Below are 57,671 nucleotides of genomic sequence, written 5' to 3'. Positions count from 1 at the left end.
GAAATACTTCAGCCTGATTTATTGATCATCGATTCGATCCAGACATTGCATAGTCAATATGTGGAATCGGCTGCAGGTTCAGTTTCTCAAGTCCGCGAATGCACAGCTGAGTTGATGAAATTTGCTAAAGAAACAGGCGTGCCGGTCTTTCTGATCGGCCACATTACCAAAGACGGTTCTATCGCAGGCCCCAAGGTCCTCGAGCATATGGTGGATACCGTGCTTCAATTTGAAGGAGACAGACACCTCTCCTACCGGATTCTAAGGACTTCCAAAAACAGGTTTGGCTCCACCAATGAGCTTGGAATTTATGAAATGCGTGCCGAAGGCTTGCGACAGGTAGCCAATCCATCAGAGATTTTGCTGACGCAAAGGGAAGAGGTTCTCAACGGTGTCGCCATCGGTGCCATGCTCGAAGGGAACCGCCCCCTTTTGATAGAAATCCAATCTTTGGTCAGCCCTGCCACCTATGGTACGCCACAGCGGAGCAGTACAGGTTTTGATGCAAAGCGGTTGAATATGCTTTTGGCAGTCCTGGAAAAAAGAGGGGGAATGCGCTTGGGTCAGCAGGATGTTTTCCTGAATGTCGCCGGCGGGATGCGAGTTGACGACCCTGCCTTGGACCTTGCGGTGTGTGCTTCTCTGGTTTCTTCTTATGAAGACAATCCTGTTCCGGAGGACATCTGTTTTGCAGGGGAAGTGGGATTGGGAGGAGAAATCCGGGCTGTCAACAGGGTTGAAAACCGTATTGCAGAAGCTGAGAAATTGGGTTTCAAGCGGATTATGGTTTCCAAATATGCCATCAAGGGTTTGGATGTAGACAAGTACAAGATTCGGGTTATTGCTGTCAGCAAACTTGAAGAAATGTATCAGAGGCTGGTGGGGAATTCGAATTAAAAATGATGAATTTAGAATGCTAAATGGACGCTGTGACCACTGTGCCATGCCCTCGGTGGTAGATAATTGCGGCTATCCCTTCAGCCCTGAAAGGGCGAGATTTGACTAAGAGATTATTCCGCCCCTTCAGGGCTCATGAGGATCTAATCTGAATTTAAGGATGGGCTGCACCCATCCCTTTGGTATCTCGCCCTTTCAGGGCTTGAACCGAGAAAAAACAAAAACGCTGTGATCTCTGTGCCCGTGTCCTAGTTGGTAGAAAAAAAGATTTAACCACAGATGAGCACAGATTTTCACAGATGGTTATTAGAAACATTGGAAAATCTTTAACGCATTTATCGCAATGGTTTCGCTAAGAACCCAAGGTGAATTTCTTAGAGGCTTTGCTCTTTTAACTCCGCATGATATAAATTATAGTTTTTTCTCCGTGTCTTACGCGTCCTCTGAGCTGAATTTAATGTTTGCGTCTTCGCGCCTTCGCGGGACACATTCTCTTTTTTTCTGCGTCAATCTGCGCTATCTGCGGGAAAAAATCTTTAACACAGATGAACACAGATTTTCACAGATGGTTAGAGGTAACATTGGAAAATCTTTAACGCATTGATCGCAATGATTTCGTTAAGAACATAAGGTGAATTTCTTAGAGGCTTTTTCTTAGCGTTTTTGCGCCTTCGAGGGACATGTTTAACCACAATGTGCGCAATGGTTTAGTTAAGAACGTAAGATTAATTTCTTAGAGACTTTGCTCTTTTTGTCTCTGCGTGAAATATTTTCATTTTTCTATGAGCCATTCGTGAGCTGTGGTAAATTCCATTGAGATACCTTTGGGTCCTTTGAGGTAAAATGAAATCGAATACCTTAAATTTCAATTATACCTCTGATTATCAATAATATAATATTTTTTTGTAAATTAGATTTGTTTTTAATTCTATTCACTTTTCAATCCCATAGCCATGTCAGACCAACCAGAAAAACTCGATTCAAAACCAGAATTTACAGGAAGGCGCCTTGTGATGCTTGCTCCTGATGCAAAATTCAGTGACATCGCCTCACAGGCAGAGGATGCTTCTCTCCGTCTTGCAAATTCTTCAGAATACAAATCCCACGAGGAAGATTATATCAATGCCTTTGATCAGGCGGATGGGATTGTTTTTGAAAGATTCGGTGTCGCGGTCATCAATGAAAACCATGAAGCAGAGATCAATACCCTAACGACAGCTTCCAGAACAAAAAGTGTATTCCTTTATGATGAACCCGAGCGCTTTGTTTATGCCTTGGCAGAGGTTGGGGCCTCGGGTGGAGGCGGTTTTTGGCAATGGCTTTTACGGTTATTGGGGTTCGGCCCCAAACCCCCAGTCACTACTCCACCAAGCGATCCCAAGCCTGTAGATCCCAAACTTCCAGACTCTTATTCGGATAATGCTTCAGCGTATTGGGGGGTACAAGCAGTGAGGGCTTTGAGTAGTCCCTATACAGGGAAAAACATCCCAATAGCCATACTTGACACCGGATTCCTGATTGCACATCCTGATTTTCAGACAAGAACAATACAGACAAAATCCTTTATTTCGGCAGAGGATGTCAATGACCTCAATGGTCATGGGACGCACTGTACCGGAATAGCTGCAGGAGGATTGCGGGGTTCCAACAACAGCAGGTATGGGGTCTCTTCCGAAGCAAAGATTTTTATAGGAAAAGTCCTGTCCAATGCGGGTTCCGGTTCGGACTCGGGCATCTTGGCAGGTATGGATTGGGCCATGGCTAATGGATGTAAGGTAATTTCGATGTCTTTGGGAGCGGCCACAAGACCCGGCCAAAGTTATTCCCGGATTTATGAGGACATTGCCAAAAAAGCGCTCGGATCAGGCACATTGATTATCGCAGCAGCAGGAAATGAAAGCCGAAGGTCTTCCAATATTATCCAACCTGTCGGGCATCCTGCCAACTGCCCCTCTATCATGGCGGTAGCAGCAATAGACAGGTTCCTCAAAGTTGCTGATTTTTCCTGCGGTGCCATCAATGGAGACGGAGGGGAAATCAATATTGCCGGGCCAGGGGTATCAGTGATGAGTGCATACAAAGCACCTCAAAACTACATTTCGATCAGCGGTACCAGCATGGCAACCCCATTTGTGGCAGGGGTGGCAGCCCAGTTGTGGGAGAAAAACCCAAGCGCCACTCCCAAGCAGATTTGGGACTTGCTTGTGTCCTCGGCAAGACCCATTGGCTTGCCGTCAAGTGACGTAGGGGCAGGACTTGTCCAAAGCCCTCAGTAATTTTAACCAGTATACCTATTAAAAAATGGCAAAGCATCCAACCAAATTCATAGCCTCCATAGAGGAAAAAGAGATCGCAAATATCCAAGATATTGCTCGGGTCCTTGAAGGCAAAGGCTGTAAAATCACCAATATCCTCTCCTTTACCGGGGTAATTTGTGGGGAAATATTTGGGGATGAATCCAGCCTTCAGGAATTGAAAGTCAAAGGAATCAAACACATAGAAGAGGATGGAGAGGTGAAGGCTTTTGGGGGTTGAGGGATGAAAGGGGTTTTAAGGTTGAAAGGTTCGAAGGTTCTAAGATTAGAAAGTTTAAAGGTTTTTTTGGTCCACACGGCGGTAAAAAGTAAGAGGTGAAAGGTGGTTTAGCCTTCACCTTGTCCTATCGACCAGAGGGAGATATCTTTTTGAAGTACGAAGTTGGAGGTAGGAAGTACGACTGAAAGCAAAGGTATTTTTTACTCCAAAAGTCATCCATCAAATACCCTATTCTAAAACCGACATTTTTATATATCTTGAATGCCTTCAATACCCACCTATCTTCTGATGAAAAAACTCATTCTTGCCATCCTCCTTCTTGGCGCCTTCCAACTCTCGGCACAGGATTTCAAAGAAATCAACAACACCCTCAAATATAGAAACATAGGCCCCTTTCGTGGGGGTAGGTCGGTAACTTCTTCCGGTGTGGTCAGCGATCCTCTGACCTACTATATGGGAACCACGGGCGGTGGTGTCTGGAAAACAGAGGATGCGGGACAGCATTGGAATAACATTTCTGATGGATTTTTTTCTACCGGTTCGGTCGGTGCGGTATCTGTATCCGAATCCAACCCCAATATCGTCTATGTCGGCATGGGTGAGCATGCACCCCGTGGCGTAATGACCTCCTATGGCGATGGGGTCTACAAATCTACCGATGCCGGCAAAACATGGAAGAAAATGGGATTGGAAAAAACCCAACACATTTCAAGGATCGTCATCCACCCTACCAATCCAGATATCGTTTATGTAGCTGCACAAGGTGCGCTCCACGCGCCTAATGAAGATCGAGGTGTATACAAATCTAGCAACGGCGGTGAGACTTGGGAGAAGGTACTTTTTGTAGACAATAAATCCGGTGCCGTGGAACTGTCCATGGACATGAAATATCCGGAAGTACTCTATGCCGCTATGTGGGAGCATCAGCGTCTTCCATGGAAAGTCATCAGCGGAGGGCCGGGCAGCGGTCTTTACAAGTCTACAGACTCAGGCAAAACCTGGAAAATGCTTTCCAACGGACTTCCCAAAGAAAAAGGGAAAATGGCCATTGCTGTTTCTAGAGCCAATTCAGATAAGGTGTATGCTTTGATAGAAAGTGATTCAGACAAAGATCAGGGTGGACTTTTTGTTTCTGAAAATGGTGGCATTGACTGGTCTATGGTCAGTGGCGATAACAGACTGGTACAAAGAGCCTGGTATTACATAGAAGTTTTTGCGGATCCACAGGATGAACATACGGTGTATGTGCTCAGTGCCCCGGCCCTTCGCTCGATCGATGGGGGTAAAAACTGGGAAGTTCTACCGAGTGCCCATGGCGATTACCATGACCTATGGATCAATCCCAAAAACTCAAAAAACATGGTTATGTCAGACGATGGTGGTGCGGCTATTTCATTCAATGGGGCCAAAACCTGGTCCACCCAAGCCAATATGCCGACTGCCCAAATGTATCGGATCAATACCGACAACCAAATCCCCTACCGTATCTATGGCGGACAGCAGGACAATACCTCTTTGGTGATCAACAGCATGGCCTTGGGAAGGGGTGGTATTTCTCAAGAGCATTGGAATTACTCCGCAGGTGGAGAAAGTGCATTTTTGGCATTCAATCCTGATGATCCTAGATATGTTTTGGGAGGCAGCTACCTCGGTACCATCGAAGTACTCGACCACAAATCCTTGGGAAGTACCAATATCATGATCGCGCCGATTCAATACCTTGGCAGAAATGCCAGCGACATGAAGTACAGATTCAACTGGAATGCCCCGATCATCTGGTCACAGCATGAACCCGACACCTATTACCATGGATCGCAGTATGTCCTGAGGACAAAAGACATGGGCCAAAATTGGGAAGTAGTCTCTCCCGATCTGACCAAAAATGAAAAGGAAAAGCAGGGAAAAGGTGGAGGTCCTTACACGAATGAGGCAGTAGGTGCAGAAAATTATGGTACCACCAGCTATATCATGGAATCTCCCCACGAAAAAGGACATATCTGGACAGGCAGCGATGACGGACTTGTGCACCTGACCCGTGACAATGGAAAGACATGGACCAACGTGACGCCAAAAGGCTTGACAGAATGTCTTATTAACGCTATTGAAGTTTCCCCACACGATCCTGCAACTGCCTATATTGCTACCACCCGCTACAAATTCAATGACTATACTCCTGCTATCTATAAAACCACAGACTATGGAAAAACCTGGACAAATATCAGTAAAGGAATCCCTTACGGTGCGTTTACCAGAGTAGTGCGGGAAGACAATGTGGTAAAAGGCCTATTGTATGCAGGCACAGAAACCGGGATCTACCTTTCCCGAAATGGAGGTACAAGCTGGGCACCTTTTCAGTTGAACATGCCGGTCACTCCAATCACTGACCTTAAAGTAGCCCACAATGACTTGATCGTTGCCACTTCGGGCCGCTCTTATTGGATCTTGGACGACCTTAACCTTGTCCGAGAAATCAAACCATCAGTTGATAAACCCCTCCTCTATCAACCTGACGAGGCGATGTTGGGAAGTTGGTCTTCTCCTTTGAATGGAAACAGTGAGGATTTTAAGGGAACGCATCCTTTTGAAGGTGTCAATCCTGCCAATGGGGTGGTGATTTATTACCACTTGCCGGAAGCTGTGAATGACTCGACAGCATTGAGCTTGGAGATCAGGGACGAAAACGGGGAATTGGTAAGGACTTTTTCTAGCAAGAAAGACCCCAAATTCATCAGATATGATGGAGGCCCCTCTCCAGAACCTGTTTTGACTGTCAAAAAAGGAGTAAATAGATTTGTCTGGAACATGCGCTATACTACTATGCCGGGTGTGCCTTCTGCCTACTTGGAAGCAAGTTTCTCAGGACATAAGGCCATCCCGGGTAATTACACTTTATTATTGAAATCCCCTCTGGGAGAAAGCAGCAACACCGCCAAGATCGTTGACAACCCGGATTTTGGACTGAGTACTGCTGACTATCAGGAATACCACGCCTTTTTGTCCAAGATGGAAGCCGAGCTTACTTCCATGCATACCATGATCAATGAAGCTATGGCTTACCAACAGCAACTGAAGCCCCTTTTGGCTAAAATCAAAGGCGATGAATCCAAAAAAGAACTGCACACCGCCGGAGCAAACCTGCTGAAGGATATGCAGGCTTGGGACGAGGATATGCTTCAGCGCAAGTCCAAGGCCTATGACGATGTCGAAAACTTCCCCAATAAATTCACTGCCAACTACCTTTACCTGATTAATCAGACCGAAAGTTCGATTCCAAGGGTAAATCAAGGATCCAAAGACCGCTTCGAGGAACTGACCAAGGAATGGGAAGTCCTGAAAGCCAAGGGCGAAAAGCTGTTGAAGTCCACCATACCTGCTTATAACAAATCCTTGCAGGAAGCGGGGATTGGGGTTTTGTACGGAAAGTAAGGGGATTGGGAGTTTGGAAGATTGGAAAGTTTTAATGTTGTAAAGTTCAAAGGTTGGGAAAGGTTTAGAGTTAACAAGTACTAAGTATTCTGAATGGGAAAAAGGTGACAGAGATCTCATTCATCAGAGACCCTTCGCATCACTCAGGGTGACGCCCCCTTAAGGAAGGGGTCAGAAGTTGGAAACCCCTTTTTCTTTACTTTTTTGATCTGATCAAAACCTAAAAATTACCGATTTGGGACTTTTGGAATATTTTGAGGAATTTAATTCCGGAAGGTGATATATTTGAATGCAACTCAAAAGGGTTTTATGATTCTTTGACCCTGCCTCCCCAAAAAACCATACCTCATTAAAAATCAGAATTCCCTTTATGGAGCAAATCGTTTATTCTATCAATGACATTGTCTGGAGTAATGCCCTCATCCTTCTTTGTCTCAGTGCCGGCATTTATTTCTCGGTTGTTACCCGTTTTATGCAGGTGCGGTATTTCAAGGAAATGGTCCGCCTGCTTTTTGTCGGTAAATCCTCCTCCAAAGGAGTATCTTCTTTCCAGGCTTTTGCGATAGCGATGTCAGGAAGAATCGGAACCGGAAACATCGCCGGTGTGGCAACAGCCATTGCCATGGGTGGACCCGGAGCGGTTTTTTGGATGTGGGTGATTGCTTTTTTAGGGGCAGCTTCAGCCTATATCGAAGCGACTTTGGGGGTTTTGTACCGTGAAGTGAAGGATGGGCAATACCGAGGTGGTCCTGCATTTTACATTGAAAAGGGTCTCGGCATCAAGTGGTACGCAATTCTTTTTGCCTTTGTCACCATCTTGAGTATGTCACTGCTGCTGCCCGGTGTACAGAGCAACAGCATTGCCCTGAGTGTCCAATCCGCATTTTCCATTCCTGTTGAAATCACTGGAGGCATTATCTGCTTGCTGCTTGGCCTGATCATTTTTGGCGGGGTAAAAAGGATTGGCAAAGTAGCTGAGATCGTCGTCCCTTTTATGGCATTGGGCTATATCCTGATGGCGCAGACGATCATCTTTCTTAATTTCTCTGAAATACCCAATGTCTTCCGACTCATTGTTGGATCGGCATTTAATCTGGAAGCTACCTATTCCGGTGTGTTTGGAATGGCAATCGCCTGGGGAGTAAAAAGGGGGATATATTCCAATGAAGCAGGACAGGGCACCGCGCCTCATGCCGCCGCCGCAGCAGAAGTCAGTCATCCTGCCAAGCAGGGATTGGTGCAGGCTTTTTCGGTGTATATCGATACCTTATTTGTCTGTACGGCTACGGCATTTATGATTTTGTTTACGGGACAGTTTAACGTCATCAATCCCGAAGGGGGATTTATTGTAGAAAATATGCCTGGGGTTTCCATCGGAGCAGAATACACCCAAAATGCCATCAGTCACCACTTCCCTTCCATCGGAGCAGGTTTTGTGGCTGTGGCTTTGATGTTCTTTGCTTTTACGACTATCATGGCGTATTACTATATCGCCGAGACCAACCTGAGTTATTTACAAAAAGAAGGAAAGCAAAAATGGCCGACTTATGTCTTGAGGGTTTTGATTCTGGTGGCGACCTTTTATGGTTCGGTGCGTACGGCCGAATTGGCCTGGACCTTTGGTGACATCGGGGTGGGTCTGATGGCCTGGCTCAACGTCATCGCCATCCTGCTGCTCCGTAAGCCAGCTTTGGCTGCGCTGAAGGATTTCAAAAAACAAAAAGACGCAGGTCTGGATCCGGTTTATGATTATGAGGGAGAGAAGGAAAGGTGGAGTAAGTAGGAGATTCTTGAATTGGAAGATTGAAAAATTAAAAGTTTAGAAGGTTTTAAAGTTGAAAGGTTGGTTTAGTTAGAGGTTAGAAGTGAGAAGAGTATATAAGTACCATGAACCAAGTACCATGTATCCCAAAGGAAAAGGGAAATTGGTGTAAGAAACCTATCCTTGTCATATCGACCAGAGGGAGATATCTTTTTAAAGGATGAAGTGAGAAGTGAGAAGTCAGAAGTATGAAAAAGTAAAAGGTAAGAGGTGGTGAGTACGAAGTACCAAGCACGAAGTATACGAGTGGGAGAGAATTACCCTTCATCCTGAAGGAGGTACGACTGAAGGATCTCATATACTTTAAGTGGGACTCTTCGCTGCACCACCAATGACGTGAATCTCTTGATCGTCACCCTGAGTGAAGCGAAGGGTCTCTTTTTTCTGAGATCTTTCATCCTCGTACCTCGAATTCAAGATGACGCAAGACCAACCGTCATTCCTTTTCTGAACATTTTCTAAATGTTGGGGACTCAGAGTGACGGACCCGTCAAACATGACCTTTGGACTCAACTTTAAAACCTTTCAACTTTTTAACTTTAAAACTCTTATTTTACAATCTCTCTTAACTTTACCAGAATTCAGTCTCCTGTCTCAGGTCTCATATCTCCTGTCTCAAACATGAAACTACCCAAAGCAATTATTTTCGATATGGATGGGACATTGGTGGATAATATTCCTTATCACCGGGATGCATGGCTGGAGTTTTTGCAGAAACACGGCATCCACCTCAATGCATCTCAATTCCATGCCCAAAACCATGGGACGATAGATGAAATGATGCAGCGGTTTTTTCCACAGATCCAAGATCCTTACCAGCTATATGAGCTCGGACAGGAAAAAGAACGCACCTACCGTGGAATATACCGACCCCATATCCAGGAAGTAAATGGTCTGACCGCATTTCTCCAAGCCATAAAGGCCAAAGGCCTCCAATCCCTTTTGGCCACCATGGGTGACCAACCCAATATTGATTTTACTTTGGACAGCCTCGAGATCCGTTCTTATTTTTCCTTTACCACCGGCGGGCATGAAGTCAGCAAGGGCAAACCCGACCCAGAGATTTTCCTGCTGAGTATGCAAAAGGCGGGGCTGAGGCCGGAAGAATGCCTCGTCATCGAAGATTCCCAAGGAGGAATCTTGGCGGCAAAGCGTGCCGGAATCCAGGTTGTTGGGATCAGTACGTCAGAAAGCAAGGAAACTTTGCTGTCCTTGGGTTGTGAATGGGTGGTGGCGGATTTTGAGGAGTTAAAAAGATTAATGTTTTTGTAGACTACTTTATTCTAAATTGATTTTTTCCTTATCAATTTAAATCATAGCCTATTTTATTTCTTTGTTAAAGAATTAAATAACAATAATTTCACTAACCTACATTGACATAAAAGATGTTCTTTGACTTTTTTGAAACACCGATACCTCATTTTTACAGCTACTTTTTTTCTTGACAAAAAAAGTAGCCCAAAAAGTCAAGACTGCGGAATCCTATCCACGCACAAGGCCGGTGCCGGCCCGGTCCGCAGTCATTCCTCCCCGCCTCTAACATAAGAGGTTCAGTTTTAGAAGTAGACATGGAATTTTACTTTTTCCGATATAAATACGGGGCAGGCTTTGACAAAAAAAGTAGCCAATACAAAAAGATGGGGTATCATTCCTCCCCGCCTCGAACATATGAGGTTCCGTTTTAATCCGAAAAATTCTACCTAGTCTTTCCGTGAAAAGTAGGTACTGGATAGTGATATCTAATCGTTAAAATATTCCTGCTTGAGCAGCTCGACCTTTACTGTTTTGCCTGAAAGCTGGGTTACTTTCCATTCCTGCCTGTATTTTCCGCCCCAAAAATTTACCTCCACTTCGACAATATCTCCTTTGAGGGTCCATTTTCCTGCAAAATCTGCAGTGACAATTGGAGGTGTTCCGCAGAAACCTGAATTGGCACGGTGGATAAGTTTGCCGTTTTTTTGGAAAACATAGCCGTAGGTATTCTCAGGAAGTTTGCTGCTGCGGTCCATAGTAAAACCGGTTTCTTCAAATTGGATATTGGTCCAGGTACCGAGGGGAAATTCACCGGATTCTAATTCAAGCGTTTCCTGTTCTATGCATGATAAAAGCAGGAAACAAATGGCGAGCATTGGAAAGGATTTTTTCATAGGGTCACGATTTTGAAACCATGACGGGAAGAAGGCAAGAAATGTTGAGGTGTAAATTTTTTTTATAACCATAAATGAGTTGAAAGGAAAGTAGAGGGTTATAGGATATCAGGCATAAAATATTCTAAACCCTTTAGTTTAATTAAACTCTTTTTTTACAGCTACTTTTTTTCCCCGATAAATACGGGGCAGGCTTTGGAAAAAAAAGTAGCCCAAAAAGTCAAGACGGCAAAATCCTATCAACCCACAAGGCCTAGGCCGGCCTCCCGAAGCTACAGGATCATTCCTCCGCGCTGTTATCAATTAAGATTAATTAAAAAAATAGCATTAGAAAAAGGAGGATAGTTTGAAAGATACAAAGGCAATAAACAAAATTTGATTTTCAAATATTTTTTACTAGGTTTATAGTAATCAGAGTTTCTTGATCACCCCTACAAGCACTCTGGGTCAGTTTCACATGGTATCAAAGGTAAGGCTAAGGTAAGGCAAACACGGAGTATCCCCTACTCTGACACGGAGTATCGGTAACTCAGACACGGAGTATGGGTAAGGGAACTATAACGGAAGTATAGGGGAACTATAACGGAAAGTATACGGAACTATGGCTAGACAGACAGGAATATTTCGCTTTAAAGGCAAAATGGGTGGCCTCGATTTTTACCAAAGCGAGGGGGTGGATATGGTTCGGACAAAGACAGGTCCGACGACCGAACAATTCAAAAATGACGATGCCTTTGAAAATTCGAGGAAAAATGCTTCGGAATTTGGGACGGCAAGTAGCGTGGCTGGGAAACTTAGAAGGGCGATTTTATCTAAGCCGTGTCCCAACGTGGACCCGAATTTCAATGGTAGGTTTACCAAACTTTTTGTGTCCATCTTGGGGACAGACCCCATCAATCCCAAAGGCATGCGGAAAGTCACTGCAGGAGATGTTAGCCAATTGGTGGGTGTCAATTTTACGGCAGATAGCAACTTGCGTTCTGTATTGGGAGGGTTCCCAGTTATGGCAGAAATAAAGAAAGGCAAATCCTATAGCTTCGACTTTGGAGAGGTCACGGCTTCAGCAACTACCGGAAAACAGCAAGGTCAACGTCAGGTCATTTTCGGCTTGGTGTCCCTGTCAGAAGATGCGGAAACTGTTGTGGTTTGGCAGGAAAGTGAGATTTTGGATGGGAGACAAAGCCTTTCGGTCTTGGGAGAAAAGGTACTGTCCTTTGAAACTCCCCAAAGCCACAGACTGATTTTGGGAATCGTAGGTATCAAGTTTATCGATGTGGTCAATGGCCAAACTTATACCCTGAAGGAAGGTGGTGCGATTGGGGTGGTGGGGTGTTTCAAGTAAAACTGATCCAATTTGGGAAAAGAAGAAATATTCTCTTTTTTAATAATAAAGCTGATTCCTCTATCATTTTCCCAAAACTTCCATTCTATCATTTGACGAGAAAATCCACCTACTGCATAATTGCCATCTCATAGAGGATACTTCTGCGGATAGTTGAAAGGGAGAAATATGTTGTTTTACTGAAATTTTAAAAATAGGAACACTTTATAATAAATCATTTTATAACTCTGGTATTCCTATCTTTTTTAAATACTGATAGGTATTTTCATAATTATTTTTGGGTCTTGTATGGTCTGTGTCAGAACCTTCTGGAATGAAGATAATTAATCCTTCTCTTCCCCGAGTTAATAATACACGATATTTATTTTTTATAAACTGCTTTCTATCATCCTTTTTTTCCAATTGCCATTTGGTCCCTTTAAAGGCGTGAAAAGACCAATTTTCTGATTCCTTCCGAAAGTCATCTCCCCAACAAAGTCCAACCCAATCTAATTCTAGACCCTGAACAGCGAATTCTGTTGCGGGTAATTCTAGAAAGCAAGAAGATCGAATGTCTTCCTTAGGATTCAAAAACCAATTGGCAACATCAATTTCTGCTGTCACATCAAGTCCCAATGGCCTTAAACGTCGAGCTCCAGAGCTTGCCACTAAACCTGTCCTTCTATTCCCCCGATTTTTATTTCTCAAAAATTTTCTCGTAGTATTTAGGCTACGAGTCAGAAAAATGGGATAATTTTTAAGATGATTTTGAAGAAGTTCTTTGGCTTTAAGCGGTTCGTCTTCCAAAAGAGCGACAACCCATTCTGATAATTTTTCTGCTTTATATGATCGAATTGAGACTTTTAAATGTAATTCTGGTAATTCTGTAATAGACAGGTCAACAGGAGCAGTTTCAAAAAGCTTATAATTTGCAATATTTGATTTGCCTTCTTTTAATTCTGGTGAAATGTAAATCTTCCAATTAGAAAAATTTTTATTTATGGTTTTACCCCATTCAGCCAATCCTGCTTCCCCTGTGTTTATTTCCTGACCACTACCAATTAATGCAACAATGACAGCCCAACCTGAATTTCTATTCATGATATTAAACAACATCTGAGCCTCAGAATAGTCTCTATCAAATTTGCGTTTTGAATGTTCTGCATTCCAAGCTCTTTGAGCTTCATCAAATAAGATTATTTTATCTTGTGGGATTTGATCGTTATTGTGGTAAAAATCTAAAAATTGATGGACGTTTTGAACGAAGGCAATCTCTCTTCTTGATTGTGCAAGTGGAATTTGGTTTCTTTTAGAGTTATCTCTAGATAGAGCTTCAGTTAATACTTTTACTAATGGGCCATTTCCGGAAAGGAAAACACCTTTTCCTGAATTATTTTCGACATTATGAACAATATTTAATCCAGCTAAAGTTTTTCCTGCCCCTGGAACCCCTGTTATGAAGCAAATTATTTTTTCATTGTTGTTTTGAGCCTTTTTTATAGCATTTAAAATTGCATCAGTTGTATCTGTCAAGTTCTCTGAGCCGGCATGTGATCGAGAGATTTCTCTTACATTTTGGCCAGAAAATAAGTGCTGAGCAGCTTCTATGATTGTTGGGGTTGGAAAATATTCACTTGAATTCCATAAACCAGGAATCACTTTTTTGTTTACAGAATTCGTGAAATATTCGAAAGCAGACCTAATTACTGAATGTAGAGTATTATTATTTGCAAATAGTGTTGGCTTTACAAAATCACCAATATCATCATATGAATTTTGCTTTTCTTTCGCCTCTGAAGCCCAAACTATTGGAATAATAGATCTTCCTGAAGATTCTTTGTGAAAATCACGAAGGTCTAATGAATAATCTTCGACTTGGCTTATAGCATCTGAGTTAAACTTCTTTTCTTTATCCTTAAATTCGATTACAAAAATTAAATCCTCCGCTAAAAGTATTAAGTCTATCCTTTTTGATCTTCTAGGGATTGGATATTCAAAAATTAAAGTCCATTCTTGAGGTAAATTCTTTACCGAATCTTTTAAAAAAGTTATCTGGTGGTTCCAAGATGTTCTTTGTTGCATCAATAATTGATGATTTGTCACACCTATAGCTAAATAACCTAAAACAGTTTCGTTTTCTGAATTTAAAAAACTAGAGATATTATTTATATACTTTCCAGGCACAAGTGGATTTTTTAAAATTCAAAAAAATTTATCATTGGAGAATTAAGGGCCTTAGCGATTTTAAAAACTGTTTCAATTGAAACATTTCTTTTCCCATTTTCAATATCAGAAATGTATGTGCGGTCCAACTCAGCTAGTTCAGCAAGCTTTTCCTGAGATACATTCTGACTTTTTCTAATGGCTCTGACTTTTTCGCCATAAGCTACTTTGATGTCCATGTTGCAATCTGAAAAAATGTGGCCTATTGTACCACGGACTATAGTCTACAAAACAAGAATAAATGTTAATTTTGTAAAGTCAGATTTCACTTTATGAACAAAATCATTCCTGTTTCCACCGAATATATTTCACCCTCTCGAACCATAGAAATCCTAAACTTGGTAAGGTTTGAAGAAAATAGACAGGTTTATATTTACAATTATGAAGGGAAGCATTTTAGGTTTTTTGAAAGCTTAATTGGATTGATCCAATTTTTTGAATCAGGGATTGAACCAGTTGTATCTTTCGAATCGGAGAAAGATTTAGATGATTTTTTGGAAAAGCTACCGATAGGTAATGCAAAAACAACTCTCAATCTTAAGTTGAATTATTTATATAGAGATGGAGCGAATTACAAACAATTTGGGGCTGTCATTTTCCCTAATCCAAGTTTTCTTTCGCCAACTAAGGCTTCAGAAATATTAAGAGAAAAATTGATCTCAAATGAGTTTTTTGTTCCACAAGACTGGGGTTTGCCAAGGCTTCACCATCATCCCTATGATCCTGAAATTGATCACGAATGGCACGAATTTGATGGATTTGAATTGACAGATGAAGAAGTTACTGATAAAAGAGATGTAACTGAATTTTTGGAAAGGATTGAAAAGGGATATGAAATCTAAGGACGATCCAGCCTCCGGTGCGGTAGAAATGGTTGATTTCGGCATCCCGCTGCATGTTTCTTTCGATTTTGGGAATAAAAATTCAGGGTTGCTAAAGGTTTGAACTGAAGGAATCTTGAATAAATGAGCTTAAAAATTTTCTACCCTAGTGTAAGGCGACGGACCTAAGCCGAGACATGCGACTACGATCTCATCTTCTTCAGGTTCCGGACCGGGGCAATCATATAAAAGGACCATGACTTGGTTGTTTTCTTCAAATGAAACATTTGCCGTTTCCTTTGGATATTTAACATTTTCCCCCTGTCGCAGGGCTTCTATAGTGGCAGGAGGATTTACAAAATCCTCAGAAAAGAAAAATATTTTATCTGAAAAAGTGAGCTTTTCTGCCTCTAGGGTATACTTGCCCTTGTAGGCGTCTAAAAGTCCCGGGTTAAAACCTTCTGCACTTTGGACCCTTCTATTCTCAATAATATAGGTACCATCGGCATTAAAGGAAATCGTGGATTCAATGGTTTCATTCTCATTTGAGAATTCATGCATCCACACTCCCAGAAGCCTTTCCATTTCGACTTTTTCTGAAGATTCCATACAAGAAAAAAACAGTATGGGAAGGAACAAGAGGTAGATTTTTTTCATGGCTTTTATTCAACAGGGATGGTTAGGTTAAGCGTTTTTATTTTCAGTTTTCAGTGCGTAAAATTTAAAAACGAAAGTATCAAGTAAATATTTTGTTTAATTGGTAAAAAGTAAGTTAGGTTGATTTAGCGATCCTTGGGGTCTGTTTAGGCCAATGAATTGCTATGTAATCCTTTCATTTTATTGGACATAAAAATCAGATATGTCCATTTTATTAAAAAAATTGGACATATGATCAAAATATGTCCACCAAATCCGGAAGATACTAGGTTAAAATCTTGGAAGGATAATGCATATCCCAAGCCTCACCTACTGAGTACATCCACTACCTTTTTCACACAAGTTCCCAATTCATTTTTCACCTCAAAATCCCAGAACCTCAGGACGGCCCAACCGCCTGAGCGGTAGAAATGGTTGATCTCGGCATCCCGCTGCATGTTTCTTTCGATCTTAGGAATCCAAAGGTCACGGTTGGATTGGATGGCTTGCTCATGATATAAGGCCTATCCTGATGATGGCAGGGTTTGATTTTTTGGATATGGCCTTGAAGAAGGGGAATATAACAAAAATCAGAAAATGGTAAAGCATCACAGAAAAACACCCACAGACCAAGTTTAAAAATGTTCTGTGGGTGTTTTCAAAATTAAATTTGAAAGCTTAATTTATTATTCAAAGTTTGCGCCAATATTTCCTTGACCAACTATGGTGCCTAAATCCTCTGCACTTAAATGCACATTGACATAACCATCTACAGTCAAGATTTGCGAGTAGGTGTACGTAGCTTCATTGTCCATCATTCCTTTTCTCGTATCACTTACACTGATTCCTGTGGCACCGATGACGGGGTTAAAAGTATATAGGATACCTCCACCCACAGCCGCACTGTTTGCATGGATGTGGGCAGGATGCATGCCATCTGACGGTGTACCTGTTAAGGTAATTGTCGCTAAAGCAAAACCATTCATTCTTTCTTCAAAGGTTATTTCCCCGGATATTGATGGCACAGCAACACTATTCAGAGGATAAGTAATGGACGTACCTGTCAATTCATTAGACCCAATGTCACCCTGAGCGACTATCGTTCCTAAATCATCCGCGCTCAAATGCACATTTACGTATCCATCAACTTCCAATATTTCCTCGTATGTAAAACCATCTTCTCCATCCATTATTCCTTCCCTTGTGTCTGTTTTGCTCATTCCTGTGGTTCCATTCACAGGATTGAAAGTAAATTCTATTCCACCTCCTATAGCTGCTGAATTGGCATGTATGTGGGCAGGGTGTGATCCACCGTCTGGAGTTCCAGTCAATGAAATTGTCGCTAAAGCAAAACCATTGATTCTTTCTTCAAAAGTTATTTCGCCTGATATAGATGGGTCCGCAACACTATTCAACGTGTATGTTTTGGATGTACCTGTCAATTCATTTGACCCAATGTCACCCTGAGCGACAACAGTTGCGAGGTCAGTGGCACTTAAATGGACATTGATATAACCATCATAGGCCAAAACATCACTGAAACTTATAGGAGTTCCATCATCCTCTTTGGAAAAAGTTGTTTCACTGATACCGGTTGTTCCATTTACCGGAGTTAAGGAGACCGCTATTCCACCGCCTTGAGCAGCAGAATTGAAGTGAATGTGTGCAGGATGGGACCCTCCATTAGGCGTTCCAGTTAAAGAGATAGTCAATTTGGAATTTCCTGTTGAAGTTTCTTCCAGCAAGGCAGTTCCACTGATCCCCGAATTTCCTACGGGTTTTAAGACATAAGTTTTTGTTTGGCCCGTCAAAATTGTTTCGGGATCAATAGTTGGGTTTGGGTCGTCAGTACAAGCTGCAAAAGTCAGAACCATTGCGAGTAGGATGGCTCCTTGTCTGATTCGATTGATTAATAGATTCTTTTTCATGGGATTATAATTTTTTTAAATTTTCACTCAAGATCTACTGTCGATTTTGATGTGTTTTTTACTTTACTTATTAGTCTAACCCTAAGGATTAAACTATTGTTTGTTTTTCTAGTATTTCAATTACGATGTTAACCGGGACTTTGGATCAGTTGGTAGTAATGGTGGATCTCCGGGCTTTTCCTTTTCAGTTCAATTTTTGAAAGTCAGAAGTCCTGGTGGGATATGATGGTGGATTAGGGAATTGCCCGATCATACCCATTCCAGTATGCCCCATCTATAAAAATCAACCACTTGAAATTGATATATCAGGCTTTCCTTAAAATGGACGCAAAAACTTGATATGTTCATTTATTAAAAAAAAATGGGCATATGGTTAGACATGTCAACTTAAGATGTCCATCACCCTCTTCACACATCTCCCCAACTCCTTTTCCACCTCAAAATCCCAAAATCTGAGGACGGTCCAACCACCGGATCGGTAGAAATGGTTGATTTCGCTGTCCCTCTGTATGTTCCTTTCGATCTTGGGAATCCAAAAGTCACGGTTCGATTTGATGGTTTGCTTTCTGTTTTCCCAATCGTGGCCATGCCAAAAAGCTCCATCGATAAAAATCACGAACCTGTATTTGATCAATGAAATGTCGGGCTTACCGGGTAGGTTTCTTTTGTTGCTGCGGTACCTGAGTCCTGCGTGCCAAAGTGCTTTTTTGAGGAGTTTTTCAGGTTTGGTGTCCTTGCCCTTGATTTGGGACATGTTGTACGACCGCTGCTTGGTGGTATAGAAGCCGTTTTCCTCACAGAATACGGGGACTGTGATTTTGGGTAAGGGATAGGGTTTGGGGATGGTAGGTTTTGACTTTTTGGACATTTTAGTTTCTCACCGCAATTTCTTCGCCGCAATTGATTCTGACTTGGTCCAAGGCCATGCCGATAAACATGGGATAGCTCCAGGATTTATACCTGCCCCATACCTCTCCCGCATATTTGGGATAGATTTCATCTTTGACCAAAGGGATCAGCGGTTTGGCTTTTTCTTCCAGTAATCTTAGCGCAATGGCTGCATGGAGGACGGTAGTTTCCTCTTCTGCCCGAAGGTATTTCCCCAATGTCTGATAGGCTTTGGGATCTTCTTTGAGTTGGATCAGCATTTTGGCACTCTGAATGGCATTGATTGGAGAAGGGTCATCCAATATGATTTCCAGTTCCTGAACTAACAAGCTGGAATTCAACCCGGCATATTCCAAAGCAATCAAGCCCCAATATCGGATCAGTGGATCCTGATCCTGCATGCGTAGTAGGATTGATCCGCCATCGATTTGCCCTACCAGGTTCATTGCCTCAAGAGTTTTCTCTGGATCGAATTGGGTATCATCCCTTAAGATTTCATAGACGGAACTTCCTTTTGCCCGAAGCATGTATTCAGATTCATTGAGCATGCCGGAATCCCGGTGCTTGATCATCCACTGATCCAGCTCTTTCTGGAATAGACCGATACGTTCCTGATGTTCAGGCTTCATCGCCAGGTTATTCAATTCATAAGGATCTGCTTCCAGGTCATATAACTCTATGGTCATTTTGGGATGAAAGTATTGTTCCATGTGAATAGGCAGGGTCTTTTCATTTCTAGCCCGGTAGATTTCCTCCATGGCCTGTTTGCCTTGGGTGAAGATGATGGCATTTTGAATGTAGGGAAGTTGGGGCAGGTAATGGCGGATATATAGGTATCGCCCATCCGAAACCGAACGCGACATCTCATTGCAATCGTCCGCACGGCTTCGGAAGCCAAAACTGTACTGGTTTTTCACTGCATTGGGCCCTAGGAAATTATTGCCTTCCATATAGGAAGAAGGGGCAATACCTGCCAAGCCCAAGACAGTAGGTGCAAAATCCACAAAACCCACCAGGTCATCCACCTGTCGGGTTTTCAGATTGGATACCAGGTGTCGGTATTTTTCCGGTACATGAAGGACGAGGGGAATGTGTAAGCCAGAGTTGGTAAGCCAGCGTTTGTGTCGGGGAAGGCCAAAGCCATGGTCGGAAAATACAAAGATGATGGTATTGTCATAGAGGCCGTCGTCTTTAAGTTGTTGGACAAGATTCCCAACTCCTTGGTCAAAAATGCTGATCAGGTCGTAGGCATGGGCCATGATTTCCCGCATTTTCGGGGTATCGGGGAAATAGGGCGGAATGGGTGCTTTTGCGGGGTCATGTCTTAGCTTCAGGTCCTTTTTTACCGATTCGGGGTCGGCATTGTTGGTGGGGCCTTCGTGGGTGATCATAAAATTGACTACGGAGAAAAACGGTTGACCTTCTTTCCTGTTTCGCCAATGGGCATCTTTGCTGCTGTCGTCCCAACGACCTTCGGCACTGAAGTTGTAATCTGTTTTGACATTGTTGGAGGTATAATAGCCATGCTCCCGGAGGATTTCGGGGAGGATTTTCAGGTCATTGGGTAGGGGCACATCGGAACGTAGGTGTTGGGTTCCCAAGGAAGTGGCAAACATGCCGGTAATCAGCGTAGAGCGGGCCGGCGCACAGATGGGAGAGTTAGCGCTTGCTCTTGTAAAGACAAAGCCATCCGCTGCCAGATTGTCGATATGGGGTGTAGTAGCGTATTCATCACCATAACATCCCCAAGCGGGATCAATGTCCTCGGTGGAAATCCACAGGATGTTGGGCGGGGGGAGATCTTTTTGGCTTTCAGAATTGCAGGAAAAGAAGACCAGCGTATACAAAAGAAGAATAGGAATAAAGATTTTCATGGGGGTATATCTTTTATGTCTTGCTACTTAATTAAAAATATGAGTATCCGCAATGTTGCACCTTGGGCTATAAGAGACTATCTCGAATGCGGATACTCGTCCACGAACGACAGACCACAGTCCACTGAGCCGATAATCGATCCTATAACCAATTTTTGTTTGGCTACGTGAAAGAAAGTGGATACACATAATTGAATACCATTTTTTTTTGCCTAATAGATTTTACTGTACGCTGTTTTCAAAAACCAGTTTTCCATGATGATACAGTTGCATGATGGGTGACAGTCTAGCCACCGTTTCAGCGGAACAAGAGGCATCTACCAGGTTGAAACTTGCTTCATCACCGACTTTGGGCCAAACCTGATTGCCCTGATTGTCCAATGGCGTCAGGCCTTTGGTACCTATACCGAGACTTCTGGACAATCCATACTCGTGGTTGTAGCGATAGAGTTCGGCCATGTTTTTGGCTTTGTCCAGCATACTTCCTGTGCCAAAGGGTTGCCAATGGTCGGTCACACAGTCTGTTCCTGACATGACCCGGATGCCATGGCCCAACATAGCAGGAATGGGCATCACATTGTAACCAATAGGCACCGTGGTGGTGATTCCGATATCCGCTTGGGCCAAAGCTTCACAGGTCGCTTTCAGTGTTGTGTCATCCAATTTTCCCATCACAAAGCAATGACTCAGGTAGGTTTTGCCTTTAAGGACAGGGTTTTCGTTTACTTTGGCGATCAGGTACTGAACGGTTTTGAGACCTGACTCTCCTGATTCGTGTAAGTGGATGTCCAAGCCTTTTTTGTAGTCCAAAGCCAATTGCACAGTAAAATCCATGGTTTTTTCGATCTGACCGTCCAGGGAAAATGGATCCACACCACCTATATAGTCAATGTCCATCTGGGCAGCTTCCCGCATCAAGTCCTGAGAACCTGAATAGTAAATGCCATGTTGGGGAAAAGCAACAAGCTCGGCGCCGAATGAATCTTTTTTGTTTTCAAGGGCTATTTGAAGGTTTTTCAGGGAATCAAGTTTGGATGTGGGTTCAATGTTGACATGGCTACGGGCATAGTCTGTCCCTTTGGATTGGAGGAGTTGGATCAGCTTTTCGGCCCTTTCTGTAGAATGTGGCAAGAGTGTTGGAATGACCACTTTTTCATGTTCAATGAGTTCCTTGACCGTTCTGAACTTGCTTTCTCGGGCTTTCCAAGGTCCGCCGTAGTAGGTTTTATCCAAGTGGATGTGCATGTCCTTCATGGCAGGCAGCATCAGCAAACCTTTGGCATCGATGGCTGAGTGGTCTGAACTGTTGGGTAGGATTTCGGTGATTTTTCCATTTTCGACAACCATGGAAAAAAGTGCTGTTTTGGTCGCAATGACTTCAATCTCGTCGCGGACAAAGCCTGTTTCCATCCTGACGTTTTTGAAAACTTTTCTTGAATTTTCGCCTTTTTGTTTTGTGCTGACGGGAGTACTTCCAAATGAAAATGAGGGTGCAAGAATCCCGGCACCTGTGAGGGCCATGGTTTGGGAAAGGAAATCTCTTCTGTTGAGTGCTTTATCGGACATTAGGGGATACTTTTTTTTAAATTTAAGAAAAAGGATAAGTTTTTCACTTTTAGAATTTTCGGTTTTTAAGAATTTTGAATGGATCAAGGACAAAAAAAAGCCTGATCTTTTCAGGATCAGGCTCCAATTTTAGGTTTAATTATTCAGATAAGACAGGCAGGCTTCTTTGCAGCTTTCACATGCTTTGGCACAAGCCTGACAATGGGCATGATCATGTTTGGCACATTCTTCAGCACATATTCCACAGATTTTAGCACAATATTTAATCAAGTCATTTACATCGTTGAAATTACTGGCAAGAATTTTACTGGTAGTCAGGCATATTGACCCGCAGACCTGATCCGTCTGGATGCAGGCTGCCATATGACTGACATCCTCCTCATGCAGGCATGCATCTGCGCAATGAAAACAAGCATTGGCACATTCTTGAAGTTTGGTAATCAATTCATTGGTTTTCATGGTTACTTTCGTTTAAGGTTACAAATCCATTAACTGTGTTAAACAGTGCAAATACCATTCCATTGACTGCCTTGTAATCTCCAATCTCGAAAGCAGGGATTTTGTCTGAATTCCATGATAAGATTTGATTCTCTTCTATTTCAATCCATTAACTTCAATGATTTTCAGAGATATTCCTTATTTTCATGACATTGTTTTAAATTTTAAACCACAGCAATATGAAAGCCAAAGGAATTTTGATCATTTATTTTCTGACAGGGATGTTTCTGTTTTCCTGCAACAGCAATAACAACAGTTACACTGAGGAAAAAGCCATAGAAGGCGTCAGCAAGTTAAAGCTTAAGGGAATTTTCAGTGTCAACATAACTCAGGGGGGTAAGGAAACCATGGTGATCTCAGGAAATGAGGATCTTGTCAATAAACTTCAGGTGGTGCAGACGGGAGACCTTTTGGAATTGACTTTGGATGAAGAAGAGTCGGGTGCATTTTTTATGAAAGAGGAGCTTCAGATAGACCTCGATATTACTGACTTGAGTGAAATCAGGTTTGAAGGAGTGGGCAATATCAAGAATTCAGGAACTTTGGATGTGGGTGAGATGCTGATTGCAGGAAACGGAGTCGGAAATTTATCCTTGGATCTCGATGCACAAAGTCTTAATGCAAGGCTGAACTTCGTCGGCAACATGACGCTGAAAGGAAGGGCAAATGAAATGACGCTTGTCAACGAAGGCATCGGGAATATTGATGCCTCTGATTTTTCGGTGCAAAATGTGGATCTTACGAGTTCAGGGATAGGAGCTGTTTCCGTTCATTGCGAAGGTGAGTTGACCCTGAAAGTTGATGGCATCGGGGTGGTCAACTACACCGGCAATCCAACCATCATCAGCGAGAAGGTTTCAGGGATCGGGAAGGTGAATAGGAATTAAGAAGCGAGAGACGAGAAGCGAGAGGCGAGAAAGTAGGAAGTGGTCAGTTTTCAGTAGTCAGAAATTTAGTTGAAAATACAGAATCCCTTTAGCCTGAGAAATCCCTGATGGGATGGTGAGGGATTGGGAGGGTTTTTGACTGTTTTAAAGGGAAAGTTTCTTTTTACTTTTCGAGCTCTTATAGTTAATTCCAATCGGAGTGCTATTCAGTTCGAAAATTTAAACACAAAAAAAGGGACAGCTAATGCTGTCCCTATATTCTTGCAAAATAGATTAATTTTTGTGTTTGAAGAGGTAGAAGACACCCAACTGGAATCCTCTGTTTCTTGATTCGGAGTTGCTAGAAGCCCTGATATTGCTCAGCCCGTGGTTGTATCTTGCATCCACTCCAAATCCGGTTGCAGGATTGATATAGCTTGCGCCGATTCCTAAGCCCACATCGATGCTTTCAAATTGGTCATTGACATTGATGGAGGTGTCTCCAGATTTTGTTTTGGCCGCCACCAAAAATCCAAGTTGCGGTCCTGCCTGAACCCTGAATCCGTTGTCAAACATGTATTGAAGCAATACAGGTACATTAATATAATCAAGATTGAGGTTGGTATTGAGGTTATCAATTTTTGCGCCTTGGCCGGAGTAGTATAATTCGGGTTGCAGTGCAAATTGGTCAGTCAAGTGAATATGACCAAGGAGACCCAAGTTGAGTCCTGCTTTGGGATTGTATTGGCTTCCATCAGTGATGTTGTACACATTCAGGCCACCTTTGACACCAATGTTGATATTTTGGGCTGATGCGCTGCTTGTCAGGATGAAAGCCATCATGAATCCAATGAGGTAAAATTTCATAAGTTTTTGTTTTGTTTTTTTGGGCGGGTAATTCCCACAATAAGGAATCTTATCCGTGGCGCAAAGGTGACTCAAAACAAAAGTCTATGGCTTACAGAAAAAAAATAAGAATTACATAATTGCTTGATTTGGGCAATATGCAGGTATTGAAATGATAGATGAGCTCCATTACTTCAAAGAAAAATTAATTTTCCAGTTTAAAAGTAACCGGCAAAATCATGGTTGATTTGACGGCAATACCATCCACTTTAGTGGGGTTCCAAGGTTTTTTGGCAAAAAGGGCAAATACCCTCATTGCTTCCTTGGCCAAATCGGGATGTACATATTCCGCATTCATGACCTCATAGAAAGTGATTTCACCAATTTCATTTAATTCAAAGAAAATATCTGCTTTGCCTTCTATCCCAGCGTCGATTAGAGGCTCTGGATACTTGAGGTTTTGGATGAGGAAATTTCTCCATGCTCCCATCCCACCCACCGGGAGTGCATTTTCGTAGGTCGGGGCAGTTCTTGGAGTTCCTTTTTCATCAAAAGAAAGATTTTCAAGGACTTCGTTTTTTACTGTGGTTTTGGAGGATTTGAGATTGCCGTTTGCAAAAAAGGTGAATTCCACGATACTGTCTCTGACATAATCCCTGAAGGTTTTGCTACTGAGGTACCCGTCCTCCGCAAAACGGGCGGTATTCCTTCGAATGAGTTTTCCTGATGCATCTTTTTCATTGGTTTGTTCCAAAGCAAGGGAATTGTCCATTCTGAAATACTTGGAAGTTGGATCCGGTTCTCCTTCGCTTAGCTGCAGGTAATAGACAGGCTTGTATACAGCAGTATCCTTTATGGCTATAAAATGTCTGTTGAAATACTGTAGGACTTGGGAGTGGGAGACAAATGGAAGAAACAATACTATCGATGCAATCAGAAAGGATTTTTTGTAAGCCATCGGGCAAATAGATTTATGAACAAAAGTTGGGCGAAAAATCAGTCAAATACAAATCTTGGAAAACACTATTTTCAATCCAAAAATAAAAAGCCGGTAGTTATCCACATGTCCTTTTTGATGGCCATTTTTACCAAAAGTAATATAAACCTTGATTAAAATTGGATTGGAGTTTTGCCTTTCAACTTAAACGTTTAAGATCGGCTGTTGATTTGGGGAAGGAATGGGGATGGGGTAAATTGGAGCATTGTATACTATTCCTTGTCTTTTTTATGGCTGAAAAATATAAAAACAAATACCGAACTGAATCTTTCCGGGCAAAGTGGTGGGATTATACCTGGAATGCAGCCTATTTTGTCACGATCTGCACTTTAAACAGGCGGCATTATTTTGGAAAGGTGAGCAATGGGAAAATGATTCTTTCCGGGGCCGGAGTGCTTGCCGATGTATTTTGGTATGAAATCAAAAATCACCACAAATATGTAGAATTGGATGCCTTTGTAGTGATGCCCAATCATATCCATGGAATATTGATCATCAATAAGCCGGATGAAAAAAGGGAAGAAGAAAAAAATGATTTTGGAAAGGAGGATCAGAGAAAGGAAGAAAATGGGAAAAATTATTCCAGATATCAGGAAGATGGGGATTTTAGAAATCAGGATAAAGATGGGGATTCCAGAAATCTAGATAAGGAAGGGGATTCCAGTACAGTCGTTGCATGCAACGACTCCACATTGGATTTCTCTTCCACAAGGGGATTCCTTAAAGGAAAGGAATCTCCCATAATTACAGAATTCTCCCAACATATGGCTGCTATTTCCCCAAAGAAAGATTCTCTCCCATCAATATTGAGATCTTATAAATCTGCTGTAACAAAACATGCCAACAGATTGGGATTTGAATTTGGATGGCAATCCAAATACCATGACCATATCATCAGGGATGAGGGAGCTTATCAAAGAATTGCCCAATACATTGAAAACAATCCTTCAAAATGGAAAGAAGATGGATTTTTTTAATTTTATGAAGCATAGAAAAAAGCCTTAGCCTAATTATACTCATGACCATCCAAAAAACCATAAGCCTCAAACCCTTTCCTAGGGGATTTCACCTCATCACTTCTATTATAGAAATGCATTTTCCAGAAATACGACAGATCAAGATGGGTATCCTTCATATATTTATCCAACATACCTCGGCAGGTCTGACGATCAATGAAAATGCGGATCCGACGGTGAGAAAAGACTTCGAGACCTTTGTCAACGACCTGATTCCTGAAGGGTATCCGAAGTTTATCCACAATGATGAAGGTGACGATGACATGCCTGCCCACATCAAAAGCAGTTTTTTTGGCAACAGCCTACAGATTCCAATCACGGGTGGAAAACTCAATCTTGGAACTTGGCAGGGGATTTACCTGTGTGAATTCAGAAATCATGGGGGTTCAAGAAACATTGTCCTTACTGCTATGGGTGAGTAAAAGGAGAAGCTGTGCAGACAGTATCATTTTGTTGCAGAAGATGAAATTTGAGAGTCTGATTGAAGGAGTCCTTCAAAATGTTATATAATACCTCAAATGCTTTTTTTTTGCCTTTGGTATAAATCAGGGGAGCCCCCAACATTCCATGGGCTATTTTCGGATTCAAAGTCTCGGGAATGAAACGCCTTTTTACCTTTCTTTTCTTTGTCCATGCCGGAATTTCCTTTGCCCAAACCACCGGACAGGACCTTCCCGGCATCATTGCGGACAAGATCAAGATGGAAATCAAGCTGGATGGGGTTTTGGATGAACCGATCTGGCAACAGGAAGGATGGGCGCAGGATTTTCAGCAGTTTTTCCCGTCAGATACCTCTCTTGCCAAAGCCCAAACAAGGGTAAAAATCGCCTTTGATGAAAAATTTCTTTATATCGCTGCGGTGATGTATAACCTTGGTCCCCGCACTCCACAGGAATATGTGAGTACCTCCCTGAGAAGGGATTACCGAGGGGAGCAAAATGACGGTGTCAGTTTTGTCTTGGACACTTTCAATGATTACAGCAGTGGATTTCAGTTTGGGATCAATCCCTTCGGAGTGCAGCGGGAGTCTCTGATCGCCAATGGCGGCATGCAGTCCTCTGACCTTAACCTCGCCTGGGACAATAAGTGGTATTCGGAGGCCAAGATTTACGAAGACCATTGGATCATAGAGGCTGCTATTCCATTTTCCACACTTAGGTACAATGACGGTGCGAGCAATTGGAATGTGAATTTTTACAGGATCGACAGCAAGTACAATGAAAGAAGCACATGGTCACCGATTCCGAGAAACTTCAACGTGATCAACCTGGCTTTTAGCAGGAAATTGATATTCTCTGAACCCCTTAAAAAAGAAAGTACGAACCTCTCCCTGATTCCTTATGCGGCGATGGCTACTGACAGAAACTTCCTTACAGGCACTTCCAATCCGTTGACTCCTACTTTTGGCGGTGATGCCAAGATTGGTATTGGACCGGCGATGAACATGGACTTGACAGTAAATCCGGATTTTTCGCAGGTAGAAGTGGATGAACAGGTGACCAACCTAGACCGATTTGAGATCTTTTTCCCGGAACGAAGACAGTTTTTCCTAGAGAATGCAGACTTGTTTGCAGATTTTGGTGCTACCAATCTTCGCCCGTTTTTTTCCCGAAGGATCGGCGTAGACAGGGATGAAACTACCGGTCAAAATGTACAAAACCAGATACTATTTGGGGGCAGGCTGAGTGGAAAGCTTGACGACAACTGGCGGATCGGAGCGATGAACATGCAGACTGCCAATGATGAAGAAAGGGGCATCGCTGGCAAAAACTTCTCGGTGGCAGCCATACAGAGGAAGGTTTTTACCCGATCAAACATCGGGGTGATCTTTGTCAACAGGGAAACTTTGAATCAGGAATTGGATATTCCCCTCTTCAATGACAGCCTTTCCAACAGGCTGCTCGGGGTGGACTATAACCTTGCCTCGAAGGATAACAAATGGACTGGCAAGTTTTTTTACCACAAGACATTTGAAAAAGAAGATCTGGATAAATCTGCCACTGCCCATGCAGCATTGAATTATGCAACTCCGGCCATCACCGCCTCGGTGGCTTTTTCCCAAGTGGGAGAAAATTATAATCCTGCTGTTGGTTTTACACCTCGAAACGATTACAAAAGGGGCTTCGCAACCTTTGAATATCAATTTTTCCCAAGATCCACACTCATCAACCGGCATGGTCCCGGGGTAGAGACGGAGACATTGTGGAATGAAGATTTGGGAGTGACAGATGGACTTCACTCCTTGTTTTACAGGATTCGGTTCCAATCTCTCTCCATCTTGACTGTGACGGCATCAAACAGGTACACGTATTTGTTTTCTGATTTTGATCCTACGAGGACCGGAGGTGAGCCATTGCTAGCAGGGACAGATTATTCCAATTCCCTGATTGGGTTTCGGTATATCAGTAATCCCCGAAAAAAGGTATATGTGTCATTGAGAGGTGATTTTGGGGAATATTTCACGGGGGATATCAAAACCATACAAGGGACGATGAGTTGGAGGATGGGCTATATTGCCAATATTTCAATGAATTTCAGTTATAATAACATCAGGCTGCCGGAGCCACAAAATGATGCTGACCTGTTCCTGATCGGGCCAAGGATTGACCTGACTTTCACCAAAAGTCTTTTTTGGACAACCTTCTTTCAGTACAACAATCAGATTGACAATATCAACATCAATACTAGGTTGCAATGGCGCTATGCACCTGTCTCAGATTTGTTTATTGTGTATACGGACAATTATTTCCCTTCTACTTTTATTTCAAAACAGCGGGCTTTGGTCATGAAGCTGAATTATTGGTTCAATATCTAAAAGGGGGTTAATTGGTTATTGGGTTATAGGGTTATTGGTTATAGGGTTTATGAGTTAATGGTTATTAGGGTGTGGAAGATAGATATTGATTGATACTGGAAAGGAAATCAAATTATCAAAAATCCTAAACTGGTGCTTAGAATTCCACAACTGGCATGTTAAGAGATTTAATATCGAGATCAGAAAAGCTTGGACAAAAAGATTAGGTGTAATTATCCTTAAAATAGTATCAAATTTACTTCAATTGATTTTTGGAGAATTCTACAAAAAAGTAGATGACTGGACCAAAGAGCAATAGCGGAAAAACAAAAATAAACCATCCTGAGATCCCCGAGCCAGCATTGGAACCTGTGTGGAATGAAAAGTATTCGACTACTACAAACATCAGCAGGATATTGAGTTTGAGCCATCTCCAAAGCCTTTTGTTGATTTGACTTAATGCAGGCCCATTCTCTTTGTTTATCTCAACCGCAAAATCTCCGTGTTGAACCCTTTTGTTGTAGAGGGTCAATCCTACATATAAAATGGTGGCCACAAAAGGAACAGAATAGGTCATCCTGCTTGCCCAATATTCATTTGGATTGCTGAAAAAATCATACCCCTCGGGGACTATATCTAGACTTTGATGTTGGAAATAATAGGTCAATGACCATAAGCCGATCAACACCAAAAGACTCAACACTTCCACTATCCTATCCAGGAAAGAAACTTCAACATTTCCAAACGTTTTTAAGCTTCTGTTTATCATCTTTAATCTCAAAGATTGTGGTGAAATGGTATTTTGATAATTAACAAAATTAGTGGCCAAATTTCATTTTTCCGACAATCAGACCCAATGGATTTTGGATCAAATTGTTAGGTTAATTACAAGCTGTTGCAAAAGTGGGATTTATCATATCCCTGAGACCTCAATATAACCTGACCTTATTGCTCTTGCCTGTAAATGTAATCCTGTTTTTGTCTTTTTGGTTTTCTACCTCCACTTTATTTCCATTGAGGTCAGCATTGGTATGTATGGATGCAGGCCAAGAGAACACAATACTCCAGTCTTCTTTTTCCTGAGAGAGATATGCTTCCACCTCCCCAAGTTCATTCACTTTGTATTCAAAAGAAATGGCATTGTCACCGATTTCTACATTTTCAATTTTTGCTTCCTTCCAGTCAGTAGGGAAGGCAGGTGATATGTGGATAACTTTATTCGCAGCTTCGGGCTGAATACCAAAGAACTGGGTCACGATAGGCACACCAAAACTGTATAGGTTCCAAGCCTGCGCCATCATGCCATAATCAGGAGAAACTTCATAGATTGAACCCGGGAGAGCAAATCCAAATGACTTGGTCATCCGCTTCAGGTAATCAAGCGCCTGATCCGGATTTCCATAATTGTTTTCTCCTATGGCAGATACGCCGGTAGGCAAAGTCATCACAGCACCTGTATATGAAAAGGCTTTGCTACCTACAAATGTCCCGTCAGCCATTTCAGAAGATTCATCCCTGTCGATTCCGGTGACGAAGACGCCAAATGGATTGGTGAATTTTCGGCCTTTTTCCAATGCCCTGATGGCTTTGTCAGAATCGGCTATCCCCATTTCCATAGGTGTATTGACTACCCAATTATGAAAAATCACAAAACCTTGCTTTTTGTTTGGAGAATAAGTGGATAACTTTCTTTTTGTGGCTTTCAATTCTTCTACTGCCCAAGGTTTGTTGAGCGTATCCGCCCTGATGATTGCCGCCTCCACGAGGTGGATGGCTTCAGCAGGAGTTCCTATAAAGTCAGCGTAGCCATTGAATTCCTCGACCCAAAATTCCTTATTGATCTTTGTTCTGATCAGGTCAGCGGTCTGTTGATAACTTACAGAAACCGAATCCTCACCCATCACTGAAGCGATTTGCGCAGCATCTGCAAAGGCTTTCTGGGTATAAGAAGCCACGTCGATCATCTCTGATTGGAGACCATGGATTTCCATCATGCCATAGCCATCAGGAAAGAGGTTTCCGTCTTTGTCATTTTCATCCATCAGCCACTGGAGACCCTTTTTTACAGTTGGGTAATATGTAGCCAAAAACTCCCTATCACCCGTCCATTGGTACACCCACCAAATCAAAGAGGCAAACTGTGGTGTTTCATTGATATTGCCGGGATTGAAAATCACCCCGTTTGAGCTCACTTCATGGATTATTTTTCCGTTTCCATTGGTTTCAGAAAGTTTGTGGATAAGTTCGATGGTGCTGTAGACCAAATCCTTTCTACCTGTAGCAATGGCGCCCTTCAGGGTGTATTCATTGTCCACACCAAACCACCAAGGATAATCGGGCATGCCTGCCCCAAGTCCTCTTCCTACCTCAGGCACTTCCCTCACGAGCCATTCTGTATTGTATTTGATCCATTCAAAAGCTTTTTCAAGTTCTTTGTCAGGGATGGTGATTTTGGCTTTTGAAGCAAGCTGCCTGTAATGCTTTTGTTTGTCTTTGAGGTAGGTTTCCGCATTCAGCTTGAGTTTGTCAAAAGTTTCCTCTGCATCGGCTTTAGAGGTGTAAGAACCGGAGATAAAAAACCGGATACTTTGAGTGGATTCGGATTTTAAGTTGATTTCATAACCCAACTTGGCAGCTTTTCCTTTTCCCTGTGGTTCATAATTACAAACTGCAGATGGACCTTCAGAAGGAATTGCTTTTTGGTTTGACCCAAACATCGCATACCATTCATTGCCTTGGTCCTTTCCAAGCCAAGCCTGTCTACTTTCATCAAATGAAAGTTGGTCCTCAAAATCAACCATGCCTGCTTTTTCTCCCAACCACACCGGCATGAGATCAGTATGGCCTGAAAACTCAAAATCAAATGAAATATCGGACTTATCCACATTCCTAAACGTGAATTCGATGACCAAACCCTGCACTCCTTCCGGGACAAACTGAAACCTCTCAACTTCCAAGCCTGGGATATGGGTTTGAAAAAGGTGTTTGTTGGCAAAGGGATAATTGATGAACTGATGTGCTGCATCAAGGCAATAGCTGTTATCCGCTTGTATTATTGCTGCCGTAAGACCATCCATGAGTTTGATAGGGTGGTTCCATATCCCTCCCATTTCGCCTTTGACATGCCATCCCAAATCCGGAAATGTGCCATCTTGATGGCCGACCATATAGACACGGTCTCCGGGGGTGACATAGGGTGAGGACAAGTATTCGGCTTTTCCAATTAGGCCCTCCACTTCATTTAACTGAGAAAATAAGGATTTTTCGGTGGTTTTACTTGTACAGGAAAAAAGAAACAGAGGCAATAACCCAAATAAAAACAGTGAAGGTCGAAGATTCATAGAAGTTGGAATTGTTGGCTAAGTAATAAAGTTAAGCCTTTTCATTCAACCCTCAATACGATGTTTTCTACTGTGTTTGAAAAAACCCTTCCATCTTCTAATGTGATGGTACAAGTGAGATCAAAGGGAGATGTCTGTGTGGATAACTCTGAAAATCGAACAAATGAAGTGCCCAAACCCCTATTTCCCGATATTGGATCAAGATATTCAGAAAATGGAAAAAATTGTCCTCCTATTCTAGGTGCAATTAAAACGATGTCATTCAATAAAGCGCCTGCCGGATAATTGTCGTTGAAATTTTTATTGCTGTGCAATTCCCATGTTTTGACAGGTGATTCAAAGTTGACTGCCGGATCACAGGCAAAAGCAAAAGGCAACCCCGATGTCGAGGTGGTTTGTTTAACTTCCGCTATTGATTCATAGGTCAAGTCAAACATAATTAACAGCTTCCCTGTCGTCAGGTTTTTTTGATTTGACCATTCATCTACCCTCCAACCAGGATTGCTTGGAATATACTCCAAAGGCATGGCCGACAAGTCACTATATCGTAGGAACAGTGCTTGACCCGAACAATCCTCTATGCAGGAAAAGGTCAAAACAGGTAACACCTGGAAGAAGAAAATGATTGAAAAAATTGTGGATAAGATTCTATTTACTCTCATTTTATGGCGTCAGCAATACCGGAATGATGGAGGATTGTTTGGTAGAACCATCTTGAAACCTGGCAATAATTTTCAAGGAATGCATTTCAGAAACTTCAGGACTTTCGGTAAATGTGAAATAGAAGGTGCCAAAATTGGATTCATTTACAAAGTTATCTACAAATTCCTCTTTGGTATAGGCCTTTGTTAAATCTGAAAAACTAACAACTTCAAACAAATCCGAACCGGCAGGATATGCATCATTGAAATCTTCATTGCTGACCAATTGGAAAGAAGTGACAGGATTACTGTTTTTGTAAACCAAGGGACATTCAGGACTTGGATTAAATAGTACCTGAACTGGTTTTACCATTCGGATATTGACAATCAGCCTGTCGATGGGAAGTGCGTCATCATTGTACCAAATACTGTTTCCTGCTCCATCAATAGTCCTTGGAACCATTGACAATTCTTCCAATTCAAAGAGGGTGTCTTTACAGGTGGTTTCGCAGGAGGTGAACAAAAGCAACGACAATCCAACACCCAAGGTGTTGATAAATGAATTTCTAAACATAACCGTAATATTTTGCGAGATAGTAAATTAAAATTATCAGATGAAGTTGGAATTATATAGCCAGCTTAATCCGATACCAATCAAATAAATTATTTCCATAAAAGCTAGTTTACTGATGCGATTTCTCTCCAGGTAACGAGTTTGATGTTGTTGTCTTTGATCAATTGCCGGCCTTTTTCACTGGTGAAGAAATCGTAATCTGCCTGTCTCCAAGTAGAATTCCAATAGAGGTGACGAACGGTGACCGCCTTCATTTCTTCATCATCATAGGCGACATGGATTAGAAGTGCAGTGATACCAGATTCCAGGTTGCTGAACAAATCCGAATAAAATCCTTCCATTCCTTTTTCATCATAGATAGTTGGAGAGGCAATAGCTACCTGATCAATGACAAGCAAGTTATCCACATCGATGTCTTTGAACAATTCGGGGTTAGTTTTTATAATGGATTCGACCATTTCAGGAACAACCATCGCAGGGAAACCAAATTCTTTTGCCAATTTGAGGTAAGAGTGAAGAAACTCAGGCCTGCCATAGAAGATGCAGCCCATGTGGGAATCAAGATGGGTAGGTTTGATTCCGATCCTTAAAGCAGCTTCGATTTGGGCACGGATTTCTTTTTCCACTTCCGCGGGACTAGCATTTTTGGCTACTGAGGCGCAATCGGGGTACATGTAGCCATCCGGCCCTTGTAATCCCGGCACATTGTCTGCCATTGGTCCCCATTTGTAATTGAACCACTCATTGGTTAAGGTAATATGCACTCCTATATCAAGGTTTGGGTGATCTTTGATCAGTTCTCCCACTTCAGTAGACCAAGCGCAGGGCATCATAATACTGGTGGAATTCACAAAACCCTCGGTCATAGAGGAAATGGTAGCGATATTTTCAGAATGGGACAAACCTATATCGTCAGCATGGATGATGAGTAATTTATCGGTTTTGGTGTAGCCAAGTTTTTCGGCCAAAGTTCTTTCTTGCGCAAAAGACAGGGTTACAAAAAATAAAAAGAATATTGTGGATAACTTTTTCATTTGACTTTGGGGTCTATTTTTTGAGGCCTTTGATAACTACATTTCCAGTCCCATCTTCAAGGCATGGATATTGAAATTCAGTTTTAAGTCTTTTGGGATTGTTCACCAAATCATAAAACCCATCCAAATATTTAACAGTTGATTTGATGGTTTTTTCATCAAAAAGCTTGCTTTCAGCATACAAATTGTAAATCGCTTCTTTTTTTGAATTGTACAGGGCAATGGTTTCATCAAATACTTTCATGTCTTCCATGCAATAGCCTCTATATCTCCGTTCTGTTACAGAGAGCATTTTAAGTTCAGGGGCAGGCTTGGCATAAGGTGCCTCCACAATTCCCGCATGGTCAAAATCATATGGGACAGCAATGGGCAGGGAGGCTTTATCCACATTGATCAATTTGATGTTTTGTCGGTATTGGATGGACCAATCTGTATTTCCAATCAAATATTGAAATACTGCCATCCTAAGAAAATCAGGTGCAGGAATACTTTCAGGTCGGATGAGTTCTTGGTTGATTGAAGTCATCCCGTTGCGTTCGGCCATCAGGTCTTCATCTTCTATCAGAAATGCAAGAACGGGTTCAAAATCTTTTGGCTTGGAGGATAGGTCTTCAAATGTCAACCTGACCAACCTCACTTTGAAACTCTGTTCGGTGATCAGGTTGTATAATTTATACACATAAAATTCTCGCAACAAGTACTTTTCCCCTCTACAGGGCATGACAAGTTTGAGTTTATCCTGCTTCTCAAATACGGTATTTATGGTAGTTTCCTTCGCAAAGTTCAGCAAGAGCGGTGGAAAATTACAAATATTCATTTCCCTTCTGAAATGGCCCCTTGTTCTTATTTTCAAAGGGATATCAAGGCTCTTTTCGGAGTTATCCACATAGGATAACGAAAAATCAAAATACTGCGGTTCCCCCTTGGTGTCTTTAAAAAGCCTGTCAAAATCACCTTTCATAGAGATTTCGAGGATTTCCTCCGAATCAAAAAGATTAAGATCCTGTGATAATCCTTGGGATTTCCCTGCCAGGAAAATAAAACATGAAATTAAACCCATTTTAATGGTGATAGGTATTTTCATTTTTTGATTCAATAAAAACTAATATTCCATTTTTTTAACTTTCATTTTTCCCAACCCCAGGCTGGCCCCGGGCTTTTGACTTCTTTGGTCAAGTCAAATTTTACAGAAAAGAACCGGTCGGTCCCCATCCTTCTCAAATTGTAGGTAAAAGAACTTTCATCTAAAGTTATCCACCACACATTGGTTGCTGAAGCCGGTATTAGATCGGCAGTCTCTTGGTCTGCGGGGAAAAACTGTGTCCCTGCCATTCCGGTATTGGATGCAGTCCCTCCGTATTGGGTAATTTTGTCCGGTAGCCCATTTTCATGTCTGTGGTCATGCTTCAATTTCATCAAACCATTATCCATGGTCAAAACCCATGTCCGGGATTTATCTTCCCCGACAAAAAAAGGGATGTGGATAAATCCTTCTCCACAATCTACCACATGCATGACAAGTTTTTTGCCGGCAAATGGATCATTTTCAGAGATGGGAGTGGTTACTATTCCTTCATAGGATTTCCCGCAATGTTTTGTTAATGACTCCCAAAAAACCTGATTGGCTTCTTTATCTTGGGCTGAAATTTGGGAGCTCAAAAAACAAATCAATAGGAGAAATAAGTAGGGTTTCATAAGGAAAATTAATGGAGGCTAATAGAAAACTTTATATCGATTTCTTCTACAATATACGGGTTTTGCCCAAACACTTTTATTATACAGGCTGTTCATCCTACAAATGAAGTACAATAGAGTAATAGTTTGGTTTAAAAATGATTTAAGGTTGCATGATCATGCAGCCTTATTTTCAGCTTGGAAAGAGTCTTCTGAAATTATTCCTGTGTATTGCTTTGACCCAAGGCAATTTGGAAAAGTAGATTTGGGAATCGAAAAAACAGGGCATTTCAGGGCAAAATTCCTGATAGAGTCTGTGGATAACTTGAGAAAAAACCTGATTAAAGCAGGTGCCAACCTGATTGTCAGAATTGGAAAACCCGAAGAATTGCTTCCTGAATTGGCAGTTGAATTTCAGGCCGAGGCTATTTTTTTCTCAGAGGAAGTGACTCAGGAAGAAAAATCCGTTGAAAAAAATCTTGAAAATGCTGTTTGGAAAAAAGGAATTGAAACCAAGACTTTTTGGCAAAGCACCATGTTTCACATGGAGGATTTGCCTTTCCCTGTAAGTCAGACGCCTGAGATTTTTACCCAATTCAGAAAAGAGTGCGAAAAATTCAGCCAGGTCAGAAAGTCCATTGAAAAGCCTAGAAAGATCAAATTTCCTGAAATTGGTATTGAATTGGGAAAAATCCCTGAGTTATCCACATTTGGATTGAGTGAACCTTCAGTTGCCAAAAAAGGTGTTTTGCCATTTGTTGGCGGGGAAGATGCCGGGATTCAACGTCTCCAAAGCTATTTTTGGGAAAATGACTGTCTGAAGACTTATAAAGAAACCAGAAATGGCTTATTGGGACCGGATTACAGCAGCAAGTTCTCAGCTTGGTTGGCTTTGGGCTGTATTTCTCCCAGGTTCATTTATGAAGAAGTAGGGCGCTATGAAAATGAAAGAAAAAAGAATGATTCTACTTATTGGATGATTTTTGAATTGATTTGGAGGGATTATTTCAGGTTTATCAGCAAAAAACATGGCAACAAAATTTTTCAAATTCAGGGTATAAAAGATAATGTGGATAACTGGCGAAAAGATGAAAAACTTTTCCGGAAATGGGCTGATGGAATGACCGGGATTCCTTTTGTAGATGCCAATATGCGGGAGCTCAATGCAACAGGTTTTATGTCCAACAGAGGGAGGCAGAATGTGGCTTCCTTTCTGGTCAATGACTTGGGAATTGATTGGCGATGGGGAGCCATGTATTTTGAAAGCCAACTGATAGATTATGACGTCTGTTCCAATTGGGGAAATTGGATGTATGTTGCCGGAGTCGGCAATGACCTAAGAGAAAACAGGTATTTCAATATTCTGAAGCAAGCCAACAATTATGACAAAAAGGGGGATTTTGTCAGGTATTGGATTACTGAGTTATCAAAGATTCCGGGATTTGATATCCATCAACCTTCTGATTTATCCACAAAAGAATTGAAACAATTTGGGATTGCATTGGGGGGAAATTATCCTTTTCCAATGGTTAAGTTAGGCGTCAAGGAAAAAAGCAGGTATTAAAAAAATAGGATTACCCGATCTTTGAAAGAAAATCTTGGATAATTATCAACGTTTTTTCCTCTTCTTCAAACATTCCCATATGCCCTACCTCCGGTAATTCGAAGTAGTCATCGGCATAAGGTTCGTGCATTCGGCTACCTTCAATTTTGACTGCCCCATCTAAAACTCCGGCGATCATCAACTTTCTGCCAAGAAAGTTTTTCCAAACCTCCATACGGTCCTTTCTGTCCCGCATGGCAGACAAATAAGCAAGGACTCCTTTCTTGGAACTTTTTTTACCCAAGGCAGTCAATTCTTCAATTTTATTTTTATGGGTAATTCGGTGCTGTTCGCTAAAAAGAGGGGGAACGAAAGAATCAATAAACTTATCCACACCGTGTTTTTTGATGAAGGTGATGGTTTTGTTTCGGGTTTTCTTTTTTTCTTCATCATCCGGAAATGCAGTTGAGTGAAACAAGCCGATTGCTGCCAAGTCATTTCCCATCAGTTCTGCCATAGCCAAGGCCACATATCCACCCAATGAATGACCGATGACAGCTGGATTTTGGATACCTTCTTCTTCTATCCAATCATGAAGTATAACTGCAACTTCTTCCAAAGTTATGTTATCCTGTTCCAAAGGACTTTCACCAAAACCGGGCAGGTCAATGCAATAAACCGTATGGCTTTTGGCCAATTCCTTAGAATGAGTTATCCACATTTCCTTGGATTCACAGAATCCATGGATTAGAATGATGGGGTTGCCTTTGCCGTTTGAAACAAATTTGATCATATGTCCAAAAATACAAAATCCCGGCTTATGGCCGGGATTTAAATTTTAGGGGTAATTTTTTGGTTACTTTTCTACCGCAGTTTCAGCCATTTGCTTTACAGCATTTGCAATGCCTTCAGGATCAAAGCCACATTCTCTGTGGAGTTCGATTTGTTCACCATGTTCCACTACCCTATCAGGGATACCCAATCTTTTGACTTGTGCTTGGTAGCTGTTGTCCACCATCCATTCTAAAACTGCAGACCCAAATCCCCCCATGAGGCATCCATCTTCCACCGTCACTACTTTTTTGAATTTACTAAAAACCTCATGCAGCATTGCCTCATCCAGGGGTTTTACAAACCTCATGTCATAATGGGCAGGATTGAAGCCTTCTTTTTCGAGCATGTCGCAGGCGGTCACAGCGTAATTGCCTATGTGGCCAATCGTCAAAATCGCAATGTCCTCTCCTTCACGAATAATCCTACCCTGACCAATTGGAATTTCCCTCATCGGGGTTCTCCAATCTACCATCACCCCCTGACCCCTTGGGTACCTGATGGAAAATGGACCCTCAAATTTGGTGGCTGTGTACATCAGGTTTCTTAATTCTTCCTCATCCATGGGTGAAGAAACCACAATATTGGGGATACATCTGAAAAAGGAAATGTCATAGGCACCATGATGGGTCGGACCATCAGCCCCTGCAAAACCTGCTCTATCCAGGCAAAACACCACTTGGAGGTTTTGTAGACAAACGTCATGGACCACTTGATCATAAGCCCTTTGCATGAAAGAGCTGTATATGTTACAGAAAGGAATCAATCCCTGAGTAGCAAGTCCTGCTGAAAAGGTGACGGCATGTTGCTCTGCTATCCCCACGTCAAAAGCCCTATCCGGCATTTCTTTCATCATGATATTCATGGAAGAACCGGATGGCATCGCCGGGGTAACCCCCATGATTTTATCGTTTTCTTTGGCAAGCTCAACGATGGTATGGCCAAAGACATCTTGGTATTTTGGAGCCTGTGGTGTGGTAGGGATTTTTTTGTAAATCTCACCGGTCACTTTGTCAAAAAGCCCGGGTGCATGCCAAGTGGTTTTGTTTCCAGTCTCGGCAGGGGCATAACCTTTGCCTTTAACTGTGACACAATGAAGGATTTTTGGACCGGGAATATCTCTCATGTCTGCAAGTATTTCTACCAAATGATGGACATCATGGCCATCTACCGGTCCAAAATACCTGAGATTCAATGATTCAAAGAGGTTACTTTGCTTCAAGACGGCAGATTTGATGGCTCCTTCCACTTTGGATACAATATCCTGCGCCGAGGAACCAAACATCGAGATCTTGCCAAGCAGATTCCAAACTTCGTCTTTGACTTTGTTGTAGGTATGGGAAGTGGTAATGTCAGTCAGATAATCTTTCAATGCTCCTACGTTAGGGTCGATCGACATGCAGTTGTCATTGAGGATAATCAGCATATTGGTATCTGAAACTCCTGCATGGTTCATTGCTTCGAAAGCCATACCGCCGGTCATGGAGCCGTCTCCGATGACGGCTACATGTTGTTTTTTGGAATCTCCCTTGTATTTGGATGCCACTGCCATGCCTAAGGCAGCTGAAATAGAGGTACTTGAATGCCCAACTCCAAAAGTATCATATACGCTTTCTTTCCTTTTGGGAAAACCAGAAAGTCCGCCATAAAGCCTGTTTGTATGAAATTGACCTTTTCTTCCGGTCAATATTTTGTGCCCATATGCTTGGTGTCCCACGTCCCAAACAAGCTGATCTTCTGGCGTATTAAGGACATAATGCAGCGCTACTGTAAGCTCCACTACACCAAGGCTCGCACCAAAATGCCCTCCATAAACAGACACATTGTCAACGATAAACTGTCTCAGTTCATCACAGATCTGTACCAATTGGTCTTTAGAAAGCTTTTTAAGATCGGCGGGTGAATCGATCTTTGCGAGTAATTTTCCTGGTTTGATGATCATCAGCAATACGGTTCTTAATAAAGGTAATTAACATTTGTCAACCTCAATTGTTTTTCAAAATTTTCTTTGAATTTTATCAGGATTGAAAAAGGGTCTTTTTATGTCCCAAATGAATAAATTACCATTATTTGGATATCTTTGGACAAGATTAATGTGCAAAATTAAGAAAATAAAATAGTTTACAGTGAGTTTTGAAATCAAATTACCACTTTTCGAAGGGCCATTCGATTTGATGCTGTTTTTCATCGAAAGGGATGAGCTGGATATTTATGATATTCCGATTTCAAAAATCACTCAGGATTTTCTTGATTATATCCATCATCTTGAAAAAATGGAAATCGAGGTGGCAAGTGATTTCATCCTTTTTGCCGCTACATTGATGAAAATTAAATCCAAAATGCTGATTCCCCGCCCAGAATTGGACGAAAATGGGGAAGAAATTGATCCAAGGGAAGAATTGATCCGGCATTTATTGGAATATAAAAAGTACAAATCAGTCATCCTCGAATTAGGGAAACTGGAAGAGGCGAGGCTTGCCAAACAGCAGAGAGGGAACATCCTTTCAGAACTCAAACAGCTGGCTAAGGCAGATGATGTCGATGCAGAAATGCAAGATTTGGACCTGTACAAGCTTTTGAAAGTATTTCAAAAGGTCATGTCAAAGTACAGTTCAAGAACAGATGAAACAAAACATACCGTCATACAGTATCCTTATACCATTGGGCAGCAAAAAGACTTTATCCTCGAAAAAATGTCATGGAAAGACCGGGTCGCTTTTACTGAGTTTATCAGCTACAAGCCTGAAAAAATCTTTGTGATTTACACTTTCTTGGCGATTTTGGAATTATTACAATTATCTATGGTTACCATTACTATAGGTGAAGGGTTCAACAATTTTTGGGTAGAAAAGCAAGAAACAGTTCCTTCGGTATAGGATATGAAACTAGATAACAAGCAGATTTTTGCAACCCTCAACCCCAATAAGGTCTGGTTTCCGATACTTATTGGTTTGGGAATAGTTTTTTTGATGTTTTATCTCGATCCCAATATCAATGCCCAAACCTTAAAAGGTGTATTTGATGGATCGATCTGGTGGATTCTGTTAGCCATTGTTGTCATTTTGTTTCGGGATTTGGGATATATATACCGGATCAGGGCGGTCACAGACCAACAACTCACTTGGGGACGTGCACTTTATGTCATCATCCTCTGGGAATTTGCCTCGGCAGTGACGCCATCTGTGGTGGGAGGTTCCGCTGTGGCGATTTTCATTTTAAACAAGGAAGGAATCAAACTTGGCAAGGCCATCGCCTATGTCATGGTGACTGCTATTTTGGATAATTTATTCTTTGTGATTGGCGCACCCATCATCCTTTATTTTGCCCAAGGCCATATATTTCCGGCGAGTAGAATGATGGAAATGAGGCTAGGAAGAAGCCTTGAAGTTTTGTTTTGGGTAAGTTATGGCCTTTATGCCTCCTATTCTCTTGTGATGGCTCTGGCATTATTCTATAAGCCAAGGGTATTCAAATGGGTTTTACTTAAGATTTATTCCATCAGGTGGCTAAAAAAATGGAAGCATTCAGCCAATGAATATGGCAATCAAATCATCGAAGCCTCAAAGGAACTGATAGGAAAAAATTACAAATATTGGCTACCTATTGTTGGGGCTACTATCTTTATTTGGAGCTCAAGGTACCTTATGCTCAATGCTTTGATCGGGGCTTATGAATCATTGAGCATTTCGGAGCATGTAGTGATTTTTGCAAGACAGGTAATCATGTGGATCGTAATGATGATTTCCCCTACCCCCGGTAGCAGCGGCACTGCGGAGTTTTTCTTTGGGCAGTTCTTTGCAGAGTTCCTGAACGGCTACACTTTTGTCACTAGTATTCTTTGGAGAATGCTTTCTTACTATCCTTATCTGATATTAGGAGCCATTTTTCTACCAAGATGGATCAAGCAGGTATTTTTCAAAAAGAAAGAAGAATAAAGCCAAACCCTTAATATTATTCTATGATCCAATCTCTCACAACTCATCAAATAAGTGGATTGGTGGATGGTGAAGTGATTTCCCAATCCGGGCAAGGGCTTGTAGCTTGGATTTCCATTGATTCCCGAAATATCCTTGAACCGTCAAAAACACTTTTTGTAGCGCTCAAAGGGGCGAAGTTTGATGGACATGATTTTATCAAATCTGTACATGAGGAAGGAGTACGAAGCTTTTTGATTCAGAAAGGAAGCACCGTTTTAGATAATTTGACTACAGACAGTACCTTCATTGTTGTGGATAACCTACATGAGGCTTTACAAAAGTTAGCAGCCTATGAGCGGTCCCTTTTTTCCGGTCCTCTGGTCGGCATCACAGGAAGCAACGGCAAAACCATTGTCAAAGAATGGCTAGGACAAGTTTTGGGGCAGAAATATGCAGTAGCCAAAAGCCCAAAAAGCTACAACAGTCAAGTGGGTGTACCGCTTTCGGTATTTGGAATCGAGCAAAACCATCAGGTTGCTATCATGGAGGCGGGCATTTCCAAGCCTAGGGAAATGATGAAACTTGAAGCTATTCTCAAGCCTGAAATTGGAATTTTTACCAATATCGGAACTGCACACGAGGAGGGTTTTGAATCCCAAAATCAAAAATTGGCTGAGAAAGCTATACTTTTTGAAAACAGCAAGCTTATCATATACAGGAAAGAACATTCAAAAATTCATGATTTGCTTACTTCCAAATATGATTCAAACAGACTCATCTCTTGGTCAGATACGGCAGGAGCAGACTATACACTTTCAATCAAAAAGGAATCAGACCGATCCAAAATCCTGCTGATGAAGCCGGATTTGAGTGTTTTTACTTTTTCGGTGCCCTTTGCGGACCAAGCTTCTTTGGAGAATATCCGACATGTGATTGTGGCCTCTCTTTCTTTGGGGCTAGATGAGGCATTGATTCAGGAAGGCCTTAACCACCTCAAGGCGGTCGAGATGCGGCTTACTTTAAAACCAGGAATCAATGACTGTCTGATAATCGACGATACCTACAACAATGATTTGGCTGGATTGAGGTTGGCTTTGGACTTTATGGCTGCGCAAAGGCCAAAAAGAAGGAAAGTCATTGTCCTTTCTGACATGCTTCAGGTCGGAAATACTGAAATCGTCTATACAGAAGTTGGCGAACTTCTGAATTTCCACCAAATCGATTTCTTCATCGGGGTCGGAGAAAAGATAAAATTGGTCACCAATAGCTACCAAGGTAAATCCGTGTTTTTCCCAAATACAGAAGCATTGATTTCCCATATTTCCCAAGAGGATTTTGAAAATGACCTGATACTGGTGACAGGGGCCAGAAAATTCGGATTTGAGGCGGTTGTCAACAGGCTTCAACAAAGGATTCACGGGACGACTTTGGAGATTAACCTCAATGCTTTGACCCATAACTACAATTTTTACAAAACCCAAATCTTGCCAAACACCAAAGTCATGGTCATGGTCAAGGCCTTTGCCTATGGCGGTGGGGCAGCCGAAATCGCCAACCACCTGCAGCAATTACGTGCAGATTACCTTGCTGTGGCCTATACTGACGAGGGGGTTGCACTCAGGGAAGAAGGCATCCGACTGCCGATTATGGTGCTCAATCCTGTTCAGGAGTCTTTTATCCACCTTGAAAAGTTTGATCTAGAACCTGTAGTGTACAGTCCTGATTTTTTTAGGCAGTTAGGTAAATTTTGCCAAAACAGGAATATCTCCATGAAGGTCCATTTGGACATGGATACGGGCATGCATAGGCTCGGTTTTGAACAGGAACATGTTCAAGAATTGATTTCAATGATCAAAAGTTATCCACAATTGATCATTGAGAGCATTTACACTCATCTAGTGGGTGCAGACGAGGAAATCCACAGGGATTTTTCATTGGCGCAGCTTCGCAGTTTTGTAGAAATGTGTGATACCATCAGCGGTACTTTGGATTATAAGCCTATGAGGCATGCACTCAATTCGGCAGGCATCATCCAATTTCCTGAATACCAAATGGATATGGTCAGGTTGGGAATCGGTCTCTATGGCGTCGAGGTGTCGGGGAAATTTGAAACCCATCTCAAGCCTATCAGTACGCTGAAAACCACCATTTCCCAAATCAAATCAATCCCCCAAGGTCAAACAATCGGATATAGCAGAAAGGGAAAAATGGATGAAGACGGTAAGATCGCAACCATCGCTTTGGGCTATGCAGATGGCTATGACAGGAGATTCAGCAACGGTAAAGGTTTTGTCTTGATCGATGGGAAAAAGGCGCCTGTCATCGGCAATGTCTGCATGGACATGACCATGATCAACATCACGGGAATCGAGGCCAATGAAGGGGATGAAGTAATTATCTATGGCCCCGGAATTTCCCTGAAAGAACTTTCTGAAAGGATCGGAACCATCCCTTATGAATTGCTCACCAATATCAGCAGCCGGGTAAAGCGTGTGTATTATCTTGATTGAGTGGATTTAGCCATAAATCATTTATCAAAACTTTGGGTCAATCAAAGCTAAATCAATTAATCCTTTTTTCTACAAGCCTGATTTGGTATCTTTACGTCATGTAAGCACTTGAAATTCAAATTTGATCTTGTAGGAAAGTCCACCTTTTATCAATTTTTTAACGCTTACCGGTACTCCTCCAACACCTATTGCCGCCATTGGATTTGCTGATTTTATTGCAAAAACTATGTTGAATGCCTAGTAATTGAAATAAATCTGAAATAGTAATTCCAACGTCTCAAAAAGAATAATCATGAATTTAGCATCAGTTCAAGAACTAACAGAAGAGCTTGTCGAAATGGATACAGCCAAAATCTTATTTGCCTCATTTGAAAAAATTGATCCAATTACAAACCTCTTAGACGATTCTGAGCTTGTCTATGATCAGATTCTGTTGGATGCTGGAAAAGAAAACCCCAATCCCGTTTTCAATTTCATGAACCTAAAACCTGCTATCGAGCAAGCGACCGACTTAGGGTATAACCTGATCATCGGTACGGATTTGACAAACGAAAGAGTGACTATAGCTGTCAAAAAGGATGAAAAAAGTGGATTTGTAATCCTCAACAGCCACCAATTGGCAGCAATTTTATTGAAAATCTGGAAAGATTCAGGGAAATATGAAGACATGGTTTGCCTAAAATCCATCCATACTTCGGACTTGATAGAAAATATGGCCATTAGATCAGGTTTGAAATTCCAAAGCGAAATCATTGAACCGGGAGATTTGAGAACAAAAATGGCGGAGGTTCAAAAGGTCTATGAAAATAGCCCAATCTGTGCTTTCAATATCGATCAACAGGTCTGCCATTCCGCTTTGGACTTTTCCAAAATCATAGTGGAGATCGCCCAAAAAGAAAATGAATTGAAATCTTCAGGGCAAACTTTCTTTGATTACCTGATGGAAATCTACAATGAATTTGGCTTCTACAAGGAAAAAACCATTACGGTGGATTTAAATACAGATGCACAGCGGTCGCATTTACTTTCGATTATGGATAACCTCAGGAAAAATCCAAAATCCCTTGAATCTACTTTTCCTCTTAATAGTGTCACTGATTATAAGAAAGGAGTCAAATTCAATATCCTCACCGATAAAGTGAATTCCTTTGCGGGAAGTACGGACAACATCCTGAAAATCGAGTCTGCTAATAACCTTTCGGTGACTTTTGCTCCTTCCAAAACAAAAATGGTGTACTACATAAGCATCAAGGGAGGTTATATTTCCAAAGAAAAATATGTTATGAGAAACAAAGAGATGGATGCAGAAATCCTGCGGGTCATCCAGATGTTTAACAGAGGTCTCTGATCAAAAACGATCCCCAATCCTAAGGTTTGGGGATTTCCTTTTTTTGCCTGTTACTTTTTTGTATTTGTATTTCCACTTTGCCCATGAATGTTTGGGAACAGCCCTAAATGATTGGACCATAATCAAAACCTGAATTCCCAAAATCACAGGAAAAATGGTTTGGAATCCCCAACCCAAATCGAGAAAAATCCCAAACAATGCAGGTCCTATTGCCGAACTCAACACCATAATGGATGTAAAAAGACTCCTGACCGTGCCTATATAGGTTTGTCCAAAAAACTCCACCTGAAGGGCTGCAACAGTAGCACTCCCAAAACCCACTGAAAAACCCATCAGGATATTGTAAACAAAAATCCCCCAGACATTGGGGATCATCCAAATGATCAACAAGGCGACCATTAGTGGGAAAAGATAAAATGGGAAGAAGGTCTTAGCCTTATACTTGTCAATGAGCGGACCCGAAAGCAGGATGCTCAAAAAACTAGCGACAGCATAGGAAGTAAGTCCCGCAGCAGCCAATCCTATATTCCAACCTTTGAAGTCAATGATGGCAAATTGGTAAAAGAAAAGTCCTGTAACTGCAAATGGGATAAAAAAGATATTTGGAGCCAAAAGCCAAAACGGCTTTGATTTCATGATGTCTCTTTGTCTGACACGGTCCACCTTTTTTTCATCTGAATCTGTAACCACCACCTCTCCCGACTCGCTTACCAAATGTTCAGGTTTCAAAACCAATAAGGTAAATACCGTTACTACCATACTGACCAAAGCCGCATTGAGCCAAAGAGATTCCCGCCACCCTATCTTCGCTATCACAATCAAGATAATCGCAGGCAAAACCGCCTGTCCCAAGGGATGCCCCAATGAAGCCAGGCTGATGGCTTTGCCCCTGTTTTCTTCAAAATACCGGGACATGGTGGTGATCGCGATATGGTTATAGAGTCCCTGACCTGCCAATCTCAATCCAAAAAAAGCAATAAGGATATACCACCAAGCCTGAGAAATACTTAGAAAAAACAAGGAAATGACAAAAGTCGCAGTGGTGGCCAAGGTGAATCTTGGTAGAGGAACGGAATCAATGAGTTTCCCTAATTTGGGTAAGGCCACCGCAGCACCGATGGTAGCAAGCCCATAAAAAGTACTCAACAATCCATTGGAAAGCTTGAATTCTTCCATCAAAAACGGGACATACATGGCCAACAAAAATGTCTGTCCAAAACTTGACAAGGCAGTCATGATGATTCCAAAAATCACCATCACGCGGTTTTTACGGACAAACTGAAGGTAGTTCAAGTTCAGAAGGTTGGTTTGGAGTGTTTAAGATCAGCTATTAACTTCCCACAAAGTCTTATAAAGTTACGTCAAATAATATCACTTCCTTACTAGACTGTTCTAGTATTAAATCTCAATTATTTTGGGAAACATATTAAACCGGGATAAAAAGCAAAACCCTGCTTTGTCTTCACAAAGCAGGGTTTTTCAATCTCGTTTCTCGCCTCTCGGCTCTTGTTTCCAAATCATTGTCCCACCAAGAATACGGCATTGGCAACCAAGAGCTTTCCTGATTCCCAAAACGCCCTGAACATCGGATTGTCAGCCATATAGACTATCTGACCACGACCTTGGTTTTCTACACCATAGACCATTGATTTTGGCATTTTTGGTTTGATTTTGTTTCCGATATAGCCAAATCTATAGGCAGCAGCATCCGGGATTATTCCTACGTTGACACCGTTGTCAAGGTAAGCATAGCGGGAACCGTTGTTTTTCAAAGTATAGAATTTGCCATCCATTCCAAATCCCAGCGGATGTGTCGGATCGATTTTCACCTGATAAATGGCTCCTGCGGCAGTGGTAGAAATTCCCATCCTTTCACGTTCTTGATAAGGTTCGAGTCTTTCTATATTCTGGATTTCCTTTTGCTCTTTTTCAGCAGCTTTTTTCTCGTCCTCAGTATCGTATTGGCTGAGGTCAAAACCGTTTTTGTCTGCAAAAGCATTCAGCGAATTTTCCATGGCGATCAATTTACCGCCTGCCCTGACCCAATCCATCACCTTTTTCATGTTGTTTTCGGAAAGGTAACTGCCCCAACTTGAAGGAAGGATGATGACATTGTATTTGCTCAGGTCAAATCTGCCAAGGCCATCCGCATCAAGGATGCTTACAGGGTAGTCGAGCTCCTGCTCAAAGAAATACCAAAGTTCACCGAAGTTCAAAGAAGAAGTACCCGCACCGCTCATGATGGCAATTTTTGGTGCTACTATGGTTTTGACTTCCGAAGAACCAAAATCCCTTCCTTTGTCCACATAAGCAGAATTACTCCTGTCCAAAGCTATCTCGAACTTGTTAGCAATGTCAGTTACTTTCTTGTCAAAGTCGGAAACATATTGATTTCCGTTTCGGTGGATGATCAAAGTCCCGATGGGATAGGACTTCCCGTTGATGTCAAAGGCTTTTTCTGCAAAACGAACCCTGATTTTGTGATTGATCAGAGCCGCCAAAAACTTGGCGTGTTGTGTTGCATTCCAAGGGGCAAGGTATGCCAAAGGAGTTCCGTCTACTCTATTGGCTTCAAATGGCGTCTTTTCAAATTTCTTTCCTGCATCCAACCTTGTCTCCAAGGCATAAGCCTGCACGCCATAAGCATAAGGCAGAGCCCAACTAGTGATGTCATAGGTAATGCTGTCCTGCAGTTTGGCTTCAGGTTCAAACAATACCTGTGTCAAAACAGACTTCGATTGGTAAGCATTGACCACAATGTCTTTGTCTGTAGCGGCAAAAGTCGCAGCTTTACCGGTATTGTAATCCAGACCTTTCAGACCTGATGCCGCTTTGGCATAGCCATATTGGATTTTATTTTTGTCAAGCAATGCCAAAAGCGCCATGACACGCTCTGGGTTTTGGTCACCTTTGATTACAAAGCTTTTGTATTTGGCTTTTGGATTGCTGCTGCTTGTTTTAAAGTAATTGGCAAATTCATCTGCAAGCCTTTCCGCATTTTGGGAAGTGACTTCCACCGCAGAAATTCCTGCCGTATGCTGATGCTCGATTCTTTCTCTCAAGGTTACTGTATCACCGAGGGCATTGAGCATTCCCAATCCTGCGCGGCCAGAACCTCCCTTTTCGATGGTCATTCCGATTGCTCCATTGTACATGGGATAGGTATCTCCATAAGAAGGATAGAGCAAATCAAACCGTTCTTTGGTAAAATACATCCAACCTTGCTCATCAAATTTTTTGGCTGTATTCTTCCCATAGATGACCTGAAATTCATTTTGAAAAGGGGAAACTTGATCGTGGACCGGCTGTGCTGCAGGGGCAAAATAAAACGGATCATTGATCCCCTGTTCGTGGTAATCCACAAAAAGATGCGGCATCCAATCATGGTACAGTTTCAGTCTTTGCTGCGTTTCTTGCTGTGTCTGCCAAGCCCAGTCTCTGTTGAGGTCCAGAAGGTAATGGTTTGGGCGTCCACCCGGCCAGGGTTCTGAATGTTCCATGGACTGCGGATCAGGTTGAAGCCTTTTGTTTTGCTTTTGGTTATACCAAACTGTATATCGGTCCTTTCCATCAGGATTGGCGCAAGGATCTAGGATCAGTACTTGGTTTTTCAACCATTCTTTGGATTGGGTATTTTTTGGATCTGCTATTTGCCAAAAAGTCATCATTGCGGCTTCTGTTGCCACTGCTTCATTGCCATGGACATTGTATTGCATCCAATTCAGGGCAACTTTGGTGGAAGGTGTACCCTCCAAAACCCCGGTCCTGCGAAGGTTATCTTTGCGGATATCTTCCAGTTTACCCATATTATCAGGAGTGGAAACCATGGCAACAAAGAGCGGTCTGTGCTCATAAGTTTCTCCGTAATAAACCAGCTTTACATTGGGAAGGGTGGCAGCCAAATGCTCAAAATAGGCCACAACACGGTGGTGGGGCGTAAATCGATCACCCAATTTGTACCCAAGGAATTCTTCAGGGCTTTTTTGGGCAAATGCGGAGAAGGTCAGGAAAAGGACCAAAACCAAAGCGTAAATTTTTCTCATAAAGGAATATTTGAATGTAAAGGGCGGTAAGATAAGGGGAATTGCAAAACCCTGCAAAAGAATTGGATTGAAGGAACAAAGATTGGGGGATAGCTGGTGAAATAAGGGGGAATAACAGTAAAATAATCAATGCTAATTCAGCAATAAAAAAAGTGGGACCTAAGGGATTCGAACCCATGACCTCTGCTCTGTCAAAGCAGCGCTCTAAACCAACTGAGCTAAGATCCCGATTTGAGGCTGCTAAAATCAGTAATGATTTTGGGATTTCAAAATCCTGTTTTGATATCTTATCAAAGTAAGGTGATTCTAGAAATAGCTTGGATATTTAGTTCAGGTGAAAGCTCCTGATAAGCCAACACTTCCAAGCCTGGAAATTCCAATTTGATCAGGTCTTGTATTTTTCTCCTGATTTCTACCATCGTCAGAATACATGGTAAATTATTGGGATCATGGTAATGAGAAAGCTCAGAATTGATGGCATAAAAAATATCATCCTTATCCGCCTCATTTAATTCATCCTTCAAAAATTTATCTTCTACAGTCGGGTCAAGTAAATACGCAAGTAAGGTATTGTTTCCCTTAGATAACTTATTTGACAAATATCTTTTTGATTTTACCCTGATGGCATCGGCATAATCACTCGAAGTATATGTTTTGGAATTGAGGCTGGAAAGTATTGGGTTGAACTGGTAAGGAATAAAAGTGATGTATTTTGCAGAATCCACCAAAATGGGCTGGTCTATTGAAATATAGGTTTCAAGTATCTCAATATAGTTCCTTACCGAAATCTGGTCTTCCAACAAATTCCTAATGGTTTTTACCAAAAACAAAAGGGAGGATTTTTTTAAAACTGCCTGTACAAGATTAGGATATGTTTGCCTTAAATTTTCGATTTCATAATCCTGCAATTCCATATTCCATAATGCCGAAATATTTTTTCTAATTATGGCACTGACCATTAGGATCACATAACCCGCCCAATCCCAAGTCATGTACCCTTTGCTTTCAAGCATTTGTTGCAATCCGCCATTATCAGTGACCAAGCTCAAAGTCCTATTATTTGCAGGATTTAGGATCGGAATACCTTCTAATTGGTATTTGGTCAATTCATCAAGAGGAATATCCGAGACTACATCTTGTTCTCCAATAGTCTTCGAAGGAGGAAATCGAAAGTCATTGATTTGAAGACAGAAATGATTATGAGGTATGGCTGTGTCCCACACTATTTCAATCTTTGGGATGCGTACTCCTAACTCAAAAAACAAGCCATCTTGCATCAAAGGTCCCATCTCATTAAACCTCATTCTTTGCTTATTCTTTTTATTTTTTATTACATCGGGTAAAAATAATTTGAGTTTCAAGAAACGTAAATCATTGGAGATATGCTCATAAATTTCTTCACCATTTTCCATTAAAATGACATTGTTCTTGGACTCTAAGGGTACTAAGCCTTTTCTTATAGAAAAAAAATACCTGACAAAAGACCGTAGGTAATTTTTGAATTCCATTCTTGAAAGATTTGGAAACCTGTTCTCTAGCCGATACTGTCCAATACTCTTTCGGATTTCATCAGAAATTTCAGAAGAGATGAAACTTTCCCGGTTTTGAAAAAGTATTTTGGGCACTTCGGATTTCAAAAAATCAGAATCTATATCAGTTATATTTCGAAACCCATAAGAAAACCTACAATCCAATTCGTTGATTCTGATGATAAGGGATTCCGACTGGTCTTTTACTTTTCTCAATTCCAGTTTAACAGGTGCCTCAATTCCCATATCTTCAGAAAATTCCAAACAGATACTTTTAAAGTACCCCTCCAATTCACTGATACCAGTCTTGTGAATCTCCTTGGAGACATCAGGATTTAGGAGCAATTCAATTTTTATAGAAGATTCGGCCATAGTCTGATGGGTTTAAAACAAAAAATTAATCTTTGAATTCTATGACTTTAGAAGGTTCAGCTACATAATCCCCGATGATTTCCCTTTGGGACATGACCAACAAATCAGGGAATTCTAGCTCTATTAGCTTTTTCAAATGAATCCTGATTTTGTGGTCGGTTACGATGACGATTTTAGGATTTTGAGCCAAAACACCATCCCTGAAACTCAGCAATAAATTTTGACAAAGCTGGGGTTCGAGCGCGAGGTAATGGAATTTGCCTGTGAATTTGAGATTCTCTTTCAATACTTCTTCGAACCTTGGACCCAGCCAACTTGCTGTCTCCATTAAATCATTGCCCGGAAGTCTTTTCTTTATGGAATTTTTGATCCTTAATGATTCAATTATTTCCTCCAAAGAGGATTTTTCAAATTGTTTTAAGAAAAATTCTGCGATTTCATTAAAATCCAGAATTGGTACACGCTCGACAAGCAATGCTTTGCATACTTCATTCAATCCAATTAGCTGATCAGGAGAATTTACAATTGCTTTGATTTCTTGGTTTGGGTTGAATTCACATTTGATGCTGATGTCTTCCAGAATTATCAGGTCACCAAAATTCCTGATGAAAACGTATTCAAGATAAAGGAAAAGGTATTCTATTGGGTCAAGGAAATTCATGGCAGAATTTTCTTGAATTTCACTTTTGGGAATCCAAAATGATTTCCCGTTTTGCAAAGGATTGAATGCCTCAATTTTATCTTGGTAATTGCCGATTTCCTCCTCTTTTAAGATTCCGCAAAGTCTATCAGGATAAATGAAATTTTTTACCAAGGGTATTTCATTGACACTTATCATGATGGTGCTTTCAGGATGTAAGTAAATATTTGGCCTAAATAGAACTCCCGGAATCCTTACCCCATACCGATTTTCAATTTTATTCCTCAATTCCTTTAATTTCTGAGTGACCTCTTCCTGCAATTCAATCCCTGATTTTTTCATGATCAGCATATCCAAGTCAGGATGGTATTCCACTAAAATCGGGGTTACCACTGGGACCAATTTCAAGGGGCCGTTGCCAATAGAATCCATAAGTTTCAATCTCCTCCTAAATTGATTCAGTTTAGGTCGGTAATTTTCTAAGCTCCCATCCAAAGTAATCGCCCTTTGAAGCGCATTTATATTTTCATTGATGGAATTTGGGTATTCATTAAGGTTTCTTTTTTCTAGCCCCAATGACAAATTGTGGAAATACGAACTTTGGGATCCGTCCAATTCTATAGCATTCTTCCAGTTATCAATAGCATCTTCAAATTCTGAATTTGAATAATACTGATTTCCAGCCCTATTGATTGATTTTGCCAACTCACTTTCCAAAACACTTTTATAAGAGTTTTTCTTATCCAGTTTAATGGCTTCCCGTAGTGAAAACACGGCTTCTTTCCAGCTGAGTTTATAAAAATTAGCAGTACTGAGGTTTACGTGGCATTCCGGTCTAGAATCATCCAAAGCAATTGCTTCATTAAAAAATAACATGGACTTGTTTAAGAATTCATCTCCCCGGGCTGTGATATAAAATCTCAAATAGACATTTCCCAAAATATTTTTAATAACCGAAGCTGATTTGAAAGAGTATTTGGAAACAACTTCCTGAATTTCTGATTCATGCCTGTTTTCATTGTAATAAAAATACCAGAACAAACTTAGGAAGCTTCCGTTTTCGGTATTCTTCCATATGCGAACAATTGAAAGAATTTCACGACGGTTGATTTCGAAATCCTGAAACAATTTTTCAACAGATTTGGAGATATTTTTATTTGATCCTGAATGGCTTCCAAGTACTTTATTCAATTCCATGAAAACAGCAATCAGTTTTTTATCCAAATCAATCCCGGACCCATTGTGGGATGGTAAGCTTTCTTCGGGTGTCGCTATTTTGGTCTGTAATCCCTGACGATGGTTTTGGAGAAAATTCACTGTGGAATCCATGATAAAAAATTTTCCAGAGTCAAATCCAAAGGATTTCTCCCGCTCCCAGATTTGCATTAAGTCTTTGATATCCTCACTGGATATTTTTGATTCCATGGAGAAATTATTGGATAAGGTCTCAAGCTGGTCTAATAATCTGAAAAAGATTTTTTTAACAATAGCGGCGTTTAAGGATAAAATAATGTTGTGATTTTGGGGAGTGATTGCCAAAAGTCTGTGGCAAAGCGCAATGACATTATCCTGGCTTTTTTCAAGATATGATCCGGAAAGTACATTGATGAGGGATTCAATTACCAAAAAATCATCTTCGATAAGTTGTTCTGAAGGTAGATTTACAAAGTAATCCACCAGCAGATTATCATCATCCACCATTAAAGAAGATAATCGGCTGTGTTTCTTTATAGTTTCTTTGGCTTCTTGAAATATTAATTTGGCTTCTTTTTCAAATTTTTCTTTTTCTTGATAATGCTTAAATGTCTCTTCTGACAGGGTTTTGATTTCGCTTTTGAGATTCGCTTTTTTTATTGCCAGATTGACTTTGTCTTCTTCCAATTTTTTGGATTCTGAGGATTGATCCAAATCAATCCTTTCCATCCTTAAATCTGAAATCCTATTGATATCTGATCCCTGATCTATTGAAACTGTTGCCGCTCTTTTTTTAGGGTTTCTTTCCTTTTCGGAAATTTCATTTAATTCTTTTTCAATTTTGTCAATTTCAGCTTCGGCTTGTTTCGTTCGATACTCCGAGTCGTCAATGGCTTTTTGGAGCTTTATTAGCTTTTCTGAAGCTGCTGAAGTAATATATGGCGCAGATTTGATAGCCAACATCTTCCAATGCGGTGCTATCAATTTGGCGTTTTCATAGCAAAGTTTTATTTTTTCCCACTCTCCCAACCAATCAAATACATTGATCAAGTTGGACCACACAGCTGCTATTTCAGGAGAAAGGTTCTCGGCTTTTTCGTACAATTCTTTGGCTTTGAGTAACATCAACTGATCCCCAAAATGATGAAAATACCTAAGGTAGGCATTGCCAAGGTCGTTCAAAACAAAGGCTTCAGACGTTTTGAATGCATTTTCAGGAATTAATTTTTGGTCAGAGCTGTCCGATTCTTCTTTAAAAGCTTTAAGATGGGAGGAAACTGTTTTCCCAAATTTTTCATATCTCAGCAGCATTTCAGAACTGATGGAATCATAATCTGAGTTGTGGGATCCCCCATATTCTGAGAGGCTAAAAGAGCCTAATGAAGGATCAGTAGCGATAGCTTCCAGAAACTTTGCCCTACAGAGCATAAAGTCACCCTCCTCAGCAGCAATTCGAGCAAGCCTATAATTGAGCTCACCGATAAAAGTCTGTGAGGTAATCGCTTTGATGTCTATCGCTTCAATCAGGATTTTTCTGGCTTTTTCATTTTCACCGGCAAGCCAAAGAAGGTTTGCGGCAGCACCCAAAGAAGCTATATTTCCTGCATTGATTTCTATTACCCTTTCAAAAGCCTGAATCACGCGCTTAGACCTGTCAAGGGTGATTTCTCCCCTGCGTCTAAAATTGAAATCCAGTTGATTGGCCAAAAACCAATGCGACATCTGAAAATTCCTGTCCAGGTCTATAGCGTTTTGAAAGTAGATCAACTTCATATTGGAATCAGATTCCAAGAGACCTTTGACCAACTGATACATTGGATTTATAGAAGTCCTATTGGGTCCAATTGCTTCGACCCACTCTAGATGTGCCTTTGCTTTATCCAGTGAGTTCAAAAAACAAGATGCCATAGAAGCAACCAAGTGCGCTTCTAAAAGCACTTCTGAATGTTTTTGAAATATACTAGAAACTTTTCTATTCTGTTGTTTTCCGAATTCGAGACTTCGGCGAAGAAATTCAAGTTTGGTTCGCTCCTTGACTTTTCCATCGCGCTGATATAGTTCAGTGATATTTTCGATTACAGGTTCAAGGAGTTCAGGAAGGGAAAAAATGGGGTTTCTTTTTCGTCCTGATTGGCCTGCAAGAGAATTTCGGTAAATCCTGCATTTGCAATATCCGATAACTGCCATTGCCCAGGCATGCCTGAAATCAATGTGGTGGATGATAGAATTCCATCTCAACCTCAAAAACCTCCTAAACCAATGGGAAGGTATCCCGATGATTGCATATAAATCTAAAGCCTCCTTGAATAGACCGATGGCTTTTTCATATCCATCAATTGTATTGGACTTTGCAAAATCATCTGCTTCAAAGTACAAAGCCTGAGCTTTGAGAAAATCTGTAGGAAAAAGTTTGATCTTTTCCTTTACATCTTCCTCTATCCTAGCATAAATCTCTGTTGAAACCCTGGAATAAACCCTCTCCAAAATCTGTTTGTATTCAGATGGACTAAGGTCAGGGTCAATATCTCCTTTTTCTGCGATTCTGAATCTTACTGGACTTGCCAAAGTAGATGGAGCATCTTCAGGTCCTATCCTGACCATGGGGCTGACCTGGACAAATAAGTTCCCTTCCAAATCCTCCCTAAGTGCAAATGAACCATGAACATGGATATGTGAGGACTTTCTATTTCTAGAAGAAAGTTTTTCTGATACACCGGAATTACTTTCTTTTACTAAGATTGAAAACCTTCTGATCCTTTCATTGAGCATTTCCATCAGGTCTCTGTGGAGGTAAAGGCTCAATTGGTCGGCACCTTTGCAAAGCGAAGCTACCTTAAGCTCGGAATCAAAATATTGAAATCCCTCAATCCAAAATGTATATCTAAACGGCTCTTTGGATTCCTGAAGCAACAAGCCTGTATACCTGGCCAAGAAAAAATAGATAGCCGAAAATAAAAAAAGCACTAGGAAAACCACATGGTAAGGACTAGAGAAAGAATCCAAAAAATCTTTCCATTGTAATCCGATTGCAAATAGCTCTTGGCCCTTTTCTAAAAGCAAAAAAACCACCTGTAAAACCGCAAGTATAATCGTGAGATAACCCGCTACCGAACTGGTTTTTTTGCGACGTATAAGAGAAGACTCCATGTCTTCTATTTGTGAAAGCTGCTCAGAGGATAAGAAGAGGTCTTTTAAAGCCATGTATTCTAAAAATCAGATTTGCGAAAAATAAAATCTCAATTTTGATTGACTGTATCAAGTTGCCACGGTTATAGCCGCTTTTACTGCATTTTGAAAAATGTCTATGGCAGCATTGGCAGCTTTTTGTGCTATGGCTTTCGAAATCACAGCGATGGCATGAAACTCCGCCTCGGCAATC

The 57,671-nt window shown here is 41.4% G+C and carries 44 protein-coding genes and 1 tRNA gene (2 of these 45 cut by a window edge); 17 read left to right on the top strand and 28 right to left on the bottom strand.

Annotated features, from left to right (window positions below; genetic code table 11):
- The 5 genes from radA to NU887_RS18255 form a co-directional block, all read left to right on the top strand.
- Positions 1-897, top strand: partial view of a DNA repair protein RadA gene (gene radA, locus NU887_RS18275; RefSeq protein ID WP_258424828.1) — the 3' portion only. Its footprint begins 489 nt before the window's first position; the window shows 897 of its 1,386 coding nt (coding positions 490-1,386); its start codon lies beyond the left edge, outside the window; it ends in the stop codon at positions 895-897.
- A 953-nt stretch (positions 898-1,850) separates the two neighbouring features.
- Complete coding sequence (locus NU887_RS18270) at positions 1,851-3,173, top strand: S8 family serine peptidase (RefSeq protein WP_258424827.1); 1,323 nt, start codon at positions 1,851-1,853, stop codon at positions 3,171-3,173.
- A gap of 25 nt (positions 3,174-3,198) precedes the next feature.
- Positions 3,199-3,432, top strand: coding sequence for a hypothetical protein (locus NU887_RS18265; protein ID WP_258424826.1), 234 nt, complete (start codon positions 3,199-3,201; stop codon positions 3,430-3,432).
- A gap of 288 nt (positions 3,433-3,720) precedes the next feature.
- Positions 3,721-6,858, top strand: coding sequence for a WD40/YVTN/BNR-like repeat-containing protein (locus NU887_RS18260; RefSeq protein WP_258424825.1), 3,138 nt, complete (start codon positions 3,721-3,723; stop codon positions 6,856-6,858).
- A gap of 370 nt (positions 6,859-7,228) precedes the next feature.
- A complete protein-coding gene (locus NU887_RS18255) occupies positions 7,229-8,641 on the top strand; it encodes an alanine/glycine:cation symporter family protein (protein WP_258424824.1) in 1,413 nt (470 codons plus the stop codon).
- A 296-nt stretch (positions 8,642-8,937) separates the two neighbouring features.
- Here NU887_RS18255 and NU887_RS18250 read toward each other — a convergent pair whose 3' ends face one another.
- Positions 8,938-9,078, bottom strand: coding sequence for a hypothetical protein (locus tag NU887_RS18250; protein ID WP_258424823.1), 141 nt, complete (start codon positions 9,076-9,078; stop codon positions 8,938-8,940).
- A 223-nt stretch (positions 9,079-9,301) separates the two neighbouring features.
- Between NU887_RS18250 and NU887_RS18245 the strand changes: the two genes are divergently transcribed.
- A complete protein-coding gene (locus NU887_RS18245; RefSeq protein WP_258424822.1) occupies positions 9,302-9,952 on the top strand; it encodes an HAD family hydrolase in 651 nt (216 codons plus the stop codon).
- Between the two features lie 467 nt (positions 9,953-10,419).
- Here NU887_RS18245 and NU887_RS18240 read toward each other — a convergent pair whose 3' ends face one another.
- Positions 10,420-10,827, bottom strand: a complete 408-nt coding sequence (locus tag NU887_RS18240) for a hypothetical protein (RefSeq protein ID WP_258424821.1) — start codon at positions 10,825-10,827, stop codon at positions 10,420-10,422.
- A gap of 601 nt (positions 10,828-11,428) precedes the next feature.
- On the opposite strand from NU887_RS18240, the gene NU887_RS18235 reads away from it, so the two are divergent.
- Positions 11,429-12,169 (top strand): hypothetical protein, encoded by a 741-nt coding sequence (locus tag NU887_RS18235; protein ID WP_258424820.1) that lies wholly within the window; start codon positions 11,429-11,431, stop codon positions 12,167-12,169.
- A 219-nt stretch (positions 12,170-12,388) separates the two neighbouring features.
- On the opposite strand, the gene NU887_RS18230 is transcribed toward NU887_RS18235, so the two are convergent.
- Together NU887_RS18230 and NU887_RS18225 are read right to left on the bottom strand one after the other, a co-directional pair.
- The gene (locus tag NU887_RS18230; protein WP_258424819.1) at positions 12,389-14,332 is read right to left on the bottom strand and encodes a DUF2075 domain-containing protein; all 1,944 of its coding nucleotides are present in this window, start codon (positions 14,330-14,332) and stop codon (positions 12,389-12,391) included.
- A gap of 11 nt (positions 14,333-14,343) precedes the next feature.
- A complete protein-coding gene (locus NU887_RS18225) occupies positions 14,344-14,550 on the bottom strand; it encodes a helix-turn-helix domain-containing protein (protein WP_258424818.1) in 207 nt (68 codons plus the stop codon).
- Between the two features lie 93 nt (positions 14,551-14,643).
- On the opposite strand from NU887_RS18225, the gene NU887_RS18220 reads away from it, so the two are divergent.
- Positions 14,644-15,213 (top strand): hypothetical protein, encoded by a 570-nt coding sequence (locus NU887_RS18220; RefSeq protein ID WP_258424817.1) that lies wholly within the window; start codon positions 14,644-14,646, stop codon positions 15,211-15,213.
- A 129-nt stretch (positions 15,214-15,342) separates the two neighbouring features.
- Here the strand turns inward: NU887_RS18220 and NU887_RS18215 are convergent, their stop codons facing one another.
- The 7 genes from NU887_RS18215 to NU887_RS18185 form a co-directional block, all read right to left on the bottom strand.
- Positions 15,343-15,849, bottom strand: a complete 507-nt coding sequence (locus NU887_RS18215) for a hypothetical protein (RefSeq protein WP_258424816.1) — start codon at positions 15,847-15,849, stop codon at positions 15,343-15,345.
- A gap of 305 nt (positions 15,850-16,154) precedes the next feature.
- Positions 16,155-16,286, bottom strand: a complete 132-nt coding sequence (locus NU887_RS18210; protein WP_258424815.1) for a DUF559 domain-containing protein — start codon at positions 16,284-16,286, stop codon at positions 16,155-16,157.
- A gap of 228 nt (positions 16,287-16,514) precedes the next feature.
- Positions 16,515-17,756, bottom strand: a complete 1,242-nt coding sequence (locus tag NU887_RS18205) for a CHRD domain-containing protein (protein ID WP_258424814.1) — start codon at positions 17,754-17,756, stop codon at positions 16,515-16,517.
- A gap of 382 nt (positions 17,757-18,138) precedes the next feature.
- Complete coding sequence (locus tag NU887_RS18200; RefSeq protein WP_258424813.1) at positions 18,139-18,624, bottom strand: very short patch repair endonuclease; 486 nt, start codon at positions 18,622-18,624, stop codon at positions 18,139-18,141.
- Between the two features lies 1 nt (position 18,625).
- Positions 18,626-20,518, bottom strand: coding sequence for a sulfatase-like hydrolase/transferase (locus NU887_RS18195; protein ID WP_258424812.1), 1,893 nt, complete (start codon positions 20,516-20,518; stop codon positions 18,626-18,628).
- A gap of 222 nt (positions 20,519-20,740) precedes the next feature.
- Positions 20,741-22,084: an amidohydrolase gene (locus tag NU887_RS18190; RefSeq protein WP_258424811.1), complete on the bottom strand. Its 1,344-nt coding sequence runs from the start codon at positions 22,082-22,084 to the stop codon at positions 20,741-20,743.
- 135 nt (positions 22,085-22,219) lie between these two features.
- Positions 22,220-22,543, bottom strand: coding sequence for a four-helix bundle copper-binding protein (locus NU887_RS18185; RefSeq protein WP_258424810.1), 324 nt, complete (start codon positions 22,541-22,543; stop codon positions 22,220-22,222).
- Between the two features lie 218 nt (positions 22,544-22,761).
- Here NU887_RS18185 and NU887_RS18180 point away from each other — a divergent pair, with 218 nt between their 5' ends.
- Positions 22,762-23,469 carry a DUF2807 domain-containing protein gene (locus NU887_RS18180; protein ID WP_258424809.1) on the top strand — a complete coding sequence of 236 codons (708 nt, stop codon included), beginning with the start codon at positions 22,762-22,764 and terminating at the stop codon, positions 23,467-23,469.
- 273 nt (positions 23,470-23,742) lie between these two features.
- Here the strand turns inward: NU887_RS18180 and NU887_RS18175 are convergent, their stop codons facing one another.
- Positions 23,743-24,315, bottom strand: coding sequence for a porin family protein (locus NU887_RS18175; protein WP_258424808.1), 573 nt, complete (start codon positions 24,313-24,315; stop codon positions 23,743-23,745).
- A 184-nt stretch (positions 24,316-24,499) separates the two neighbouring features.
- On the bottom strand, positions 24,500-25,252 hold the full coding sequence (locus tag NU887_RS18170) for an energy transducer TonB (protein WP_258424807.1): 753 nt from the start codon (positions 25,250-25,252) through the stop codon (positions 24,500-24,502).
- Between the two features lie 269 nt (positions 25,253-25,521).
- On the opposite strand from NU887_RS18170, the gene NU887_RS18165 reads away from it, so the two are divergent.
- From NU887_RS18165 to NU887_RS18155, 3 genes are all read left to right on the top strand, one after another.
- On the top strand, positions 25,522-26,268 hold the full coding sequence (locus NU887_RS18165) for a transposase (protein ID WP_258424806.1): 747 nt from the start codon (positions 25,522-25,524) through the stop codon (positions 26,266-26,268).
- A gap of 41 nt (positions 26,269-26,309) precedes the next feature.
- Positions 26,310-26,729, top strand: coding sequence for a secondary thiamine-phosphate synthase enzyme YjbQ (locus NU887_RS18160; RefSeq protein ID WP_258424805.1), 420 nt, complete (start codon positions 26,310-26,312; stop codon positions 26,727-26,729).
- A gap of 176 nt (positions 26,730-26,905) precedes the next feature.
- Positions 26,906-29,122 (top strand): DUF5916 domain-containing protein, encoded by a 2,217-nt coding sequence (locus NU887_RS18155; protein WP_258424804.1) that lies wholly within the window; start codon positions 26,906-26,908, stop codon positions 29,120-29,122.
- 235 nt (positions 29,123-29,357) lie between these two features.
- On the opposite strand, the gene NU887_RS18150 is transcribed toward NU887_RS18155, so the two are convergent.
- The 7 genes from NU887_RS18150 to NU887_RS18120 form a co-directional block, all read right to left on the bottom strand.
- Complete coding sequence (locus NU887_RS18150) at positions 29,358-29,870, bottom strand: hypothetical protein (RefSeq protein WP_258424803.1); 513 nt, start codon at positions 29,868-29,870, stop codon at positions 29,358-29,360.
- A gap of 160 nt (positions 29,871-30,030) precedes the next feature.
- The gene (locus tag NU887_RS18145; RefSeq protein WP_258424802.1) at positions 30,031-32,442 is read right to left on the bottom strand and encodes an alpha-L-rhamnosidase-related protein; all 2,412 of its coding nucleotides are present in this window, start codon (positions 32,440-32,442) and stop codon (positions 30,031-30,033) included.
- A gap of 41 nt (positions 32,443-32,483) precedes the next feature.
- Positions 32,484-33,104, bottom strand: coding sequence for a hypothetical protein (locus tag NU887_RS18140; protein ID WP_258424801.1), 621 nt, complete (start codon positions 33,102-33,104; stop codon positions 32,484-32,486).
- A gap of 1 nt (position 33,105) precedes the next feature.
- Positions 33,106-33,657 (bottom strand): DUF5034 domain-containing protein, encoded by a 552-nt coding sequence (locus NU887_RS18135; RefSeq protein WP_258424800.1) that lies wholly within the window; start codon positions 33,655-33,657, stop codon positions 33,106-33,108.
- Positions 33,658-33,761: 104 nt separating this feature from the next.
- Positions 33,762-34,691, bottom strand: a complete 930-nt coding sequence (locus tag NU887_RS18130; RefSeq protein WP_258424799.1) for a polysaccharide deacetylase family protein — start codon at positions 34,689-34,691, stop codon at positions 33,762-33,764.
- 13 nt (positions 34,692-34,704) lie between these two features.
- On the bottom strand, positions 34,705-35,775 hold the full coding sequence (locus tag NU887_RS18125) for a hypothetical protein (RefSeq protein WP_258424798.1): 1,071 nt from the start codon (positions 35,773-35,775) through the stop codon (positions 34,705-34,707).
- A 41-nt stretch (positions 35,776-35,816) separates the two neighbouring features.
- Complete coding sequence (locus NU887_RS18120) at positions 35,817-36,386, bottom strand: hypothetical protein (protein WP_258424797.1); 570 nt, start codon at positions 36,384-36,386, stop codon at positions 35,817-35,819.
- A 103-nt stretch (positions 36,387-36,489) separates the two neighbouring features.
- Here NU887_RS18120 and NU887_RS18115 point away from each other — a divergent pair, with 103 nt between their 5' ends.
- On the top strand, positions 36,490-37,929 hold the full coding sequence (locus NU887_RS18115; protein WP_258424796.1) for a DASH family cryptochrome: 1,440 nt from the start codon (positions 36,490-36,492) through the stop codon (positions 37,927-37,929).
- A gap of 10 nt (positions 37,930-37,939) precedes the next feature.
- Here NU887_RS18115 and NU887_RS18110 read toward each other — a convergent pair whose 3' ends face one another.
- Together NU887_RS18110 and dxs are read right to left on the bottom strand one after the other, a co-directional pair.
- Entirely contained in the window at positions 37,940-38,701 is a 762-nt protein-coding gene (locus tag NU887_RS18110) for an alpha/beta fold hydrolase (protein ID WP_258424795.1), read from the bottom strand.
- Positions 38,702-38,764: 63 nt separating this feature from the next.
- Complete coding sequence (dxs, locus tag NU887_RS18105) at positions 38,765-40,681, bottom strand: 1-deoxy-D-xylulose-5-phosphate synthase (protein WP_258424794.1); 1,917 nt, start codon at positions 40,679-40,681, stop codon at positions 38,765-38,767.
- A 184-nt stretch (positions 40,682-40,865) separates the two neighbouring features.
- Between dxs and NU887_RS18100 the strand changes: the two genes are divergently transcribed.
- The 4 genes from NU887_RS18100 to NU887_RS18085 all read left to right on the top strand — a co-directional run bounded on the left by NU887_RS18100 (position 40,866) and on the right by NU887_RS18085 (position 46,514).
- Complete coding sequence (locus NU887_RS18100) at positions 40,866-41,615, top strand: segregation and condensation protein A (RefSeq protein ID WP_258424793.1); 750 nt, start codon at positions 40,866-40,868, stop codon at positions 41,613-41,615.
- A gap of 3 nt (positions 41,616-41,618) precedes the next feature.
- Complete coding sequence (locus NU887_RS18095; RefSeq protein ID WP_258424792.1) at positions 41,619-42,674, top strand: lysylphosphatidylglycerol synthase transmembrane domain-containing protein; 1,056 nt, start codon at positions 41,619-41,621, stop codon at positions 42,672-42,674.
- A 23-nt stretch (positions 42,675-42,697) separates the two neighbouring features.
- Entirely contained in the window at positions 42,698-45,166 is a 2,469-nt protein-coding gene (locus tag NU887_RS18090; RefSeq protein ID WP_258424791.1) for a bifunctional UDP-N-acetylmuramoyl-tripeptide:D-alanyl-D-alanine ligase/alanine racemase, read from the top strand.
- 292 nt (positions 45,167-45,458) lie between these two features.
- The gene (locus tag NU887_RS18085) at positions 45,459-46,514 is read left to right on the top strand and encodes a phosphohexose mutase family protein (protein ID WP_258424790.1); all 1,056 of its coding nucleotides are present in this window, start codon (positions 45,459-45,461) and stop codon (positions 46,512-46,514) included.
- Here NU887_RS18085 and NU887_RS18080 read toward each other — a convergent pair whose 3' ends face one another.
- From NU887_RS18080 to NU887_RS18055, 6 genes are all read right to left on the bottom strand, one after another.
- A complete protein-coding gene (locus NU887_RS18080; RefSeq protein WP_258424789.1) occupies positions 46,515-47,807 on the bottom strand; it encodes an MFS transporter in 1,293 nt (430 codons plus the stop codon).
- Between the two features lie 224 nt (positions 47,808-48,031).
- Entirely contained in the window at positions 48,032-50,557 is a 2,526-nt protein-coding gene (locus NU887_RS18075; RefSeq protein WP_258424788.1) for a M14 family metallopeptidase, read from the bottom strand.
- A 153-nt stretch (positions 50,558-50,710) separates the two neighbouring features.
- Positions 50,711-50,785, bottom strand: a tRNA-Val gene (locus tag NU887_RS18070).
- A gap of 62 nt (positions 50,786-50,847) precedes the next feature.
- Positions 50,848-52,458 carry an FHIPEP family type III secretion protein gene (locus NU887_RS18065; RefSeq protein ID WP_258424787.1) on the bottom strand — a complete coding sequence of 537 codons (1,611 nt, stop codon included), beginning with the start codon at positions 52,456-52,458 and terminating at the stop codon, positions 50,848-50,850.
- Between the two features lie 25 nt (positions 52,459-52,483).
- On the bottom strand, positions 52,484-57,493 hold the full coding sequence (locus NU887_RS18060) for an FHIPEP family type III secretion protein (RefSeq protein WP_258424786.1): 5,010 nt from the start codon (positions 57,491-57,493) through the stop codon (positions 52,484-52,486).
- A 54-nt stretch (positions 57,494-57,547) separates the two neighbouring features.
- A protein-coding gene (locus NU887_RS18055) for a hypothetical protein (protein ID WP_258424785.1) crosses the window boundary here: on the bottom strand, positions 57,548-57,671 show its end. It continues 203 nt past the right edge of the window; the window shows 124 of its 327 coding nt (coding positions 204-327); the start codon falls outside the window, past its right edge; its stop codon occupies positions 57,548-57,550.

Origin of the sequence: Aquiflexum gelatinilyticum, from assembly GCF_024741135.1 — a bacterium.
Classification (GTDB): Bacteria; Bacteroidota; Bacteroidia; order Cytophagales; family Cyclobacteriaceae; genus Cognataquiflexum; species Cognataquiflexum gelatinilyticum.
This window is presented reverse-complemented; position numbering and strand designations above follow the sequence as displayed.

What these genes read in the sequence shown, in the direction of transcription:
- NU887_RS18060 (WP_258424786.1), bottom strand. Translation starts at nt 57,493, where the DNA reads ATGGCTTTAAAAGACCTCTTCTTATCCTCTGAGCAGCTTTCACAAATA.
- NU887_RS18125 (WP_258424798.1), bottom strand. Translation starts at nt 35,775, where the DNA reads ATGAAAATACCTATCACCATTAAAATGGGTTTAATTTCATGTTTTATT.
- NU887_RS18245 (WP_258424822.1), top strand. Translation starts at nt 9,302, where the DNA reads ATGAAACTACCCAAAGCAATTATTTTCGATATGGATGGGACATTGGTG.
- NU887_RS18210 (WP_258424815.1), bottom strand. Translation starts at nt 16,286, where the DNA reads ATGCAGCGGGATGCCGAGATCAACCATTTCTACCGCTCAGGCGGTTGG.
- NU887_RS18065 (WP_258424787.1), bottom strand. Translation starts at nt 52,458, where the DNA reads ATGGCCGAATCTTCTATAAAAATTGAATTGCTCCTAAATCCTGATGTC.
- NU887_RS18240 (WP_258424821.1), bottom strand. Translation starts at nt 10,827, where the DNA reads ATGAAAAAATCCTTTCCAATGCTCGCCATTTGTTTCCTGCTTTTATCA.
- NU887_RS18255 (WP_258424824.1), top strand. Translation starts at nt 7,229, where the DNA reads ATGGAGCAAATCGTTTATTCTATCAATGACATTGTCTGGAGTAATGCC.
- NU887_RS18150 (WP_258424803.1), bottom strand. Translation starts at nt 29,870, where the DNA reads ATGATAAACAGAAGCTTAAAAACGTTTGGAAATGTTGAAGTTTCTTTC.
- NU887_RS18205 (WP_258424814.1), bottom strand. Translation starts at nt 17,756, where the DNA reads ATGAAAAAGAATCTATTAATCAATCGAATCAGACAAGGAGCCATCCTA.
- NU887_RS18130 (WP_258424799.1), bottom strand. Translation starts at nt 34,691, where the DNA reads ATGAAAAAGTTATCCACAATATTCTTTTTATTTTTTGTAACCCTGTCT.
- NU887_RS18195 (WP_258424812.1), bottom strand. Translation starts at nt 20,518, where the DNA reads ATGAAAATCTTTATTCCTATTCTTCTTTTGTATACGCTGGTCTTCTTT.
- NU887_RS18155 (WP_258424804.1), top strand. Translation starts at nt 26,906, where the DNA reads ATGAAACGCCTTTTTACCTTTCTTTTCTTTGTCCATGCCGGAATTTCC.
- NU887_RS18215 (WP_258424816.1), bottom strand. Translation starts at nt 15,849, where the DNA reads ATGAAAAAAATCTACCTCTTGTTCCTTCCCATACTGTTTTTTTCTTGT.
- NU887_RS18235 (WP_258424820.1), top strand. Translation starts at nt 11,429, where the DNA reads ATGGCTAGACAGACAGGAATATTTCGCTTTAAAGGCAAAATGGGTGGC.
- NU887_RS18085 (WP_258424790.1), top strand. Translation starts at nt 45,459, where the DNA reads ATGAATTTAGCATCAGTTCAAGAACTAACAGAAGAGCTTGTCGAAATG.
- NU887_RS18250 (WP_258424823.1), bottom strand. Translation starts at nt 9,078, where the DNA reads ATGAAAGATCTCAGAAAAAAGAGACCCTTCGCTTCACTCAGGGTGACG.
- NU887_RS18170 (WP_258424807.1), bottom strand. Translation starts at nt 25,252, where the DNA reads ATGGCTTACAAAAAATCCTTTCTGATTGCATCGATAGTATTGTTTCTT.
- NU887_RS18075 (WP_258424788.1), bottom strand. Translation starts at nt 50,557, where the DNA reads ATGAGAAAAATTTACGCTTTGGTTTTGGTCCTTTTCCTGACCTTCTCC.
- NU887_RS18260 (WP_258424825.1), top strand. Translation starts at nt 3,721, where the DNA reads ATGAAAAAACTCATTCTTGCCATCCTCCTTCTTGGCGCCTTCCAACTC.
- NU887_RS18135 (WP_258424800.1), bottom strand. Translation starts at nt 33,657, where the DNA reads ATGTTTAGAAATTCATTTATCAACACCTTGGGTGTTGGATTGTCGTTG.
- NU887_RS18160 (WP_258424805.1), top strand. Translation starts at nt 26,310, where the DNA reads ATGACCATCCAAAAAACCATAAGCCTCAAACCCTTTCCTAGGGGATTT.
- NU887_RS18190 (WP_258424811.1), bottom strand. Translation starts at nt 22,084, where the DNA reads ATGTCCGATAAAGCACTCAACAGAAGAGATTTCCTTTCCCAAACCATG.
- NU887_RS18090 (WP_258424791.1), top strand. Translation starts at nt 42,698, where the DNA reads ATGATCCAATCTCTCACAACTCATCAAATAAGTGGATTGGTGGATGGT.
- NU887_RS18270 (WP_258424827.1), top strand. Translation starts at nt 1,851, where the DNA reads ATGTCAGACCAACCAGAAAAACTCGATTCAAAACCAGAATTTACAGGA.
- NU887_RS18220 (WP_258424817.1), top strand. Translation starts at nt 14,644, where the DNA reads ATGAACAAAATCATTCCTGTTTCCACCGAATATATTTCACCCTCTCGA.
- NU887_RS18265 (WP_258424826.1), top strand. Translation starts at nt 3,199, where the DNA reads ATGGCAAAGCATCCAACCAAATTCATAGCCTCCATAGAGGAAAAAGAG.
- NU887_RS18140 (WP_258424801.1), bottom strand. Translation starts at nt 33,104, where the DNA reads ATGAGAGTAAATAGAATCTTATCCACAATTTTTTCAATCATTTTCTTC.
- NU887_RS18095 (WP_258424792.1), top strand. Translation starts at nt 41,619, where the DNA reads ATGAAACTAGATAACAAGCAGATTTTTGCAACCCTCAACCCCAATAAG.
- NU887_RS18175 (WP_258424808.1), bottom strand. Translation starts at nt 24,315, where the DNA reads ATGAAATTTTACCTCATTGGATTCATGATGGCTTTCATCCTGACAAGC.
- NU887_RS18110 (WP_258424795.1), bottom strand. Translation starts at nt 38,701, where the DNA reads ATGATCAAATTTGTTTCAAACGGCAAAGGCAACCCCATCATTCTAATC.
- NU887_RS18165 (WP_258424806.1), top strand. Translation starts at nt 25,522, where the DNA reads ATGGCTGAAAAATATAAAAACAAATACCGAACTGAATCTTTCCGGGCA.
- NU887_RS18120 (WP_258424797.1), bottom strand. Translation starts at nt 36,386, where the DNA reads ATGAAACCCTACTTATTTCTCCTATTGATTTGTTTTTTGAGCTCCCAA.
- NU887_RS18200 (WP_258424813.1), bottom strand. Translation starts at nt 18,624, where the DNA reads ATGTCCAAAAAGTCAAAACCTACCATCCCCAAACCCTATCCCTTACCC.
- NU887_RS18180 (WP_258424809.1), top strand. Translation starts at nt 22,762, where the DNA reads ATGAAAGCCAAAGGAATTTTGATCATTTATTTTCTGACAGGGATGTTT.
- dxs (WP_258424794.1), bottom strand. Translation starts at nt 40,681, where the DNA reads ATGATCATCAAACCAGGAAAATTACTCGCAAAGATCGATTCACCCGCC.
- NU887_RS18115 (WP_258424796.1), top strand. Translation starts at nt 36,490, where the DNA reads ATGAAGTACAATAGAGTAATAGTTTGGTTTAAAAATGATTTAAGGTTG.
- NU887_RS18145 (WP_258424802.1), bottom strand. Translation starts at nt 32,442, where the DNA reads ATGAATCTTCGACCTTCACTGTTTTTATTTGGGTTATTGCCTCTGTTT.
- NU887_RS18185 (WP_258424810.1), bottom strand. Translation starts at nt 22,543, where the DNA reads ATGAAAACCAATGAATTGATTACCAAACTTCAAGAATGTGCCAATGCT.
- NU887_RS18225 (WP_258424818.1), bottom strand. Translation starts at nt 14,550, where the DNA reads ATGGACATCAAAGTAGCTTATGGCGAAAAAGTCAGAGCCATTAGAAAA.